Genomic DNA, 48047 nt, shown 5'->3' on the forward strand with positions numbered 1-48047 from the left:
GGACACGGGTGAATACCCGCGACCGCGAGCCACACACCCAACAAGCGGATTTGAGGGCTATCACACGCGTACTCCAGGAATCATGGTTTTCCCGGGTTCCGTAGCCCTCGCAATCCACGCATCGCCACCAAAGCCCGCGCCGCTGCACGCTGTCCCGCCGACCATTCCAAAAATCGTTCAGCCGACCACAAATATTCCATCGACGCCACAACCCCCGCTGGAGATACTGCTTCCGCAGCACGCACACGCTGCCAATCCATCTGTCCATCATGAATTACACCTTCGACTTCAGCTTTATCGGCCAGTACTGGCCCAGCTTGCTGGACGGCCTCTGGGTATCGGCCGAAATGTCGGCTATCGCCCTGATCGGCGGCTTCCTGCTGGGCGTGATGCTGGCCGTGGCGCGAAGCCAGGGATCACCGCTGGTTCGCCGGCTGGCGACCGGATTCGTGGATCTGACCCGGAACACGCCGCTGATCGTGCAGACCTTCTGGCTGTTCTTCGGCCTCTCGGCGCTGGGATTCCTGGTGCCGGCGATTGCCGCCGCCGTCGTCGCGCTGGCAATCAACACGTCGGGCTACACCTGTGAGATCGTTCGGGCGGGGATCGACTCCGTCCACTACGGACAGAAAGAAGCGGCAGCGTGCCTGGGCCTGAGCCAGTCCCAGGTGATGCGAAATGTCGTGCTGCCCCAGGCCATCGAAAAGATGTACCCGTCGCTCATCAGTCAGTTCGTCCTGGTGATGCTGGCGACATCGATCATGTCCCAAATATCCGTCGAAGAGCTCACCGCCGTGGGCCTGCAGATTCAGACCCGCACATTCCGCGGCTTCGAGGCCTATCTGGTGATCGCCGCAGTCTACCTGGTGATGTCCTGGCTACTGCGCGTCATCATGAACCTCTGCTACAACGTCGCCTTTCCCAGGCAGCGCTACATCACCCAGGCAGAATCCGCCTCTCGCACCACGCCGGCGGCAGCGCATGGCACATCGATCGCGACAGGAGCGAAATCATGATCCTGGGCGTGACCTACAGCCAGTGGTTCTTCATCCTTCAAGGCGCGGGTTGGACCCTGATTCTGTCGCTGCTGGGGTTCGTGGGCGGCACGGTCGTCGGGTTGCCTGTGGCCGTGTTCAGGACCTCACGCAATCTCCCGCTCCGAGTCCTGGCGGCCGGCTATGTGAAGCTGATCCAGGGCATCCCGCTTCCGGTGGTCATGTTCCTCTGCTACTTTGGTATCAGCATTGCGGGCTACGACCTCCCTGCGTTGGTCGCTGCAGGTATCGCGATGACGCTGTATTCCAGCGCATTCCTGGGCGAAATCTGGGGCGGCTGCATTGAAGCCATCCCAAAGACGCAATGGGAAGCGTCTGAGAGCCTTGCGCTGAGCAAGCTCCAGATCCTGACCAGCGTCATCCTGCCGCAGGCCCTCCGCGTGGCCATTCCGCCGACCGTCGGGTTCCTGGTACAGATCGTCAAGAACACGTCCTACGCCGTGGTGATCGGCTTCTTCGACCTGACCTACTCGTCGCGCGTCATCAACAACTCGACCTTCAAGCCATTCGTCATCTTCACGGCGGCTGCGCTGATCTACTTCGCCATGTGCTACCCGCTGTCCATCCTGTCGTACCGCCTGGAACGCAGGCTCAAGCGCCATTCCAGGTCGTGAGAACTCCATGAATCCGACTGTCCAGTTCCAGAACGTTCACAAGCGCTACGGCCACAACGAGGTCCTGAAAGGCATTTCCTTCGACGTGCCAAAGGGCAACGTGGTCGCACTCATCGGCCAGAGCGGCTCGGGCAAGAGCACGGCCCTGCGCTGCATCAACGGGCTGGAAGAAATCCACGGCGGCGAACTGTATGTGTGCGGTCGCGCCCTGCACGAGAAGCACTGCGACATCACCGCACTGAGACTTCAGGTGGGCATCGTGTTCCAGAGCTACAACCTGTTCCCGCACCTCACCGTGGAAAAGAATATCACGCTGGCGCCGCGCAAGGTCAAACGCACCGCCCCCAAAGAGGCGCGCGAACTGGCCGCGCATGTGCTGAGCCAGGTCGGCCTGTCGGACAAGGCGAACGAATACCCCGATCAGCTCTCGGGTGGCCAGCAGCAACGCGTCGCCATTGCGCGGTCGCTCGCCATGCAGCCCGAACTCATGCTGTTCGACGAGGTCACCTCGGCCCTGGACCCGCAGATCACCGGAGAAGTCCTGAAGGTGATCGAAGGTCTCGCAAAAGGCGGCATGACGATGGTGCTGGTCACGCACGAAATGGGCTTCGCCTCAGCCGTGGCCGACCAGATCATTTACATGCGCGACGGCGTGGTATGGGAAGCAGGAGACGGCGATCTGCTCAAACACCCCAGAACGCCCGAGCTGCGGCAGTTCATCAGCAACGGGTTGTGACCAACCGGCGCACCCCGACATTTCTTACGAGAGGATGGAGCAAGCAATGAATATCATGAAGACCTTGTCCGGAACGGTACTGTGCACCGCAGCACTGGCTTGCGCCCTGGGCGCGCAGGCGAACGAACTGCAGGACATTCAGAAGAAGGGCGAGATCCGGATCGGTGTCGACATCAGCGCACCGCCCTATGGCATGGTGGACAAGGACGCCAAACAGACGGGATTCGACATCGAATCGGCCCACCTGCTGGCCAAGGATCTGGGCGTCAAGCTGGTCGTCGTGCCGGTGACGGGCCCCACCCGGGTGCAGTTCCTGCTCACCAACAAGGTGGACGCCATCATGGCCTCGTTCTCGATCACCAACGAACGCAAGAAGGTCATCGACTTCTCGAACCCCTACGGTGTCGTGCCGGTCGTGGTGTTCGGCCCCAAGGCTGACAAAATCGCCGGACCCAAGGATCTGGCGGGCAAGTCGATCGCGGTCACTCGCGGCACCACGAGCGACATGACCATTACGGACAGCACAAAGGGGGTCTCGGGTGTGCGGATCGTCCGCTACGAAGACGACTCCACGTCGAATACTGCGGCCTCTACCGGCCAACAGAAGGTCCTGGTCGGCGCACCCAGCGTGCTGCCGGAAATCCAGAAGGCCAATCCAAAGGCTGACTTGGCATACAAATACACGGCCACCGAGTTCCCGATGGGGGTCGGTATCCGCCAGAACCAGCCGGAATTCAAGGCGCGCATCAACCAGTGGGTCGCCACCAACCTGAAGAACGGCGATCTGAACGCCATCTACAAGAAGTACTTCTTCGGACAGTCGCTGCCCGAAGCGATGTTGAAGTAGCATAACCCTGTTCATTACCCGGAGCCGCCGGACCCGACCCCCGGCGTCGGCGGCTCTCACGAGACCACTGCCATGTCAACGAATACCCGTTTCCTGATCCTCAATCCTGCCGACGACGTCATGATTGCGCTGCAGGATTTCCCCAAGGGAGAACAGGTCAACCACATCGAGCTGCTCGACCCCGTCCCGTTCGGCCACAAGATCGCGCTGCGCGCCGTGGCGAGCGGCCAGCCCGTCAAGCGCTACGGGCAGATCATCGGGTTCGCAACTCAGGACATCGCAGCCGGCCAGCACGTGCACATGCAGAACCTGGAATTTCGCGAGTTCGACAAGGACTACCGCTTTTCACAGGACTACACGCCCACCAAAATGGTCGACAAGCCCGACACCTTCATGGGGTTCGTCCGGCCTGACGGGCGCGTCGCCACCCGCAACTACATCGGCATCCTGACATCGGTGAACTGCTCGGCCACGGTCGCCCACGCCATCGCGGACCAGTTCCGGCGCGACATCCGGCCGGAAGCCCTGGCGGACTTCCCGAACGTGGATGGCGTCGTGGCGCTCACGCACGGCGTGGGCTGCGGGATCGATTCCAGCGGCGAGGGCCTGAGAGTCCTGCAACGCACAATCGCCGGTTACGTCCGCCATCCGAACTTTGCAGGCTTGCTGATCATCGGCCTGGGCTGCGAAACCAACCAGATCCCGGCGCTGATGAAGGCCGAGGCGCTGGAAGAAAACACCAACCTGCGCGCCTTCACGATCCAGGCTGTGGGCGGTACCCCCAAGAGCATCGCCAAAGGCGTGGATCTCGTCAAGAGCATGCTGCCCGAAGCCAACAAGGTCGCACGCACGCCTGTGCCCGTCAGCCACCTGAAGATCGGCCTGCAATGCGGCGGCTCGGACAGCTTCTCAGGCATCACGGCCAACCCCGTCCTCGGCGCCGCGGTCGACATCCTGGTGCGCAACGGCGGGACCGCCATCCTGTCGGAAACGCCCGAAATCTACGGTGCCGAACACCTGCTGACCTGTCGTGCGGTAACTCCGGAAGTCGGAAAGAAACTGGTGAACGTCTTCGAATGGTGGGAAGACGTCTGCCACCGGAACAACGCTTCGATGAACAACAACCCATCGGCCGGCAACAAGAAGGGCGGCCTGACGACAGTGCTGGAAAAATCCCTGGGCGGCGTGGCCAAGGGCGGCACGACCGGCTTGATGGAGGTCTACGACTACGCGGAACCCGTCGAAGCCAAGGGACTGGTTTTCATGAACACCCCGGGCTACGACCCCATGTCGGCGACCGGCCAGGTGGCCGGAGGCGCCAACATCATCTGCTTCACGACCGGGCGCGGTTCGGCCTTCGGCAGTGTGCCGTCACCCTCGCTGAAGCTTGCCACCAACACGACCCTGTGGAATCGCCAGCAGGACGACATGGACATCAACTGCGGCAGCGTCATCGACGAAGGCCGGGACATTCACGACCTAGGCCGCGAGTTCTACGAAATGATCATCCGTTGCGCATCTGGCGAACGCTCCAAGAGCGAACTCTACGGCTACGGCCAGAACGAATTCGTTCCCTGGCAGCCGAGCGTGATCTGCTGAAGCCCACCCAACTCTTATCGGTACAACCATGTCAGATCTCTATCAAAAAGCCCGCTACAAGGGCGTGTACCCCGTCGTCCCCACGATCTTCAAGGACGACGGCTCCCTGGACCTGGAAGGCCAGCTGCGCTGCGTCGACTTCATGATGGACGCAGGCTCGGACGGCCTGGGGCTGCTGGCCAACTTCTCCGAGCAATTCTCCCTGACGGACGAAGAACGCAGGCTGCTGACTGAAGAGATCCTGAAGCACGTCGCCGGACGGGTACCCGTCATCGTCACGACCTCGCACTACAGCACCGACATCTGCATCCAGCGCAACCGGCACGCACGCGAGTTCGGCGCCGCCATGGTCATGGTCCTGCCGCCCTACCACGGCGCGACCATCCGCTGTCCGGAAGCCGTCGTCCACGAGTACTACAACCGGCTGTCCGATGCCAGCGACATCCCCATCATGGTGCAGGACGCGCCCATCAGCGGCACGCCCCTGTCGGCCGAATCGCTGGCCCGCATGGCCACCGAGATCGAACAAATCTCCTACTTCAAGATCGAGACGCCGGGCGTCGCCTCAAAGATTCGTACCCTGATCCAGCTGGCCGGCAACGCCATCGAGGGTCCCTGGGACGGCGAGGAAGCCATCACGCTGCTCCCCGACCTGGACGCGGGCGCGACCGGTGCCATGACGGGCGGCGGCTATCCGGACGGCATCAAGGCCATTTTCGACAGCTACCAGACCGGGGATCGCGAAAAGGCGGTTGCGCTCTACCAGCAGTGGCTGCCACTCATCAACTATGAAAACCGGCAGACCGGCATTCAGACGAGCAAGATCCTGATGAAGGAAGGCGGCATCATCGGCTCGGACCGGACCCGCCATCCGCTGCCGCAGGCATCGGCCGAGACCCGGAAGGGCCTGATCGAAACTGCCCGCCGACTGGACCCCATGGTCCTGCGCTGGGCCGCCTGACCGGGGCTGCACACCCACCATGACACCGCGCCAATTCATCGGCATCGACTGGGGTACCAGCTCCATGCGGGCCTATCTGTTTGCCGATGATGGCCGGGTGCTGGACAGCCGCGAGGCCGGCTGGGGCGTGATGAACCTCCCAGTCGCCCCTGGATCCGACCCCGGGGACCGGGAAAGTCGATTCGCACGGGCATTTTGGGAGCTGCTGGGCGATTGGCTGGGGCAACCCGGCACCTGCCGGCGTGTCATGGCCTGCGGCATGGTCGGCAGCAATCAGGGCTGGCGGGAAGCCGGCTACATCGGCGTTCCTGTCGCCCTCATGGACATCGCAGGGTCGCTCACCGAAGTCGACGCTGGCCAAGGCGTCACCCTGGCGATCACCCCCGGCCTGCTCCAGCAAGGCGCGCTGCCCGACGCGATCCGCGGTGAAGAAACGCAGATCGCGGGGGTACCGGCGCTGCTCGCCCAAAAGGGCACCGACATGCAGGGATGCTGGCTGCTGGGCTTGCCGGGCACACACAGCAAATGGGCCGCCGTCCAGGCTGGGCGGATCCTGCGCTTCGATACCTTTCTGACCGGCGAGCTCTATAGTCTGCTGGTGCAGCACAGCATCCTGGGCCGGACCATGGGCGACACAGTGCTGGCGCCGGATAGCGACGAATCGCGACAGTCCTTCATGCTGGGCGTGCGCAACGCCACGACCGACATCGGCCGCAAAGGGCTGCTGGGGACGATCTTCAGCAGCCGCACCCTGTCACTCACCGGGCGCCTCACCGGCCCCGAGCAGCGCGAATATCTGTCAGGTCTGCTGGTGGGGTACGAGCTCCAGGGCCTGCTTGCCAGCCTGCAGGACGAATGGCGCACGGCGCGCATCGCGCTCGTCGGCCGGCCCGGCCTCTGCCTGCGCTACCATGAGGCTCTGCAGGAACTGGGGCACTCGGCCGACGTGCTGTCGGAGGACGCCGGCATCCACGGCCTCTGGTCCCTCATCCAGCACGCCGCCGCGCGCACGGCACCCACCGGGAGGCACTGAAATGAACGAGCAGACGCTGAAGCAGCACTTCCTGGCACAACTGGACGCAACCGGACTGGTCGCCATCCTGCGGGGCATCCGGCCCAATGAAGTACGGGCCATTGGCACGACACTCTACAAGACGGGTTTTCGCCTCATCGAAATCCCGCTGAATTCTCCGAATCCGCTGCGCAGCATCGAACACCTGGTGGCGGAGCTTCCGCCCGATACGCTGGTGGGTGCCGGAACGGTCATGACGCCCACCCAGGTCGCCAACGTACATGCCGCTGGCGGCCGGCTGATCGTGATGCCGCATTCGGACCCACAAGTCATCCGCGCCGCCGCCGATGCCAACCTGATCGTGCTGCCCGGCGTGGCAACGCCGACGGAAGCCTTCGCCGCACTGGCGGCTGGCGCCACGAGCCTGAAAGCCTTTCCGGCCGAACTGCTGACCCCCACCATCGTGAAGGCGTGGCGGGCCGTGCTGCCGCACGATATCCGGCTCCTGCCGGTGGGCGGCATCACCCCCGACAAACTCCAGGCCTATCTGGAAGCCGGCGCCTCCGGGTTCGGATTGGGCGGTGCGTTATACCGCCCGGGAGACACGGCCGAAAAGGTCCGGCAGAACGCTCAGGCGTTCATGTCAAAGTGGCAACAGGTGAGGAAGTAGCCGACTCTGCGTCCTGGTCCGCAGTCTGTTGCCTCAGGCAGGCGCCAACAGATGATTTCGCGCCGCATCGATCAGCAATTGCACGACGGCGGTCGTGGTCCCCGTCTTGCGCGTGACGATGCCATAGGTATCGGCGGGGATCTTCAGGTCAATGGGCAGAATGCGGATCAGCCCGACCGACGTAAACATGTCGGCCACCTCCGTTGGCAACAACGCAGCCGTATCGACGCTGTTTCCCAGGATGGCCACCGTCACGAAGGTCGAGTCGGTCTCGATGAAATTCGCCGACAGCGACAGTCCAGCAAGATTCATTTCCTTTTCGAGCAGGATGCGCAACGGCATTCTTCGGGGATACACCACCCAACGGAAGTCGCGCAGCTGCGCGAACGACATCTCACCGGCGACTTCGGGATGCCGACTGCCGACCACGACCGAAGTCGGCTCCCCGCTCACGGGGTAGTAGCTGTATTCGTAAGGTTCGGCACTCACGCCCGGCCGACCGATCATCAGGTCGATCCGCCCGTCGTCCAGCAGTTTCAGCAGATGACTGCTGGTGCCCTCGATGATCTCGACGGACAGATTGGGATATGCGGCGCGCAGGCTGGCCAGCGCCGACACCAGAACGCGCGGAACCGCCCCCATGATGGTCCCGATCACCAGACTGCCGCCGGCCCCCGAACGAATGTCTTGCACCTCGCGGCAGAAATAAGTGAGCTCCGACGAAATGAGGGTGGCATACCGGATGGCGCAATGCCCCATGGCATTGGGCACCAGACCGGCACGCGTCCGCTCGAACAGCGTCACACCCAGCATGCCCTCGATTTCCTGAAGGGCCTTGCTCGCGGCGGACTGGGTCATGAACATGGCGGCCGCCGCCTTGCGCAGCGACTTGTGTTCGTCCAGAGAGATCAGCAACTGCAGTTGCTTGATCCTCAGCTTGCTGACCACAGCCTTCAGCACCCGGTCCGCGTCATTCATGATTGTCATGGTCACATGAAGAGATTCGATCGGTACCGGTGAGTGTACGACAGGCGCCGCGCGCGGCGGCGACCCGCCGGAAAGGCGCTCTCAGGCTACCGTGCGATAGGCGGCGGGTACCCGGGCGATCCGCCGAGAGATGGCGTCGCAGGCGGCACGCAACGGCGCCACATAGGCCTGCTGCGGATCCGGGCGCTGGCGGAAGCGCAGGGTGCTGACGCTGACCGCCGCCACCGGCCGGCCGCTGGCGTCCACGATGGCGGCCCCGAAGCAGAAGATCCCCTCTTCGTTTTCCTCTTCGTCCTGGGCCCAGCCGCGCGCCCGGATGCCGCGCAGCTGCTCGCGCAGCGCCTCGGCTGAGTCCACGGTATTGGCGGTATATCGGGGAAACTCCAGGCGCTGCAGGATCTGTTCGCAGGTCGTCTCGTCCAGCGTCGCCAGATAGGCCTTGCCGACTGCGGACGAATGCATGGACACGCTCGAACCGACGCGCGAAGCCATGCGGACTGCACTGGGGCTTTCGAGCTTCTCGATATAGACCATCTTTCGATCGTCGGGCACGGCCAGATGGACCGTCTCGCCCGTCGCGTCCCGCAGCGCCGCCAGATCCACGACGGCCAGGCGCCGCAGTTCGGACTGTTCCCAGCTGCGGCTGGCGAATTCGATCAAGCGCGGCCCCAGCACATAGGTCTTGTCGGCAAGGCTTGCCGCCAGCAGGCGTTCGGCCACCAGGCCGGCCACCGTGCGATAGACCGTCGCGCGCGGGTAGCCGCTCAGGCGCACGAGTTCGGTAACCGAGCAGGGGCGGTCGCTTTCGGCGACCAGCTGCAGCAGATGAACGAACTTGGAGAACGCCGCCGTTCCGGCCGGCCGGGTGCGCAACGAAGGACCGCGATCAGGAAGTGTCATGGCAAGCAGCCCTCAAGCGACCAAGTATCCACCGTCCACCGGAAGAATGACCCCTGTCATGAAAGCCGCGGCTGGGGCGCACAGGAAGGCCACGCACCCGGCCACATCTTCAGGAGTCCCCCAGCGGCCCAGCGGCGTGCGGGAAAGAATCGGTTCCGATCGGACAGGGTCGTCCTGCAATGGCTGGGTCAGCGGCGTCGCGATCCAGCCCGGGGCCACCGCATTGACGCGGATGCCGTCCTCTGCATAAGCCAGCGCCAGGGACTTGGTGAGTTGCGCCACGCCACCTTTGCTCGCTGCGTAGCCGGGCACCCTCGCACCGCCAAAGAAGCTCAGCATCGAAGCCATGTTCACGATCACACCGTGCGAGGCCTTGAGCAAGGCGCGTGAAGCACTGCACAGGCGCATGGTGCCAGTCAGGTTGACCGCCAGCACCTTCTCGAACACATCCACCCGATGCTCGGCACCTCTGCGAATGATGCCGGCACAGTTGACCAGGATGTCCAGGGAATCGATCTGCTCGAACAGGTTTCGCGTGGACGCCTCGTCGCTGATATCCGCCACCACCACGCGAATTCCCGGTGCCAGGGAGCCGTCGCCGGCATCCAGCCCCACAGCCGTGACACGGGCGCCAAGCGAAGCGAGGCAATTCGCCACGCCCGCCCCGATCCCCTGGGTCGCGCCGGTCACCAGCGCATGCTTACCCGAAAACAGATTTTCTTGAAACGTCATCTTTTCCCATTGGGGCCAGGGAGCCCCAACACCTCAATCTCCGGGAAATTCGAGCCCGTACTCGTGTGCGCAGGCGTCCAGCATCGGTGCGATCGACGGATGCAGCAGAACTCCGTCACGCTCCTGTTCCCGTTTGCGCGCGACACCACGGTCCCCGGGCATGCGCACTGGCGCACCGCCCGGCCGGGGAGGATTCGCCCGACAGGCATCTCCCAGCCAGTCGGTCTGGCGCGTGAAGCCCGCCAGCCCGCCGAAGGCCTCGGGATCATACAACGACAGGAATACCGTGGCACCCCAGCCCTCGGCAGGATCCGCACGGCCGTGAGCGGCCAGTCCGCCCGTCAGTGCCTCGATCAGCACCGCCAGCGCGAAGCCCTTGTGTCCGGCATCGGTCCCGCCCAGCGGCAGAATGGTCCCGGGTGGATCGGCGGCCAGCACGGCGGGATCGGTCGTCGGCTGGCCCTGGGCGTCTTGCAAGCAGGCATAGTCGAACTGCCTGCCGGCCTTGTGCATCCGGCTGCTCATGCCGTTGGTCACGAGCGAAGCCGAAATATCGATCAGGAACGGGCTTCCAGAGGTCGGGATACCCGCCGCAATCGGGTTGGGCGTGAACACGCCTCGCGTGCCGCCAAACGGCGCCACGCTACCGTGATCAGGATCGGAGCTGGCCAGCACCATTACCAGCCCTTGCTCGGCCGCCCGCAGCAGATAGGCGGCCAGGCAAGCGATATGGTGGCTGCGGCGGATCACCAGCGTGGCGCTGCCGTACTGCCGGGCCCTGGGTTCCAGCACCCGCATGCCCTCGCGCACCAGCCAGGGCCCTGGCAGACGCCGGCCATCCCAGCACAGTGCTGCGCCACGATCCGAAATCACTGCGGGCGCGCCGGACGCCGTCATGCTGCCGCTGCGCAGCTCCCGGACGTAGGGAGCCAACAGCGCCAGCCCGTGCGTGTCGTGACCCAGCAGGTCGCCCTCGACCAGCACGTCGGCAACGTCGCGCGCCTTGTCTTCCTGCAGGCCGGCGGCCTGCAGCAGGCGCCCGGCGAAGCGTCTGAGGATTTCTGCCGGAATGCGTTCGGAAGCCATCAATACGTCGCCCTTCCACCCGAAATGTCGAAGGTGCCGCCTGTCGTGAACGAGCAGTCGGCGGACGCGAGCCAGGCCACCAGAGCGGCGACTTCCTCTGTCTGGCCAAACCGCCCCATGGGGATCTTGGACAACATGTAATCGATGTGCTGCTGCGTCATCTGCGAGAACATCGCGGTGTGCACGGCCGCCGGCGTGATGCAATTGACCGTGACGCCCGTCTTTGCAAGTTCCTTGCCCAGAGACTTGGTCAGCGCGATCACGGCGGCCTTCGAAGCACTGTACGCCGATGCGTTCGGGTTGCCTTCCTTGCCGGCGATGGACGCGATGTTGACGATGCGGCCGTATCGGCTGGACACCATGCCCGGCGCCAGCGCGCGGCAGGTCAGGAAGGTGCCGCGCAGATTGATCGCCATCACCAAATCCCAGTCCTTGACCGAATAATCGCAGACGGTCATGTTCGGCCCGGTGATCCCGGCACTGTTGACCAGGATCTGGACGGCGCCACCGGCCTTTTCGGACTGTGCGGTGGCCGCAGCCACCGAGGTCTCGTCGCTCACGTCGACCGAGACGACGTGGACCTGTCCCGTCTTGAACCCGGCGCGCGCCTGCTCCAGCACATCCGCATTGCGGTCCCACAGGCTGACGACAGCGCCACCATCGACCAGCTTGTGCGCAATGGCCAGCCCGATGCCGGACGCGCCCCCGGTCACGACAGCGTGCTTACCGGAAAAGTTGTACTGATTCCCTGCCATGATGACTCCTGTCACTACACTTTGAATGATCGGTACCTACCGCACCGCAGCGGCTTGGCGCCAACTGGTCAGCCGCGGCCCACGAACGGCATCTTGGTCGCCATGACGGTGTGGAACAATACGTTGGCTTCCAGTGGAAGATTGGCCATATACAGCACTGACTGTCCGACGATGTCCACGTCCATGCGCGGCTCAACCGCCAGCGTGCCATCGGCCTGGGGCACACCCTCGGCCATGCGCGCCGTCATGTTGGTGGATGCGTTCCCGATGTCGATCTGGCCCACGGCGATGTCGTATTTGCGCCCATCCAGCGACGCCGCCCGCGTCAGGCCCGATACCCCATGCTTGGTGGCCGTATAGGGCGCCGAAAACGGACGCGGCGCATGGGCCGATATGGAACCGTTGTTGATGATGCGCCCGCCCGGCGGGTTCTTTGACTTCATGACGCGGAAGGCCTCGCGGATGCACAGGAACATGCCGGTCAGGTTGACGTCGACCACCTGCTGCCACTGCGCCAGCGTCAGGTCTTCGAGCGGCACGGCGGGTGCGCCGCGCCCCGCATTGTTGAACAGCACGTCCAGCCCGCCGAAGTGCTGGACGCAGGTCTGGAACAGGCGCGCAACCGACTGCTCGTCGGTCACATCGGTGGGCACGGCCAGCGCCCGGTTGCCAGCGCCGGATTGCGCGGCCACCTCTTCCAGCGGTTCCGGCCGGCGACCCGCAAGCACGACGCGATAACCATCCGACAACAGGGCCCGCGCGGCCGCGCGGCCGACACCGGAACCCGCCCCGGTGACAATGGCGATTTTCGAGCTTACAGAACTCACGCTGATCTCCTGGCGCGAACAAAGCGCAGAATAGTCGGTACGATCCAGATGGCCAGCGTGATGACGCCCAGCGTCCCGGCGATGGGCCGCTCAAAGAACGCGAGCAGATGCCCGTCGGCCTTGATGAGCGAGCTGACCAGATTGCTTTCCAGCATACCGCCTAGAATGATGCCCAGGATGGTGGGTGCCAGCGGAAACCCATTTTCTTCCATCAGATACGCAATGACGCCGAAGGCCAGCGTCACACCCACATCAAACAGACTGTTGTTGATGGAATAGGATCCCACCAGGCAGAACAGCAGGATGAGCGGCATCAGGATGTTGCGGGGCACCTTCAGCACCGTGCGCGCCAGGCGGATGGCCCCATAGCCCAGCGGCACCATCAGCAGATTGGCAAAGATGAAGATCAGGAAAATGGCGTACAGGGGGACCGCATTCTCGATGAAGATGGTGGGCCCAGGGTTGAGGTTCTTCATGTACAGCACGCCAATGACGATAGCCGTGATGGAGTCCCCGGGGATCCCGAACACCAGCGCCGGAATCCACGCGCCGCCCAACGACGAATTGTTGGCCGAGCTGGCCTCCACGATGCCTTCGACGTAACCGGTGCCGAATTTTTCGGGTGTGCGCGAGAACTTCTTGCTGATGCCGTAAGAAATATAGGCCGCAATATCGGCGCCGGCTCCCGGCAGAGCGCCCACGACCACGCCCAGCACACTGCCGCGCACCACGGACATCGGGTACTTGATGATGACGCCGTACAGACCTTTGAAGATATGTCCGACGGTGGCGTCGATCTTCTGAAACCCATGGGCGCTGGTCACGGCATAGCGCAGGACCTCGGACACGGCGAACATCCCGACCATGATGGGAATCAGCGACAGCCCTCCCAGCAGATCCGGATTGTCAAACGTGAAGCGCGGATAACCCCCCGGGTTGTTCATGCCCACCGTGGTGGCGAACAGGCCGATCAGCAGCGACACGAAGCCTTTCAACGGGCTTTCCGAAGCGATGAAAATGGCGCAAGTCAGACCCAGCAGCACCAGCCAGAAGTACTCGTAGGTCGAGAAGTCCAGTGCGAACTCGGCCAGAACCGGCGCAAAGAAAATCAGCACCAGAGTGCCGAACAAGCCGCCGATGCAGGACACGACCAGGCCCGCACCCAGCGCCCGTCCGGCCTCTCCCTTCATGGCCATGGCATGCGCCTCGTCGGTGTACGCGGCCGATGCAGGCGTACCGGGGATACGCAACAGGCAGCCGGGAAGGTCGCCCGAGAAAATCGCCATCGCCGTCGCCGACACCATGGCGGCAATGGCCGGCACCGCTGGCATGAAGAATGTGACGGGGACCAGCAGGGCGACTGCCATGGTCGCGCTGAGCCCGGGTACCGCGCCGATGAACAGACCATAGATGGACGACAGCAGGACCACGACGATGACATAGGGGTCCGAAATCATGCCCAGAGCGGCAATAATGTGATCAAGCATGGATCAGTCTCCGGCGGTCAGAGAAGTGGCTCGAGCAGGCCCCAGGACAGCGGCACATGCAGCAGGGAATAAAAACCATAGAAAATGATGACGCCGCCCAGTGCAGCGATCACCACGGCCGGCACCGGCCGCACCCCGAACGCCAGGAACAGCACCAGCAAGAAGAAAACCGAGAAAACGACGAAGCCGATGCTGTCCGAGAACAGCATGTACATCACGATCATGATCGGCACCAGCAGGAACCGGAACACGCTGTGTGAACTGCGGAATTCGTTCGACAGCCGCAGCCATGCCGCGCGCGGCTGCGCCCTCAGGCCGTTGCGGATCAGAAAGAGGGAACAGATGATGAAGCCTGCGCCAATGACGCTGGGAAAGGCACGCGGTCCGAAATCCTGGCCCGGAATGACGGGAAAGGTCTGCGAATACAGTACGACGGCGATCCCGAAAATGGCCAGCAGGACCCCCGTTAAAACGTCACTGACTTTCATGCGAATAATCCTTGGTTCAGTCCGGGCGGGTACGCGACCCGCCCGGCGTCACCCGGCGGCACACCTCGAAGCGCACGGGCGCCGGGCAGCCGCCAGGTCCGGAAGATCAGTCCTTGGCCAGACCCAGGGTCTTCATGATCTTGCCCATGTCCGCATCGCTTTTGGCCATGAAGTCAGCGAAGTCCTTGCCGCTGGCGTAGGCAATGCCATACCCCTGCTTGGTCATGAAGTCCTTGTATTCCTGGCTGTGATTGATCTTGTCCAGAACCTTTTCGTATTTGGCCGCAATGTCGGCCGGCAGCCCCTTCGGAGCCACGATCCCGCGCCACGCGCCCATGGTCCAGTCGGAACCTGTCACCGATTTGAGCGTGGGCACATTCGGATACAGACCCGCCGGCTTGTCGGCCATGACCGCCAGAGGCTTGGCCTTGCCCGCATCGATCAACGAACGAGCCTCGGGCAGAGACACCGGAACCACGTCCACCCCACCCGCCACGAGCTCGAGCATGGCCGGCGCCGCCCCGTTCGAAGGCACCCAGCGGATGGCATCCGGCTTGATTTTCAGGCTGTTCAGCATGCCGGCCAGCGCGAGCTGCCAGATACCGCCTTCACCGGTCCCCGAAGCCTTCAGCTTGCCGGGGTTCGCCTTGGCGGCATCCAGCAGGTCCTGCAGCTTCTTGTACTTGGAGTTGGCGCCCACCGTCACGCCCGAGGGATCGAAATTCATGAGTGCCAGCGGCGTGTAATCGCTGGGGGTCAGCTTGGTCAGCGCCATGTGGTGCTGCATGGAGATCTCGACCGAGATCAGGCCGATGGTGTAGCCATCCGGCTTCGCGCCGGCCATGGCCTGATTGCCCACCACCCCATTGCCCCCCGGACGGTTGACCACGTTGACCGGCGTGCCCAGTTCCTTTTCCATTAGGCTGCCGATGATGCGCGCCGTGGCGTCCGTGCCGCCGCCCGGCGACCACGACAGCAACAACGTGATGGGCCGATTGGGCCAGGCCGCGCTGGCTGTCGCCGATACCATGGCCAGCACCGCGACCGCCGCCATTTTCGTCAAAGTGAATCGTTTCATTTGCTCCTCTCCCTTTTGTTGGTCATGAATAAAACACACTACTGACTACCAACTGCCGTCTGCCACACAACCACGCTCAATAGGTCGCGCGCCCGCCGGACAGATCAAAGACTGCACCCGTGCTGAATGTGCAGGAATCCGAACACAGCCAGGCGACCAGTTCGGCCACCTCCTGGGGTTCACCCAGCCGCTTCATGGGGCTTTTGTCTATCATGGTCTGTACGTGCTGGGGCGTCATCTGATCCAGCAGCGACGTCCGGACCGCGGCGGGAGCAATCGCATTGACCAGGATTCCGGTTTCGGCGAGCTCCTTCCCCAGTGATTTGGTGAGAGCAATGACGCCGGCCTTTGACGCGCTGTAGGCCGACGAATTGGGGGTCCCTTCCTTTCCCGCCAGCGAAGCAATGTTCACGATCCTGCCCGATTCTGCCCGGCGCATGAGAGGCACCACGGTATGGCAGACATGGAACACGCCCAGCAGGTTGACCGAAATGATTCGCGCCCACTCTGTCGGGTCGAACGCTTCCAGCGAAACCGTGGAGCCCGAAAACCCCGCATTGTTGACCACAAAGTCCAACCGGCCATGGCGGTCCTGGACGGCCTGGGCCGCCCGCTCCACGGCCGATCGATCAGACACATCGACCTGGGTAGCCTCGGGGTCGGACGGGTCAACCGCCAGATCCCAATTGCAAACAGTAGCGCCCGCCTGTTGCAGCCGCGTGCGGATCGCCGCACCGATACCCGCGTTCGCACCCGTGACGACGGCCACCCGATCGGAAAAGTCGTAGACGGCCGTTCGGGGCGAGCGGGTCATCGGATGAACTGATCCACGTAGGTTTCGCCCAGACCGACCTCGGTGTAATGCGCCCTGCACATGGCGATCTTGGTGAAAACGTCCTCATAGCCGATGTTCTTGCCATATGGATCGGTGTAGTACATGACGCCATTGACCTGGAAGAACGTAATCATTTCTTCGACGTCCGGCGGCACATACAGGGTGTGCGTCTCGCCAGGCGGTTCGAACACATAGCTGCCTTCGGCGGCCTCCCAGTCGTGTTCGAGATAGCGCCAGCGGCCCTTCAGCACGAAGCCATGGACGGGCTGCGGATGCCGGTGGCAGGCCAGCACCCCCGAACGCCGAACCCGCAGCAAGTTGGTCCAATAGCCCTGGCCCGCATTGAGACACAACGGGCGGAACCAGACATTTTCGGCTTGAGGAACCCAGATGCGCTCATCCGTCGGAATGGCATCGCCCACCACGATATCCGCCAACGCCTCACGTGGATTGACCCCCTGAAAAGGCAAGGGTTTCAACCCCGGGTCGACAGACGATTTCTGGCCCATTGGATGCTCCACAATGTGAACATATGATCTACCATGTAGAAAATGTTAAAAAGGAAGAGACCTTTCGGCTACTAGGGATTTCACGAACGGCGCATCGCTCCGGCAGCACGGCCACGGCCGCGACACGACCACAACGATGTGCCAAGCCACAGAGCCGGACGGATCCGCCACCAGAGGACGGGAGACATCGTGAACGCAGTCGATCTGTATCGCTGGATGCTGACCAGCCGCCAGCTTGAGTCAGCCCTGAGCAGCAAGAATCCACGCTGGTTTTCGACGGAAGGTGAAGAGGCCACGATCGTGGGCGCCTTCGCGGGCATCCGCGAAGGCGACATCGCCGCCCCGCACTACCGGGGTCCGTTCGTCACCTACCTGATGCGCGGCGCCGACATGAAGCGGCTCGCCTGCCAGGCCTTCGGCAAGGCTGGCGGCTACAGCAAGGGCCGCTCGGTCCCCTTCATCGGGCCAGCCGCGCTGGGATTCGTCCCGTGGGTCGCCGGGGACCTGGGAACGTCGCTGGGCATCGCGACCGGCGCCGCGCTCGCGTTGCAGCGCAGCGGGCGGGGCGGCGTCTGCATCTGTTCGTTCGGTGACGGGACCTCGAATCGCGGCGATTTTCACGAAAGCGTCAATCTCGCAGCGCTCTGGAAGCTTCCCATCGTCTACGTCTGCCAGAACAACAGCTGGGCCATCTCCCAGCCGGCGCGCAGCTACCTCCCTGCCCCCATTGTCGAACGCGCAAAAGGCTATGGAATCCCGGGCATTGCGCTGGACGGCAACGACGCAGAAGCCGTGCACGACGCGGTCACACGGGCCATGGCCCGAGCAGCTGAGGGCCAAGGCCCCACGCTGATCGAGGCCCGGACATGGCGTAAGGGCGGCCACTGGGCCAACGACAAGACACCTTACCGCACGGCCGCCGACGTCCCCGACCACCCGTGCGACCCGCTGGAACTCATGCGCCAGCGGTTGCTGGACCGACGCGAGGCAAGCCCGGTCGATCTGGAACGGATGCGGGCCACCATCGCAGCTCAGGTAGACGCCGCCATCGAATACGCGGCGAACCAACCGGACGCAGGCGAGCCCGAATTCGGCCTGGACGAGGTCCTCGCGCAGACATCCCCGGCCTGAAACGGTCATCCTTCATTCGAGGTCATCATGGATCAGGTCAGGACTCAGGCTGGCACCGACACCACGGCCACTCGTCATCCAAGGCTCACCTTCGCACAAGCGGTGATCGAAGCCATCCGGCACGAAATGCGCGCGGACGACACCGTCTTCTATCTCGGCCAGGACGTCGGGCCATTTGGCGGCGTGATGCAGGGCACACAAGGACTGTACGAGGAATTCGGTCCACAGCGGATTCTGGAGACTCCCATCAGCGAATCCGCCATGGCGGGCATCGGCCTGGGCGCCTCGTGCTTCGGCTGCAAACCGATCGTGGAGCTGAGCTTCGGGGAGTTCCTGCCGGCCGCCATGAACCAGCTCATCAATCAGGCCCCCAACCTGCACTACATGACGGCAGGCGCCGTGTCGCCCCAGGTGGTCATCCGCACCCGCGCCGGCGACGGTCCGTACGGCGGCCACCCGCAGGATTATTCGGTCTGGTTCTGCCACGTCCCGGGGCTGAAGGTCGTGATGCCGGCCACACCGCCGGACGCCTACCAGCTCATGCGGGCGGCGATCCGGGACCCGGCGCCGGTGCTGTTCGTCGAACCCATGTCACTGTCGCACGGACGCCGCGAGGTGGTGGACCTGGACGCCACCGACGCCACATTGGGAAGCGCCCGAATCGCCCGCGCCGGAAGGGACCTCACCATCGTCGCCTACGGGTCCGAGCTTCCGCACGTCCTGCGGGCCGCCCAGCAGGCAGCCGAGGAAGGCGTGGACGCGGAAGTCATCGACCTGCGCTCCCTCGCGCCCTGGGACGAAGACACGGTCATCGGCTCGGTGCGTCGGACCGGCCGGTTGCTGACGGTCCACGAAGCCTGGAAGGCCTTCGGACACGGAGCAGAAGTCATTGCACGGGTCATGGAAGTTCTGGGCGCGGAAGGCCGAACGGTCCGCGCCAGCCGGGTCGGGGCCAGACCCGTTCCCATCCCCAGCGGACCACTACGCAAACTCGCCCTGCCGACCTGGCAGGACATCCACACCGCCATCCTGCGGAGTGCGGGGATTGCGCCCCACTCCTGACCTGCCACGAATCACGCCATGGAAAGTACCTTCAATCATGTGCCCATCGCCCGCCAATACAAGCTGTCGGGCATGCAGAAGTTCGTGGCCGAGCGCCTTGCGGCCAGCCTGCACGAGACAGCCAGCGTCACCGCCATGGCCGAGATCCCCATCCGCGGGCTGCTCGAGGCGCAGGCCGCCTGGCGTACCCGCGGGGTCGAAACCAGCCTCACCCACCACATGCTTCATCTGACGGCCCGTTGCCTGGAACGCCACCGGCCGCTGAACGGCACGCTGCACGAGGGCGTGGTCTACGAATATGGCCCGGTCAACCTGGCACTGGCCCTCTCCATGCCCAACGGCGACCTGCAGGCCGTGGTCATCCGCGATGCCAGTCAAAAGACCGTGGCGGATATCGCCGCAGAGACCGACACGCTGATCGGCCTCGCACGCGAGGGCGGGCTCGGGCTCGAACACGTCCGTGGCGGTACCTTCACGCTCAGCAACTACGGCAGCCTCGAGCATACGGTCTGGGCCACGCCCATCATCCCGCCCGGGCAGTCCGGCGTGCTGGGCATGGGTCGCGCGCACCCCGGTCTGGTGGCGGACGACAGCCCTCAGGGTTGGCATGTGGAAACCGTTCTTCCACTATCCTTCACCTATGATCACCGCGTCATCAACGGCGTACCTGCCGGGCATTTTCTCGAGGATCTCGCAGACCTCATGATTCACGCTTCCACGGAGACCCCCCATGAACCATGAACATACCGTCACCCTGCCGGAACTGGCCAACGACTTCCAGTCCGGCACACTGGTTGCCTGGCGCAAGGCCGTGGGCGACTCGATCCAGCAGGGCGAGGTCATCGCCGAGATCATGACTGACAAGATCAACCTGGAAGTCGAATCGCCGCACGCCGGTATCGTCAAGACCCTTCTGGTCGAAGTGGACGATACTGTCAACGTCCACCAACCCATCGCCATCATCGAACAAGCCTACTGAACCACCATGCAAGCTCATCTCTCCCTACTCCCCGAAGACCATGAACAGGCCCTGCTCATCGGCCGCATTCACGACCCGCGCGACGAAGGTCCCAGCGTCGTGGCCATCCAGGGCCACGCGCTGCACGACCTGACACCGCACTTCCCCACCGTGTCGCAACTGCTCGAACAGCGCGACCCCGCCGCGATCGTGGCCCGCACCCCGGCCACCTCGCGATGGTCCCTGGACACCGTGATGCGCAGCACGCTGGACAACAACCGCACGGCGGCGCGCTTCGTCGCCCCCTGCGACCTGCAGGTCATCAAGGCCTGCGGGGTCACATTCGCCGGCAGCATGCTGGAACGCGTCATCGAAGAAAAGGCCGGCGGCGACCCGAAGCGCGCGACACAAATCCGCGACGAGATCGGCAAGGTCATCGGTTCAGCCGTCTCCAGCATCCGCCCCGGCTCTGACGACGCCTCACGAGTCCGCCAGTACCTCATCAAGGAAGGGCTCTGGTCCCAGTATCTGGAAGTCGGCATCGGGCCGGATGCCGAGGTTTTCACCAAGGCGCCCGTGCTGTCGGCCGTCGGTAGTGGCGAGGCGATCGGCATCCTGGCAGCCTCGAAATGGAACAACCCCGAGCCCGAGCTGGTGCTCGCCGTGAACTCACGCGGCGAAATTCGCGGGGCGACGCTGGGCAACGACGTGAACCTGCGCGACATCGAAGGCCGCAGCGCGCTGCTGCTGGGCAAGGCCAAGGACAACAACGCTTCCTGCGCGATCGGCCCCTTCATCCGCCTGTTCGACGAACGCTTCACGCTGGACGACGCGCGCCACATGGAACTGGAGCTGCATGTGACGGGCGACGACGGCTTCAGGCTGTCGGGTCACAGCTCCACCAGCCAGATCAGCCGTGACCTGACGGACCTCGCGGCCCAGACCTGCGGCCGGCATCACCAGTACCCGGACGGCTTCATGCTGTTCACTGGTACGCTGTTCGCCCCCACAGACGATCGCGACGCGCCGGGCCAGGGATTCACCCACAAGCTGGGCGATCTAGTGCAGATCCGCTCGTCCCGGCTAGGGGCGCTGGTCAACCGCGTCACCCACAGCGAAGACGCCCCGGCGTGGACCCAGGGCATCATCTGGCTCATGGCGAACCTGGCGCGACGCGGCCTGCTGGGGACTGCGGGCCCGCGCTAAGGGCCGCGGGCCGTTTCATTGGCCCGTCATTTTCAGTTCGGCGGTGCGCCCGCCGAACCGCACATCCACCATGTCATCTTCCGACAAAACGACGCGGGCAAATTCCGGAATCGGCACGGTCCGATCGTTGTACCTGACGACAACGGATCGACTCATGACGGCCAGACGCGCCACGACATCGCTGATGGTGCTACCTGCGGGATAACCAACCAGCACCCCATTCACTTTGATATTGGTCGCCATGGCCTCATTACTCCGCCCAGATTTCAACGAATATTGACACCGTAGTCCATTACCGCCATGGGGCGTTGCACTGAAAAGCGCTTCACCGGGCTCGCCTTGATAATCGTCACGTTGTCGGCGTCAATACCCCGGGTTTCCAGGCTTCCCGTGTTGTCCACCTCGTCCACGAGCCCTATAGTCAAAGCATGTGACTTGATGACGAAGGGGGGTACGATGGCTGCAATCCTGCTGACTTGGGTTGGCATCGGGTGCGTGTTGATGCTCCTTCACGTCATGTTCTTCGTGGATATCGATAGCTACTGGGCATCCATATTCTGGGGTGACCCGGTTCTCGACCTCCTGACGATATTTCTGTGGCCCGTCATGCTGGCGTTGTTTCTGCGCACCCGTTTCCTGAAGAAGAAACCGTATTGATTTTGCGGACTGACCACCAGGCGTCGGCGGCCGTCGAACCGAATCAATGCGGCCCGATGACGGCCATCAGGCGGGCATGCGCACGGGTCAGATGGCGCTGCATGGCCGCCTGGGCCTGCAGCGGATCGCGGTCAGCCACCGCGTCATAAACGGCCTGGTGCTCATCCACGGCGCTCTGCCAGACCAGCTGGTTGTCGAACAGTCGGTGCATCGAGCCGCCGATCGGCGTGTAGCGCTGGTCAAAGAGATCTTCAATGGTCTGGACCAGCAGCCGGTTGTCGGTCGTCGAGGCCAGCGTGGCATGGAACTGGCGGTCCGCATCGGCCAGCGGCTTGTCCCCCGAATGGCCGCGCAAGTCCAGGGCTTTGCGCATGGTGGCCATACTGGCCGACAGCGCCTTGAGCTGCTTGTGCGTGATGAAGCGGGCCGCATGCGCCGCCACGCCGCTTTCCAGAAAAAAACGGGTCTGATTCACTTCCCTGGGGCTATAGCCCATCAGGGACGCCTCGGACGCCACATCGTCGGCCTGGAGTTCCGGGACCGGCACGATCTGCAGAGCATCCCGCGTCAGGTAAATGCCCGATCCTACGCGAATTTCGATTTCGCCCTGCAGTTCCAGCACGATCAGCGCCTCGCGCAGGCTGGGCCGGGAAATCTGCAGCCGCTGGGCCAGTTCCCGTTCGGAGGGCAGGCGTGCGCCCACCGGCACGTCCATCCGGTGGATCTCCTGCCGCAGGACCTCCGCAATGTGCATGTAGCTGCGCGCACGGTCCAGGACCGGCGCGGTGGTGACTGCCTTTTGCATGAATGCCACCCCTACCTTTAGCACTGAATGTGCGGTCATTCTATCTGGTCAAACCAATTGTTCAAATACTAGGGAAATCCATAACTGGTTTTACCGGTCAACCAATTTAGACTATCGGGCACAGACGGTTCCATGGCCGCCTTCCGGTGGCAGACAGGTTCACAACCATGACGTACCAATTCGATTTCAGCTCGGTCCTGCAATACTGGCCCATGCTGCTACAGGGCGCAGAGACGACGCTGATCATGTCGTTCTGGTCCACGGTGGCGGGCTTCGTCATGGGCGTGGTCTGCGCAATCGCCCGCAGTTCCGGCACCCTCGTCATCCGGCGCGTCGTAGGTGCCTATGTGGAAATCATCCGCAATACCCCGCTCATCATCCAGAGCTACTTCCTGATTTTCGGCCTGGCCAGCGTGGGGCTGAAGATGTCCATCATGGCCGGCGCTATCCTCGCACTGGTCATCAACATCACCGCCTACACCTGCGAGATCGTACGGGCGGGGATCGAATCCGTTCCACGCAGCCAGCGTGAGGCCGGTGAATGCCTGGGACTCTCGCCGCTGCAGGTCTACTGGCACGTCATCCTGTCGCCCGCACTGGAGCGCGTCTACCCGGCCCTGACCAGCCAGTTCGTCCTGCTCATGCTGGTCACCAGCTTGCTGTCGGCCGTCGGCACCGAAGACTTGTTCGGCGTCTCCGGCAACATCCAGGCCATGACGTTCCGCAATTTCGAAGTCTTCATCGTGCTCTGGGTGATGTACCTCATCATGTCCGCCCTCGTGCGCGGAATGTTCGCACTGGCCAGCAAGATCATGTTCGTGCGCAAACGCAAGCTGGGCACACTGCTCTGAGGCCGCCCCATGAACCACGAACAGATTCTTTATCTTCTTCAGGGTGCCTGGGGCACCGCAGAGCTGTCCGCCCTGACATTCGTCTTCTCGGCCATGCTGGGGCTTGCCGTTGCACTCATGCGCGTCTCGGCCAGCCAGGTCCTGCGCGGCTGCGCCTTCGGCTACATCAACCTCATCCAGGGTACGCCGCTGCTGGTCATCATGGGCGTGTGCTTCTACGGCCCATCGATCCTGGGCTTCACGGACACGCCAGCCATGTTTGCGGCGGTCCTGGCGCTGACCATCCACGCGGCGGCCTTCCTGGGCGAGATCTGGCGCGGCTGCATCGAATCCGTCCCGAAAAACCAATGGGAAGCGGCCGAATGCCTCGGGCTGAACCGCATCCAGCGCATGTTCAAGGTCATTCTGCCCCAGGCATTGCGCATCGCCACCCCTCCCACGGTCGGATTCATGGTCCAGATCGTGAAGAACACGTCCTTTGCGTCCCTGGTGATCGGCTTTGCCGAACTCTCCTACAACGCCAAGATCCTGAACAACTCGACCTTCAAGCCTTTCCTGTATTTCGGTGTCGCCGCCGCCCTGTACTTCGTCATCTGCTATCCGCTGTCCTGGGTCAGCCTCAGGCTGGAGCGCAAGCTGACGGTCGCCCGCGACCAGGCCTGAATGACGACCCACGGAGCCTCACATGACAGAAATCGTCCGCCTCAAGAACGTCCATAAATGGTTCGGAGACAACCACGTCCTGAAGGGCGTCGATCTCAGCGTCCAGAAAGGCGAAATCATTGCCATCATCGGCCAGAGCGGCTCCGGCAAGAGCACGGCACTGCGCTGCATGGACCACCTCGAGATCATCAACGAAGGCGAGATCACCGTCTGCGGCCACAGCTTCGGCGCCGGCATCTCCAGCCGCGATCTGAAGAGCCTGCGTCTGGACGTGGGGATCGTATTCCAGAGCTACAACCTGTTCCCCCACCTGACGGTAGAACAGAACATCACGCTGGCACCTCGTTCGGTGCGCAAGATTTCCAAAGAGCAGGCCCGCAAGATCGCGGCAGACGTGCTCGCCAAGGTGGGCCTGTCGGACAAGCTGGCCTTCTACCCCGAGCAGCTCTCGGGCGGCCAGCAGCAACGCGTGGCCATCGCGCGGTCCCTGGCCATGGACCCCAAGCTGATGCTGTTCGACGAAGTCACTTCCGCCCTGGATCCGCAACTCACGGGCGAAGTGCTGCGCGTCATCGAGAAGCTCGCCGCAGGCGGCATGACCATGGTGCTGGTGACGCACGAAATGGCCTTCGCCATGAAGCTGGCCCACCGGATCATCTTCATGTTCGAGGGCAAGATCCACGAACAAGGCACAGCGGACATCCTGCGCAACCCCAAAACCCCGGAACTGCAGCAGTTTGTCAGTAACGGACTTTAACCGACGAGCCCTGCCGGGCTCGCTTCCTCCCAGGAGACAACCATGAGTTTCTTCACGTTGAACCGCAGCGCAGTCGCGCTGACCATCGCAACCACCGCCTTGTTCACGGCAACAGTCCCCACGCAGGCGAACACGCTGGCACAAGTCCAGCAGCAGAAGACCCTGCGCGTGGCCATCGACCTGAACGCGCCGCCCTACGGCATGAAGGACGCCAACCTGAAAGAAGTCGGCTCGGATGTCGAAACCGCGCGCCTGTTCGCAAAAGAGCTGGGCGTGAAGCTCGACATCGTGCCCACGACACAGGCCAACCGGATTCCGTTCCTGCTCACCAACAAGGCCGATGTGGTGATCTCCAGCCTGACGATCACACCGGAACGCCAGAAGGTCGTGGACTTCACCATCCCGTATGCCGCCATCCAGTCCGTGATCGCTGCGCCGGCCAGCGCTAACATCAAGTCGATGTCCGATCTGGCGGGCAAGACCGTGGTCACCGCGCGCGGAACCACCAACGACATGAACGTCACCAAGCTGGCCCCGATGGGCACCAATATCGTACGCTTCGAAAACGACGCGACAGCGATGACCGCAGTCACCAGCGGCCGCGCGGAGATCTACTCCGGTGCACCCGCCATCATCGCCTCGCTGAACAAGGAACTGCAAAAGAACGGCAAGCCGCCCCTGGTGACGAAGGTCGTGATGGCCACCTCGATGCTGGGCCTGGGCGTCGCCAAGAACAACCCCGCGCTGCTCGACAAGCTGAACGAGATGATCCGCAAGGACCTGAAGAACGGTGAGCTGAACACTGTCTACAAGAAATACCACGGCGCCGATCTGCCGCAAGACGTGCTGAAGGAAGGTAAATAAGCATGACCATCATCCAATCCGTCGAAGTACTGGACGTACGCTTCCCGACTTCCAAGAATCTGGACGGCTCGGACGCGATGAATCCGGACCCCGACTATTCCGCCGCTTATGCCATCCTGCATACGGACGTCCCCGGACTGGAGGGCCACGGACTGACCTTCACCATCGGACGCGGGACGGAAATCTGCTGCACGGCGATCCACGCGCTCAAGCACCTGCTGGTCGGGCTGGACCTCAACTGGATCACCGAGGACATGGGCCGCTTCTGGCGGCACATGACCTCAGACAGCCAGTTGCGCTGGATCGGCCCGGACAAGGGCGCGATCCATCTGGGCACGGCGGCCCTGGTCAACGCGGTCTGGGACCTCTGGGCCAAATCGGCGGGCAAGCCGGTCTGGCAACTGGTGGCTGACATGACGCCCGAACAGATCGTGCAACTGATCGACTTCCGCTACATCACGGATTGCATCACGCCCGAAGAAGCCCTGAAGCTGCTGACGGAGCGCGCACAAGGCAAGGCCGCGCGCCTTCAGGAGCTGCAGCAGAACGGCTACCCGTGCTACACCACCTCGGCCGGCTGGCTGGGCTACAGCGACGAGAAGCTGCGCCGGCTCGCGACCGAAGCCATCGATGCCGGGTTTTCGCACATCAAGCTGAAGGTCGGGCGCGACCTGCAGGATGACATCCGCCGCCTGCGCATCGCTCGCGAAGTCATAGGCCCGGATCGCCACCTGATGATAGACGCCAACCAGGTCTGGGAAGTCGATCAGGCCATCCCCTGGCTGGAACAGCTCGCCTTCGCGAAGCCCTGGTTCATCGAAGAGCCGACCAGTCCGGACGACATCGCCGGCCACCGCCGTATCCGCCAGGCCATGCAGGGCCAAATGCAGGTCGCCACTGGCGAAATGTGCCAGAACCGCATCCTGTTCAAGCAACTGATCATGGAATCGGCCATCGACGTGGTGCAGATCGACGCCTGCCGGCTGGGGGGCGTCAACGAGGTGCTGGCCGTCATGCTGATGGCCGCGAAACACGGCCTGAAGGTCTGCCCGCATGCGGGCGGCGTGGGTCTGTGCGAATACGTGCAGCACCTGTCGATGATCGACTACCTGTGCTTCTCAGGCACCAAGGAAGGCCGCGTGATCGAGTACGTGGACCACCTGCACGAGCACTTCGTCCACCCCTGCACGATCCGTCACGCAGCCTACATGCCGCCGGCCCATCCCGGCTATTCCATCGAGATGAAACGCGACTCGCTCACGCAGTACACCTTCCGGGGGTGAGCGCATCGGCATCCCGTGGCACACTGGTGACGGCGCCAGCGTGCCACGGGCCGGAAACCCCATCGGAGAAAGGCCGAGGACTAAGATAACAGTTGACACTGCGGACGGCATGATGAACGCTGCGAGCAGGCGGTCTGAGATTCAATCAACAGTGAGGTAGGGATACGTTTATGTCTACATCAGAAAAATCATCGAAACTCCGCAGTCGCAGGTGGTTTGACAGCGCCGCAAATCCGGGGATGACGGCGCTGTACGTCGAACGCTATCTGAATTACGGTCTCACCCGAGAAGAACTCCAGTCCGGCAAACCCATCATCGGCATTGCCCAGACCGGCTCCGATCTGTGCCCCTGCAACCGCCACCACATCGAGCTGGCCAAGCGGACGCGCGACGGGATCCGGGACGCCGGCGGCATTCCAATGGAATTCCCGGTCTATCCGCTGCAGGAAACCGGCATACGCCCCACAGCCGCCATGGAGCGCAACCTCGCTTATCTGGGGCTGGTGGAAGTGCTGCACAGCTACCCGCTGGACGGGGTGGTGCTCACCACCGGCTGCGACAAGACGACGCCCGCCTGTCTGATGGCCGCCGCCACCGTCAACATTCCGGCTATCGTCCTGTCGGGCGGTCCCATGCTGGACGGCTGGTGGCACGGCGAACTGGCCGGCTCAGGCACCGTGATCTGGGAGGCCCGCCGTAAGCTGTCGGTGGGCGAGATCAACTACAACGACTTCATGGACATCGCGGCGTCAGCCGCTCCTTCCGTCGGCCACTGCAACACCATGGGCACCGCACTGTCCATGAACTCGCTGGCAGAAACGCTGGGCATGTCGCTGCCAGGCTGCGCCGCCATCCCGGCCCCCTACCGCGAACGCGGCCAGATGGCCTACGCGACGGGCCGGCGCATCGTCGGCATGGCGCATGAGAACCTGCGTCCGTCCGACATCATGACCAAGCAGGCCTTCGAAAACGCCGTCGTCGCCGCAGCTGCCCTGGGCGCCTCGTCGAACTGCCCTATCCACATGATCGCCATCGCGCGCCACATGGGCGTGGACCACGATCTGCAGGACTGGCAGCGCCTGGGGCCACACATCCCGCTGCTGGTCGATTGCCAGCCGGCCGGGCGCTTCCTGGGTGAAAAATTCCACCGCGCGGGCGGCGTGCCAGGCGTGTTGCGCGAACTGATGCAGGCGGGCAAACTGCACACGGACGTCATGACGGTGACCGGCAAGACGCTGGCTGAAAACCTGAAGGACATCCCTGAAGCCGACCGCGAGGTCATCCGTGCGTACGACAAGCCACTCAAGCCCAACGCGGGCTATGTGGTGCTCACGGGCAATCTGTTCGACAACGCCGTCATCAAGACCAGCGTGATCGACGAGAAATTCCGCCAGCGCTTCCTGGCCGACCCGGCACACCCCAATCGCGTGGACCTGAAGACTGTGGTCTTCGAAGGTCCGGAAGACTACCACGCGCGCATCGAGGACCCTGCACTGGGCATCGACGACAAGACCATCCTGGTCATCCGCAACGTGGGGCCCGTGGGCTACCCGGGCGGTCCCGAAGTGGTCAACATGCAGCCGCCGGCCGCACTGCTCGCCAGGGGCATCGACACGCTGCCAACCATGGGCGACGGCCGCCAGAGCGGAACATCGGCCAGCCCGTCCATCCTGAACGTGACGCCTGAATCCGCCATCGGCGGCGGGCTCGCACTGCTCAAGGACGGCGACGTCATTCGGCTGGACTTGAATACCTGCCGTGTGGACGTCCTGATTCCCGACGAGGAACTGGCCAAGCGGCGCGCCGCCTGGCAGCCGCCGAAGCTGGTGAACCAGACGCCCTGGGAGGAAATCTACCGCAACACCGTCGGCCAGCATGGTACCGGCGCCTGCATGGAGCCCGCCACGCTGTACTTGAACATCATCGAAACCCGCGGCGAAGCCCGCGACAGCCACTGAACGGCACGCACCGCCATGGCCGACGGCACCTTGCCGGCCATGGCGACCCGCGTCCTGAGCCGACCATGGATACCCTGACCCTTAAGATACTGCACCGCGCCATTCCACCCGACTGCGCGAGCGAATTCCGGGCGCTGTTCGGCGACCGCTTCATCACATCAGAGGCCGTCCGGACTCACCACGGGACAGACGAATCCCCCTACCCGGTATGCCCGCCCGACGCCGTAATCTTCCCGCACAACGAGGACGAGGTCGTGCAAATCGTCCGGCTGTGCAACCGGTACAAGGTACCGGTGATCCCCTTCGGGATCGGTTCGTCGCTTGAAGGCCACGTACTCCCCATCCAGGGCGGCATCACACTGGACTTCACCGAGATGAACCGGGTGCTGGCCATCAACGCCGAAGACTTCACCGTCACGGTGCAACCCGGAGTCATCCGCACCCAGTTGAACGACGAAATCCGCGACACCGGGCTGTTCTTCCCCATCGACCCCGGCGCCCACGCTTCCATCGGCGGCATGACCGCCACGCGTGCGTCGGGCACCAACGCCGTGCGCTACGGCACCATGCGCGAAAACGTGGTCTCGCTGAAAGTCGTGACCGCCCAGGGCGACATCGTGCGCACCGCCAGCCGGGCCCGCAAATCGTCTTCTGGTTACGATCTGACCCATCTGTACGTGGGCAGCGAAGGCACGCTGGGCATCATCGTGGAAATCACCGTCCGCGTCTACCCGCGTCCGGAAACGATCTCGGCCGCTATCTGCAACTTCCCGACGCTGTCCGACGCCGTCCAGTCTGTGGTCGAGATCATGCAATACGGCGTGCCCATCGCACGCGTCGAATTCATGGACCAGCACGCGGTCAACGCCGTGAACCGCCACAGCAAGCTCGGGCTGAAGGAAACACCGCTGCTGCTGTTCGAATTCCACGGCAGCAAGACGGGCGTCCAGGAACAGATCGAGGCCGTGCAGGAAATCACGCAGGGTAACGGCGGGATGGACTTCCAGTGGGCGGAGCGTCCCGAGGACCGCACCCGCCTGTGGCACGCGCGGCACAATTCCCATTACGCCGGCCTGCAGCTGCGCCCGGGCAGCCGCAGCGTGGCCACCGATGTCTGCGTGCCGATTTCACGCCTGGCCGACTGCGTGACGCAGACGGCCGCCGATCTGGAAGGCATGCCGTTCCCGTACACCATCGTGGGCCACGTCGGCGACGGCAACTTTCACGTGCAGATGCTGATCGACCCCGACAAGCCCGAAGAATGGCAAAAGTCCGAAGCGATCAACCACCGCCTGGTCCACCGCGCCATCGCCATGGACGGAACCTGCTCAGGCGAGCATGGCGTAGGCATCCACAAGATGGAGTTTCTGAAGGCGGAACACGGGGAAGCCGCACTGGAACTCATGCGCCTGATCAAGCACGCCTACGACCCGAACAACATCTTCAATCCTGGCAAGGTCATCGCGTGGGAGGCCTGATCCGCCCCAACCAGGTTTCAGGGCGCCGTGCGGGGCCCCCCGGACGATACGACCGGCTACGGCTTGGGGACGCTGACGTCGCGCCGGGGCGATTGCAGAAACCCGAAGTCGCAGCCCTGATCGGCCTGCAGCACGGACTCTACATACAGCTTGCGGTAGCCCCGCTGGTCCGGGTCGGGTGACGGTTCGGAACGGGACGCCGCACGCGAGGCCAGCTCCGCATCGCTGACCAACAGGCTCAGGCTGCGGTCATGCACGCTGAGCCGGATGCGGTCCCCGGTGCGCACCAGCGCGAGCGGCCCGCCACAGGCCGACTCAGGCGTCACGTGCAGCACGATGGTGCCAGCCGCGGTACCGCTCATGCGGCCATCCGAAACACGCACCATGTCGTGCACTCCCTGGCGCGCAAGCTTGCGCGGGATAGGGATGTAGCCTGCCTCCGGCATGCCGGGCGCCCCCACGGGGCCAATCTGCCGCAGCACCAGGATGTCGTCCGCCCGGACATCGAGCCCAGGGTCATCCAGGCGCTCGGCCATGTCCTGTGCATTGTCGAAGACGATTGCCCGCCCCTCGTGCTCCATGAGGTCGGCTGAAGCCGCAGACTGCTTGATGATCGCCCCGCCCGGCGCCAGATTGCCGCGCAACACGGCAAAGCTGCCAAGCGGATACACGGGATGATCAAAGGGCCGCACGACGTCCTGGCTGAAGGCCGGCGGCGCGGCATCCAGTTCCTCGCCCAGAGTGCGGCCCGTGACGGTCAGCGCATCCAGATGCAGCAACGGGCGCAATTCGCGCAGCACCGGAGCCAGGCCCCCCGCGTGATGCAGATCGCTCATGTAATGACTGCCCGACGGCTTCAGATCCACCAGAACCGGCGTCTCCTGGCTCATCCGGTCGACCTGGTCCAGATCGATGCGGATGCCCATGCGCCCCGCGATGGCCGTCAGGTGGATGATGCCGTTGGTCGACCCGCCGATCGCCAGCAGCACCCGCAGGGCATTCTCGAACGCATCGGGGGTCAGGATACGCTCCGGCACCAGGTGCTGCGCGATCATGGTGACTGCCTGCTTGCCGGTCTGCTCGGCCATCCGGATGCGGTCGGCCGACACGGCAGGCGCCGTGGCGCCCCCCGGCAACATGATGCCCAATGCCTCGCCCAGGCACGCCATGGTGCTGGCCGTGCCCATGACGCAGCAGGTTCCGACGCTGGCCACCAGATTGTCATTGACGGCTGCGATCTCGTCGCTGTCGATCTCGCCGGCACGATAGCTGCCCCAGTAGCGTCGGCAGTCTGTACACGCCCCGACCCGCGTCCCATGATGCGAGCCATTCAACATGGAGCCAGTCACCAACTGAATGGCGGGCAACCCCGCCGACGCGGCCCCCATGAGCTGCGCCGGTACCGTCTTGTCGCAGCCGCCGATGAGCACGACGGCGTCGATGGGCAGAGCGCGGATCTGCTCCTCGGTGTCCATGGACATCAGGTTGCGCTGGTACATGCTGGTGGGGAAGGCGAAGCTCTCGTGAATCGAGATCGTCGGGAAATCAAACGGCAGGCCGCCCGCCAGCATCACGCCGCGCTTGACGGCCTCGATGAGCTGCGGCATGTTGCCGTGACAGGGATTGAAGCCGCTGCCGGTATTGGTGATGCCCACGATGGGGCGATCCAGTGCGTCGTCGGTGTACCCGGCACCCTTGATGAAGGCCTTGCGCAGGAACAGCGAGAACTCGACGTCCCCGTAACTCGTCAGGCCGCGCTTGAAGCCACCGCTTCCAGACATCGAACACCCCACTTGTCGCTATTCCTTGATGGCACCCGTCATGCCGGATACATAGTACTCCGCAAAAAACGAGTAGATGACCGCCACCGGCAACGACCCCAGCAGCGCGCCCGCCATCAGCTGACCCCAGTGGTAGACGTCGCCCTCGATGAGCTCCGTGGTCATCCCCACGGGTACCGTCTTCATGTCCGACGAGGAGATCAGCGTCAGCGCATAGATGTACTCGTTCCAGGACAGGGTGAAGGCAAAGATGCCGGCCGAAATCAGCCCCGGAACCGATAACGGCAGGACGATCTTCACGAGAATCTGCCAGCGCGTCGCCCCGTCGATGAGCGCGCACTCTTCAAGCTCGTACGGGATGGAACGGAAATAGCCCATCAGCAGCCAGGTAGAGAACGGGATCAGGAAGGTGGGATACGTCAGGATCAGCGCCCAGCGCGAGTCGAACAGCCCCATCTTGAAGACGATGGAAGCCAGCGGAATGAACAGGATGGAAGGCGGAACCAGATACGCAAAGAAGATCGCCATCCCCACCTGCTTGGACCCCTGAAAGCGCAGGCGCTCGATCGCATAGGCGGCGAACGTTCCGCAGGCCAGCGACAGGACGGTCGCCACCACGGACACGATGAGCGTGTTCAGCATCCATTTCGGAAACGGCGTGTTGAACAGCAGATCCTTGAAGTGCTCCAACGTGGGGGCGCTGACCCAGAACGGGTTGCTGGTGTGCAGGGCAAGTTCCGAGGCGGGCTTGAACGCCGTGATCACCATCCAGTAGAACGGAAACAGCAGCACGAACACCAGGATGCCCAATGGGATGTAGACCGTGACCCAGCGGCGAGGCAGGGACTGCAGATACTCCATGCCTTCCGGTTCTGCGTTGTTCTTGTCACTCATTTGTCACCCCCGCGTTGCCAGGCCCGGCGCTGCAGGCCAAAGTACGAGAACAGAACGGATGCCAGAAGGAACGGCACCATCATGATGGCCAGCGCCGAGCCCTCGCCCAGCGCGCCGCCCGAGATCGCCTGCTGATACGACAGCGTCGTCATGAGCTGCGTGGCATTCACCGGACCGCCACGGGTCAGCACGTACACCAACTGGAAGTCGGTGAAGGTGAAGAGCACCGAGAAGGTGGCCACCACAGCGATGATGGGGGTGAGCAGCGGCAGCGTCACATAGCGGAACTGCTGCCAGGGCGTGACCCCATCGATGGCGGCGGCCTCGTAGAGCGTGGGGGAGATGGTCTGCAGGCCAGCCAGCAGCGTGATGGCAAAGAATGGAATCCCGCGCCAGATGTTGGCAATCACCACCGACAGGCGGGCCATCCACGGATCACCCAGGAAATCGATGTAATGGTCGATGAGTCCGAACTTGACCAGCACCCAGCTGATGATGGAGAACTGCGGGTCGTACATCCACCAGAAGGCCAGAGCGGACAGCGCTGTGGGAACGATCCACGGCAGCATGATCACGGACCGGAAGAACGACTGCATGCGCAGCTTGTGATTCAGCAGGACAGCCAGCCACAGGCCGAGCACGAACTTGAAGGCACACGCCACCACCGTATAGAGGATCGTGTTGAACAGCGCCAATCGCGAAATCGGATCACCCACCAGGTAGGCATAATTGCTCAGCCCGATCCAGCGCCCGTCACTGCCGATCGTTGTATCGGTGAACCCCAGCCAGACGCCGAGGCCCAGCGGGTAAGTCAGAAAGAACAGCAGCAAGACGGCGGCTGGAGCCATGAAGATCCAGCCCAGCAGATTGCTGTTGTCAAATCGATGGGACAGCATGGGTACCCCTTTGCGTGATCACGGCCGGGCGGCAGGCGCCCGGCCCGATCAGCCGCGCAACCGATCGCCGGGGCATGGACCGGCGACCAGCCGCACGGGTTGGTCAGGACTTGTAGTAGCGCTTGGCCCGTTCAGCCGCTTCGGCGGCCGCCTGCTTGGGCGTCTTGGAGCCGCTGACGGCGGCTGCAAACATGTCGACCACCACGTAGTTCGCCATCACCGCGGCGGACGCGGCTCCCAGCGGGCCATCGTAGCCATTGTCCAGCATGATGCCCGTCGAATCCCGGTACACGGTGATCTTGGGATCGTTCCAGACAGGATTGGCCTCGTAGGCCTTCAGCGGCTGGCTGACGTAGCCGATGGAAGATTCCATCCAGGGGTTGTACTGGTCGGCTTCCATCATGAACTGCGTGTAGGCCTTTGCCGCATTGGGGTATTTGGAATACTTGAAGTGCATGAACTGGCTGATCTGCATCAGCTCGGTATGCTTGCCGCTGGCCCCCACCGGGAAATGCGAGTGCGCCATGTCCTGAGCCATCGCATTCATCTTCGGATCCTTGGACGTCTTGGCACTGTAGTAGAGCGAAATGCCATTGGCCGTCAGAAAGATCTGGTTGTCCAGGAAGGCCCGGTTGTTGGACGTATCGTTCCAGCCCAGGGTCCCGGGGATGAAGGTCTTGTAGAGCTGGGTCGCATATTCGAGCGCTGCAACGGTCTCGGGGGTATCCAGCACGACCTGGCCCTTCGGACTTGCGACCTTGCCGCCGTGCGACCACAACAGCCAATGGCAGAAATTGTTGCCGTCGCCCACCGCATGGCCGAAAGCAAAGCCGGCCGGTGTGCCCTTGGCCTTCAGCGCCTGGCACAGTTTGAGGAATCCTGCGAGGTCCTTGGGAACCCCATCGAAGCCTGCAGCCTTGACCGCGCTTTCGCGATAGGCAATGGCGTTGCCGTTGGAGCCCAGCGGGATGGCAATCCATTTGCCCCCGTGCCGTCCATAACGCTTGCAGACGTCATACCAGCCGCCGTATTTCTTGCCCAGGTAATCGCCCAGCTCGGACACATCGAGGAGCTTGTCGGGAAACTGCTCGGGATCGTCGAACCAGCTGATGATGATGTCTGGGCCGCTGCCGACACGTGCAGCCAGGGCGGCCTTGGCACGGACGTCTTCCCAGCCTACGTCGTCCACCTTCACGGGGATGCCGGTCTGCTTGGTGAATTTCTCGGTGTTGACCTTCCATTGGTCGGCATCGCCCTGGACGAAGGCGTGCCACCGCAGCACGTTCAGTTTTGCGCCCTTTTCGGGTGCATGCAGCAGCTTGGTTCCGGTACCGGCGGCGGCGGCCAACCCCGGAAAAGCAGTGGAGGCGGCCGCCGCAGCGGTGGTCGTCAGAAAATCACGTCTTGTGAACTTAGCCATGTCTCTGCTCCTTCAAGGAAATTTTCCGTGCACACGGGCACGAACTGCCAGGCCAACCGGCTGGGAAACATCACTGCCTCATTGCTTTTCCGGAACCTTCGTCGAACAGGTGCGTAAACGCCGGGTCCGGCGCCAGGAACACTGTATCGCCCGGATGCAGATTCTGGCGCTCGCGGAATACCGCCACCACGTCGACGGAATCGACACGCGCATGGACTTCGGTGTCAGCCCCGGTGGGTTCGACTACGGTGACCACCGCCTCGAGGCCATGGCCGCTCGTGGCCATGGACATATGCTCCGGGCGCACGCCATAAATGACTTTCTGGCCGTCTTGGCCCAGGCCGCTGGCGGCCCGCGGCACCGGCAGAAGGGTGCCGTTTTCGAAGTGGACCTGGTCGCCTTCGGTCGTGCGATGCAGCACGCCTGGCAGCAGATTCATGGTGGGCGAGCCGATGAAGCTGGCCACGAACAGATTGTCGGGCCGGTCGTAGAGATCCAACGGCTGACCCTGCTGCTCGACCCGGCCATCGTTCATGACCACGATGAGATCGCCCATGGTCATGGCCTCGATCTGGTCATGGGTCACATAGACGGACGTGGCCTGCAGCCGCTGGTGCAGCGCGCGGATTTCCGCACGCATCTGCACCCGCAGCTTGGCATCCAGATTGGACAGCGGTTCGTCGAACAGAAAGACCTGGGGGTTGCGGACAATGGCACGCCCCATGGCCACCCGCTGGCGCTGTCCGCCGGACAGTTGACGCGGATAACGCTTCAAGAGCTGGGACAAACCGAGGATTTCCGAGGCCTGGTCCACACGCTTGCGGATTTCGTCGCGATCGGTCTGGGCCAGCATGAGCGAGAACGCCATGTTGTCGAAAACCGTCATGTGGGGATAAAGCGCGTAGTTCTGGAACACCATCGCGACGTCGCGCGCTTTGGGCGACAGGGTGTTGACGACACGACCGTCGATCAGGATCTCGCCACCGGAGATCTGCTCCAGCCCGGCCAGCATGCGCAGCAAGGTGGACTTCCCGCACCCGGAAGGTCCCACCAGTACGACGAACTGACCGTCTTTGACTTCTACGTCCACCCCCCGAATGACCTGGGTGCCACCAAAGGACTTCTGAACTGCCCGGAGCTGCACTGATGCCATTGCACGTCCTTGTGTTCGAATTCTGGTCTGCTTGATTGCCTACCGGAATTCTGCACTACGTCCGGACGCCACGTAAGCAGGGAAATCCCCATCATGCGCACCGACTGTTCACATTATGGAATTTTTTAGGGATAACAACCCTTCACGATCGCCACGCCTCACCGTAAGATGAGGTGGCCGCAGTCGGCAAAATCACGCAGGCCGGAGTCCGTCGGCCCGCACCCAACCAGAGGTTCGACATGCATATCCTGATCATTGGCGCCGCGGGCATGATTGGCCGCAAGCTCACCCAACGCCTGGCGGCGGACGGGCGACTGGGCCACGCAACCGTGGACCAACTGACGCTAGCCGATGTCATCGCACCGGACACGCCGACCCGCTTCGGCGGCACCGTGAACACCATCGCCATCGACCTGGCGCAGCCAGGAGCCGCAACCAGCCTGGTGGCCGCGCGCCCCGACGTGATCTTCCACCTGGCCGCCATCGTCTCGGGCGAAGCCGAGGCGAATTTCGACAAGGGCTACCGCATCAACCTGGACGGCACGCGCTTCCTGCTGGAAGCCATCCGCCAGCAAGGCCTGCAGACGCCATACCGGCCACGGCTGGTGTTCACGTCCTCCATCGCGGTGTTCGGTGCGCCGTTCCCCGACCGCATCGACGACGAATTCTTCTCCACACCGCTGACCAGCTATGGCACCCAGAAGGCGATCGACGAGCTGTTGCTGTCGGATTACACGCGCAAGGGATTCCTGGACGGCATCGCCATCCGCCTGCCCACCATCTGTGTGCGCCCCGGCAAACCGAACAAGGCGGCCTCGGGGTTCTTCTCCAACATCCTGCGCGAACCGCTGTCCGGCCAGGAAGCCGTGCTGCCGGTGTCCACCGACGTGCGCCACTGGTTTGCCAGCCCACGAGCCGCGATCGGCTTTCTGACTCACGCGGGAACGCTGGACCTGGCCCGGCTGGGCAACCGGCGCTGCCTCAGCATGCCAGGGCTGTCGGCCACGGTGGGCGAAGAAATCGAGGCCCTGCGTCGCATCGCCGGCGAATCGGCGGTGCGCCTCATCCGCCACGAGCCCGATCAGACCATCATCGACATCGTGGCGGGCTGGCCGCGCAATTTCGACACCCGGCGGGCCGTTGCGCTGGGCTTCAAGGCGGATGCGGACTTCGACCAGATCATCCGCATCCACATCGACGACGAGCTTGGCGGCAAGGCCGGCGCCGGGGCCTGACCGTCAGACACCGACGGCCGAGACCGCCTTGGTGTTGAGGTAGGTTTCCAGCGCTTCGGGGCCGCCTTCCGAGCCGTAGCCGGAATCCTTGATACCGCCAAAGGGCAGCTCGGCCGACGGAGTGGCCGGCTGATTGATCCAGAGCATGCCGGCCTGGATCTGGTCGGCCAGCAAGCGCACGTTCTTGAAAGAGCGCGTGAAGGCGTAGGCCGACAGACCGAACGACAGGCGATTCGCCTCGGTGATGGCTTCGTCCAGGTGATCGAAGGTGCGGATACCGGCAATCGGGCCGAAGGGTTCCTTGTTGAACAGATCGGCTTCGAGCGACAGGTTGGTCACCACGGTCGGCGCAAAGAAGTTCCCCGCCTGGCCGACGCGCGCTCCGCCCGTGACGATCTCGGCACCACGTTTGCGCGCATCGGCGACCACTTCTTCCATGGCCGTGATGCGGCGCGGGTTGGCCAACGGCCCGAGCGTTGTACCTTCCGACAGGCCGTCGCCCAGATTCAGGGACTCCGCGTACTTCACGAAGGCCTGCGTGAAAGGCTTCTCGAGGCTCTTGTGCACCAGGAAGCGGGTCGGCGAAATGCAGACCTGCCCGGCATTACGGAACTTCGACATGGCCGAGACCTTCACCGCTACATCCAGGTCGGCGTCGTCTGCAATGATCACCGGCGCGTGGCCGCCCAGTTCCATCGTGACGCGCTTCATATGCGCACCTGCCAGCGACGCCAGTTGTTTGCCAACGGGGATCGACCCCGTGAACGTCACCATCTGGATTGTGGGATGCGCGATCAGATAGCTGGAAATTTCAGCCGGATTGCCATAGACGAGGCCTACCACCCCCGCCGGCACGCCGGCGTCCACGAAAGTCTGCAGCAGCGCCGCCGGAGAGGCCGGCGTTTCCTCGGGGGCCTTGCACAGGATGGAGCAGCCCGCCGCCAGCGCCGGGCCCAACTTGCGTACGACCTGATTGATCGGGAAGTTCCACGGCGTGAACGCGGCCACTGGTCCGACCGGCTCCTTGATCACCAATTGCAGCGCGCTGACATTGCGCGACGGCACGATGCGGCCATAGACGCGCAGGCCCTCGTCGGCGAACCATTCGATCAGGCCTGCACCCGCCAGCGTCTCAGCCGTGGCTTCAGCCAGCGGCTTGCCCTGTTCCCGGGTGAGCAGGCGCGCAATGTCGCCCGCGCGCTCACGCAGCAACGCCGCTGCGCGGCGCATTGTGGCGGCACGCTCGTGGGCGGAAGTGTTCCGCCACACAGTGAAGCCATCCTGAGCGGCTTTCAGCGCCCGGTCGAGATCCACCTTGGACGCATGGGCGACCTTTCCGATGACCTCGCCGGTTGCGGGATTCAGGACATCCAGTGTCTTGCCATCGGCGGCATCCACCCACTGGTTGGCGATCAAAAGCTTGGTATTCGGGTATTGAGTAGCAGTCATGGGGAAACCTGAAAACATTGAAAAAACACTGCGGCGAGCGCCCGCTCAAGGGCGGACCACGCCGCGCTCGATGGAAGTTCTGCCAGTCGAGTGTAGTACGAATCACCAGGCCGTCAGAGGACGCTGGTGGTGCCGCCATCTACGGCCAGGATCTGGCCAGTCACGAATCCGGACTCCCGTGCCGCCAGGAACACGACGGCAGAGGCAATATCCTCCGGGCTCCCCCAGCGCTTCTGCGGAACCCGCTCCACCAGCCACGCGTTGAAGGCCTCGTCGTGCCAGAGCGCCTCGGTCAGTTCCGTGCGGATGTAGCCGGGCGCCACCGCATTCACCGTGACGCCCGAGTCTGCGAATTCCGCCGCCCATTGCCGGGTCACGCCATGCAGCGCCGACTTGGCCGCCACGTAGGCCGTGATGTCTCGGCGACCCAGTATCGCCGTGATCGAGCCCGTGAAGATGATGCGTCCGTGCCCGCGACTGGCCATGCCGGCGGCCAGATGGCGTCCCAGGGCCCACTGCGCGGTGAGGTTCGTGAACACGATCCGTTCGAACTCCGACTGCGGCACACTGAACAGCGGCGCGCGGTACTGCACGCCGGCATTGGCGAACAGGATGTCAATGGCGCCAAGCTCGGCCACTTTTGCATCCACCACGCGCTTCGCGCCCTCGACATCGGCCACATCGAAGATGGCGACATGCGCCGCTATGCCTTCCTCGCGCAGCAGGCCCACCGCCTCTTCCACCGCTACGGCGTTGCGGCCATTGAGGATGACGGTGGCGCCCTGCTTCCCGAGCGCGCGGGCGGAGGCAAGCCCAATGCCTCGCGACGACCCGGTGACAAGCGCAACCTGCCCGGCAAGATCAAACATGATGAACTCTCAGTGAGTGTTGGGTTCCCCGAGGATAACCCACATGCGGCCTGCCGCCACAGTGACTCCCCGAGGTGGGAGGAGTCACTTGCGCAGACGCGCCTTTGTGGAACCGACGAGCCGTTCCTCGAACACTCCCCGTACGCCGTGCGGCTGGCTGCGCCAGTACTGGGCGGGCGCCGTCACACTGGCACCCAGCTCGGCTGCGGCCCGCCAGGGCCAGTGCGGGTTCCACAGCAACGCACGGGCCAGCGTCACCAGATCGGCGGACCCGCCAGATACGATGTCTTCGGCCTGCCGGGGCTCCGTGATCAAGCCCACCGCACTCGTCAGCATCCCGGCTGCGCGGCGGATCTCACGGGCAAACGGCACCTGATAGCCCGGCCCGGCCTGGATCTGCTGCTGCGCGCTCAGACCGCCCGAGGATACGTCTATCCAGTCGCAGCCAAGTTCGCGGACACGCTGCGCCAAAGCGACGGTCTGGGGCAGATCCCAGCCGCCTGCTACCCAATCGGTGGCGGACACACGAATGCCCAGCGGCCGATGGGACCAGACCTGGCGCACGGCATCGAACAGCTCCAAGGGATAGCGCAGACGGTTCTCCAGCGAGCCGCCATACTCATCCGTACGTTGATTGGAGATCGGCGACAGGAACTGATGCACCAGGTAGCCGTGGGCAAAGTGCAACTGAATCGCCGCGAGTCCAAGGCGGTCCGTCCGCCGGGCAGCAGTGACGAAAGCGTCCCGAATGCGGACCAGATCCTTCCGGTCCAGCGCGGCCGGCGGGTGATCCCCTTCGTGAATCGGTACGGCGGAAGGCGCGACGGTCTGCCACCCCCCGGTGTCCGCAGGTGCGATCTGATGACCGCCCCCCCAGGGCACCTCGCAGGACGCCTTGCGCCCGGCATGGCCCAGCTGAATCCCGATCGGCATGTCGCTACTGGCGCGCACGCCGTCCAGGACTTCAGCAAGCGCGTGCTCATTGGCATCCGAGTAAATCCCCAGATCGCCGTAGGTGATCCGCCCCTCGGGCTCGACCGCCGTCGCTTCGATCAACAGCAAGGCGGCACCGCTGCCGGCCAGTGTCCCCCAATGCGTACGATGCCACTGGCTGGCACTGCCCTCTACCGCGCTGTATTGACACATCGGGCTGACCACGATGCGGTTGGGCAGCGTCAGGCCCTTCAGGGCCAAGGGCGAAAAAAGCGAAGATCCCATTTCGTTTCCACCTGCAAAGAAAAACCCCCGATTTCCGGCTCACACGGAATATCGGGGGGGTAGGCTCAGAACCCGGCGATCACTCGTCGGACGGAACGTCCTGTGCTGCGGATTCCCCGTTGCCCGACTCGTCGTCGGACCCCACGTGCACCACTTCTTCGGAGTCACCAAACGGGTTGGCCTGCTCGCGCGCAGCCGCCCGCTCCGCCGCCTCGAAGACCTCGCGAGCGTGACGCGCCTCGTGATAGGCCATACCGGTGCCGGCCGGAATCAGACGCCCGACGATCACATTTTCCTTCAGGCCCCGCAGATCATCGCGCTTGCCCATGATGGCCGCCTCGGTGAGTACGCGGGTAGTTTCCTGGAAGGAAGCCGCCGAGATGAACGAATCCGTGGACAGCGAGGCCTTCGTGATGCCCAGCAGCACGTTATCGTACGTCGCAGGCAGCTTGCCATCGGCATCCATGCGGTCGTTTTCGTTCAACAGCTCGGCGCGTTCGACCTGCTCGCCCGTGATGAACGACGTATCGCCAGAACTGGTGATGTTCACGCGACGCAGCATCTGACGCACGATGACCTCGATGTGCTTGTCGTTGATCTTCACGCCTTGCAGACGATAGACGTCCTGCACTTCGTTGACGACATAGGACGCCAGCGCCTCGATACCCTGCAGGCGCAGGATGTCGTGCGGGTCGGCCGGGCCGTCTACGATCAGTTCGCCCTTGTTGACGACTTGGCCATCGTGCACCAGAACCTGCTTTTCCTTGGAAATCAGGAATTCGTGGCTGGTGCCGTCCATGTCGGTGATGACCAGGCGCTGCTTGCCCTTGGTATCCTTGCCGAAGGAGACCGTACCGGTGACCTCGGCCAGCATGCCGGCGTCCTTGGGCGAACGGGCCTCGAAGAGCTCGGCCACACGCGGCAGACCACCCGTAATGTCGCGAGTCTTCTGGGATTCCTGCGGAATGCGGGCCAGGAAGTCGCCTTCGCCGACCTTTTGGCCGTCGCGCACCGTGACGAGCGCGCCCACCGGCAGCGAGATGGCCACCGCGTGATCCGTACCTGCGACCTTGATCTCCTGACCCTGCTCATCCAGCAGCAGGATCTGGGGCCGTTGCGCAGCCTTGCCACCGCGCGTCGTCTTCGGGGTGATGACGACCAGCGTGGACAGACCGGTGATCTCATCCACCTGGCGCGCCACCGTGACGCCTTCCTCGATGTTGGCGAAGCGCACCGTGCCGTGGTATTCGGACACGATGGGGCGGGTGAGCGGATCCCAGGTGGCCAGTTTGGTGCCGGCCTTCACGCTGTTGCCGTCGCCCACCAGGATGGTGGCCCCGTAGGGAATCTTGTGACGTTCGCGCTCGCGGTGATTGTCGTCCACCAGCACGACCTCGCCAGAACGCGATACGGCGATGCGATCGCCCTTGCCGTTGGTCAGATACCGCAGACCGATGGCAAAGCCGATGGTCCCGGCGGACTTGGTTTCCACAGAGCTCGCCATCGCGGAACGCGACGCCGCGCCACCGATGTGGAAGGTCCGCATCGTCAGCTGTGTGCCCGGCTCACCGATGGACTGGGCGGCGATCACACCCACCGCTTCGCCCTTGTTGACCAGCGAGCCGCGGCCCAGGTCGCGACCGTAGCACTTGGCGCACAGACCGTGGCGGGTCTCGCAGGTCAGCGGTGTGCGGATCTTGACCTCATCGACGCCTGCTTCATCCAGCAGTTCCACCTGATGCTCGTCCAGCAGCGTGCCAGCGGAAATCAAGGTCCCCTGAGTTTCAGGGTTGACGATGTCGGCAACCGCCACACGGCCAAGGACGCGGTCCTTCAAGGCCTCGACGACTTCACCGCCTTCGACCAGCGCCTTCATGATGTAGCCGTTCGTGGTGCCGCAATCGTCTTCGGTGATGACCAGATCCTGGGTCACGTCCACCAGGCGGCGCGTCAGGTAACCGGAGTTGGCGGTCTTCAGCGCCGTGTCGGCCAGGCCTTTACGCGCGCCGTGCGTGGAGATGAAGTACTGCAGGACGTTCAGGCCTTCGCGGAAGTTGGCCGTGATCGGCGTCTCGATGATGGAGCCGTCCGGCTTGGCCATCAGGCCGCGCATGCCGGCGAGCTGCCGGATCTGGGCCGCCGAACCGCGCGCCCCCGAGTCGGCCATCATGTAGATGGAATTGAAGGATTCCTGACGAGCAGGCTTGCCATGGCGGTCGACGACCGGTTCCGTGGATAGCTGTTCCATCATGGCCTTGCCCACCCGGTCACCGGCCTTGCCCCAGATATCGACCACGTTGTTGTAGCGTTCCTGGGCCGTCACCAGGCCGGAGGAATACTGCCGATCGATTTCCTTGACCTCGGCGGACGCCTGCGCCAGGATTTCGGCCTTGGCATCAGGTACGATCATGTCGCCCATGGCGATCGAGACACCCGCGCGCGTTGCCAGGCGGAAGCCCGTCTTCATCAGCTTGTCGGCAAAGATCACCGTATCGCGCAGCCCGCAGCGGCGGTACGACAGATTGATGAGTTTGGCGATTTCCTTTTTCTTCAGGGCCTTGTTCAGGACACTGAAGGACAGGCCATGCGGCAGGATCTCGGACAGCAGCGCGCGGCCCACCGTGGTCTGGAAGCGGTGCGGCTCAGCGTGCCACTCGCCCTCCTCGTCCTTGGTGTATTCCGGCAGCCGCGTCGTGATGCGGGTCTGCAGCTCGACTTCATGGTTGTCGTAGGCGCGCTGGACCTCGGCCAAGTCAGCCAGGAACATGCCCTCGCCCTTGCCGTTGATGCGCTCGCGCGATGCGTAGTACAGACCCAGCACCATGTCCTGGGACGGCACGATGGACGGCTCGCCGTTGGCCGGGAACAGGATGTTGTTCGAGGCCAGCATCAGCGTGCGGCACTCGAGCTGGGCTTCCAGCGACAGCGGGACGTGCACGGCCATCTGGTCGCCGTCGAAGTCGGCATTGAAAGCGGCGCAGACCAGCGGGTGCAGCTGGATGGCCTTGCCTTCGATCAGTTGCGGCTCGAACGCCTGGATCCCCAGCCGGTGCAACGTCGGCGCGCGGTTGAGCATCACCGGGTGCTCGCGAATCACGTCTTCCAGGATGTCCCAGACCACCGGTTCCTGGCTCTCGACCAGCTTTTTGGCGGCCTTGATCGTGGTCGCCAGGCCCATGAGCTCCAGCTTGTTGAAGATGAACGGCTTGAAAAGTTCCAGCGCCATGAGCTTGGGCAGGCCGCACTGATGCAGATTCAGCGACGGACCCACCGTGATCACGGAGCGCCCTGAGTAATCCACACGCTTGCCCAGCAGGTTCTGGCGGAAGCGCCCGCTCTTGCCCTTGATCATGTCGGCCAGGGACTTGAGCTGGCGCTTGTTGGCGCCCGTCATGGCCTTGCCTCGGCGGCCGTTGTCCAGCAGTGAATCCACCGCCTCCTGCAGCATGCGCTTTTCGTTGCGCAGGATGATGTCCGGCGCCTTCAGCTCCAGCAGGCGCTTGAGGCGATTGTTGCGGTTGATGACGCGGCGATACAGATCGTTCAGATCGGACGTAGCAAAGCGGCCGCCATCCAGCGGCACCAGCGGGCGCAGGTCCGGCGGCAGCACCGGCAGCACGTCCATGATCATCCAGTCCGGCTTGATGCTGGACTTCTGGAAGCCTTCCAGGACCTTCAGGCGCTTGGAGATCTTCTTGATCTTGGCGTCCGAGCCGGTCGCTTTCAGTTCGGCGCGCAGCTTCTCGACTTCCTGGTCGATGTCGATAGTGCGCAGCAGCTCGCGCACGGCCTCGGCACCCATCAGGGCGTGGAAGTCATCGCCGTATTCTTCGGTCTTGGCCAGGTAGTCGTCATCGGACATGATCTGACCGCGCTTGAGCGGTGTCATGCCGGGTTCGATCACGCACCAGGCCTCGAAATACAGGACGCGCTCGATGTCGCGCAGCGTCATGTCGAGCACCATCCCCAGGCGCGACGGCAGCGACTTCAGGAACCAGATGTGGGCCACCGGGCTCGCCAGCTCGATGTGCCCCATGCGCTCGCGGCGCACCTTGGCCACCGTGACCTCGACGCCGCATTTTTCGCAGATGACGCCACGGTGCTTCAGGCGCTTGTACTTGCCGCACAGGCACTCGTAGTCCTTGATCGGGCCAAAGATCTTGGCGCAGAACAGGCCGTCGCGCTCCGGCTTGAAGGTCCGGTAGTTGATGGTTTCGGGCTTGCGGACCTCGCCATAAGACCAGGAACGGATCTTCTCGGGCGAGGCAATGCCGATGCGAATGGCATCGAATTGCTCGTCCTGGGAGACTTGCTTGAAGAGATCGAGTAGCGCTTTCATTATTTACGCTCCAGATCCATGTCCAGAGACAGGGACCGAATTTCCTTGACCAGCACGTTGAACGATTCGGGCATGCCCGCGTCGATCACGTGATCGCCCTTCACGATGTTTTCATAGACCTTGGTGCGGCCGGTGATATCGTCGGACTTCACAGTCAACATTTCCTGGAGGGTGTAGGCTGCGCCATAGGCTTCCAGGGCCCAGACTTCCATTTCCCCGAAGCGCTGACCACCGAATTGCGCCTTGCCGCCCAGCGGCTGCTGGGTGACCAGGGAGTACGGTCCGGTGGAACGCGCATGCATCTTGTCGTCCACCAAGTGGTGCAGCTTCAGGAAGTGCATGTAGCCCACCGTGACTGGACGCTCGAACTCTTCGCCCGTGCGGCCATCGGTCAGCCAGGCCTGCGTGCGGCCATTGGTGAGCTTCAGGCGCTCGGCGACGTCGTCCGGGTAGGCGACCTCCAGCATGTGCCGGATGTCCTCTTCCGGCGCACCGTCGAACACGGGCGTCGCCAGCGGCACGCCGTCGCGCAGGTTGTTGGCCAACACCCGGATTTCGTCGTCCGTGAGTTCGTCCAGCCGAACCGGCGTGCCGCGCGAGTTATAGATCGTGTCGAGCAGCTTGCGCAGGGACTTGATCTGCACAGTACGTTCGGCATCGAGCATCTCGGCGATACGCCGGCCCAGGCCGCGTGCCGCCCAGCCCAGGTGCACTTCCAGCACCTGGCCGATGTTCATCCGGGAAGGCACCCCCAGCGGGTTGAGCACGATGTCCATCGGTGTGCCGTCGGCCATATGCGGCATGTCTTCCACCGGCACGATGCGCGAGACCACGCCCTTGTTGCCGTGGCGGCCGGCCATCTTGTCGCCCGGCTGCAGGCGGCGCTTGACGGCCAGGTAGACCTTGATCATCTTCAGCACACCGGGCGGCAGTTCGTCGCCCTGGGTAAGCTTCTTGCGCTTTTCCTCGAAGGCCAGATCGAACTGGTGGCGTTTCTGCTCCAGGGCGTCCTTGACCTGCTCCAGCGCCACCGCGGCGTCCTCATCGGACAGGCGCACATCGAACCACTGCCAGCGATCCAGATCATCCAGGTATTCGCCCGTGAGCGCAGTCCCCTTGGCGAGCTTGCGCGGACCGCCGTTGGCGACCTTGCCGATCAGCGTCTTGCGCAGACGATCGAAGGCGTCGTTTTCCACGATACGCAGCTGGTCGTTCAGATCCTGGCGATAGCGGCGCAGTTCCTCGTCGATGATGGACTGGGCACGCTTGTCGCGCGTGATGCCTTCACGCGTGAAGGCCTGCACGTCGATCACCGTCCCCACCATGCCCGACGGCACGCGAAGGGACGTGTCCTTCACGTCGGAAGCCTTCTCGCCGAAAATGGCGCGCAGCAGCTTCTCTTCCGGAGTGAGCTGGGTTTCACCCTTCGGGGTGACCTTGCCCACCAGCACGTCGTCCGCCTTGACCTCGGCACCGATGTGCACGATGCCGGACTCGTCCAGCCGATTGAGCTGCGTTTCCGCCAGATTGGAGATGTCGCGCGTGATTTCTTCATCACCCAGCTTGGTGTTGCGCGCCACGACCGTCAGTTCCTCGATGTGGATCGAGGTATAGCGGTCATCGGCCACCACGCGCTCGGAAATCATCACCGAGTCTTCGTAGTTGTAGCCGTTCCAGGGCATGAACGCGATCAGCATGTTCTGCCCCAGGGCGAGCTCGCCCAGGTCGCTGGAAGCGCCATCGGCCAGCACGTCGCCGCGCGCCACGTGATCACCACGTGAGACGATGGGGCGCTGGTTGATGTTGGTGTTCTGGTTGGAGCGCGTGTACTTCTTCAGGTTGTAGATGTCCACGCCCACTTCGCCGGCGATGTTCTCGTGGTCGTCCACGCGGATCACCACCCGCTCGGCATCGACGAAATCGACGATACCGCCACGCTTGG

Annotated in this window: 46 protein-coding genes; 22 read left to right on the top strand and 24 right to left on the bottom strand. The window is 63.5% G+C overall.

The window, feature by feature from the left end; all coding sequences use genetic code 11:
* Positions 1 to 269: 269 nt before the first annotated feature.
* The 8 genes from EPN31_RS01605 to EPN31_RS01640 all read left to right on the top strand — a co-directional run bounded on the left by EPN31_RS01605 (position 270) and on the right by EPN31_RS01640 (position 7494).
* Positions 270 to 1016: an amino acid ABC transporter permease gene (locus EPN31_RS01605; RefSeq protein WP_291768506.1), complete on the top strand. Its 747-nt coding sequence runs from the start codon at positions 270 to 272 to the stop codon at positions 1014 to 1016.
* Positions 1013 to 1669, top strand: a complete 657-nt coding sequence (locus tag EPN31_RS01610) for an amino acid ABC transporter permease (RefSeq protein ID WP_291768509.1) — start codon at positions 1013 to 1015, stop codon at positions 1667 to 1669. Before EPN31_RS01605 ends, EPN31_RS01610 begins: the two co-directional genes overlap by 4 nt.
* 7 nt (positions 1670 to 1676) lie before the next feature.
* Positions 1677 to 2405: an amino acid ABC transporter ATP-binding protein gene (locus EPN31_RS01615; RefSeq protein WP_291768512.1), complete on the top strand. Its 729-nt coding sequence runs from the start codon at positions 1677 to 1679 to the stop codon at positions 2403 to 2405.
* Between the two features lie 46 nt (positions 2406 to 2451).
* A complete protein-coding gene (locus EPN31_RS01620; RefSeq protein ID WP_291768515.1) occupies positions 2452 to 3252 on the top strand; it encodes a transporter substrate-binding domain-containing protein in 801 nt (266 codons plus the stop codon).
* Positions 3253 to 3324: 72 nt separating this feature from the next.
* Positions 3325 to 4851: a UxaA family hydrolase gene (locus EPN31_RS01625; RefSeq protein ID WP_291768518.1), complete on the top strand. Its 1527-nt coding sequence runs from the start codon at positions 3325 to 3327 to the stop codon at positions 4849 to 4851.
* Between the two features lie 28 nt (positions 4852 to 4879).
* On the top strand, positions 4880 to 5812 hold the full coding sequence (locus EPN31_RS01630; protein ID WP_291768523.1) for a dihydrodipicolinate synthase family protein: 933 nt from the start codon (positions 4880 to 4882) through the stop codon (positions 5810 to 5812).
* A gap of 19 nt (positions 5813 to 5831) precedes the next feature.
* Complete coding sequence (locus EPN31_RS01635) at positions 5832 to 6845, top strand: 2-dehydro-3-deoxygalactonokinase (protein ID WP_291768526.1); 1014 nt, start codon at positions 5832 to 5834, stop codon at positions 6843 to 6845.
* A gap of 1 nt (position 6846) precedes the next feature.
* The gene (locus tag EPN31_RS01640) at positions 6847 to 7494 is read left to right on the top strand and encodes a 2-dehydro-3-deoxy-6-phosphogalactonate aldolase (RefSeq protein ID WP_291768529.1); all 648 of its coding nucleotides are present in this window, start codon (positions 6847 to 6849) and stop codon (positions 7492 to 7494) included.
* Positions 7495 to 7527: 33 nt separating this feature from the next.
* Here the strand turns inward: EPN31_RS01640 and EPN31_RS01645 are convergent, their stop codons facing one another.
* The 11 genes from EPN31_RS01645 to EPN31_RS01695 form a co-directional block, all read right to left on the bottom strand.
* Complete coding sequence (locus tag EPN31_RS01645; protein WP_291768532.1) at positions 7528 to 8472, bottom strand: LysR family transcriptional regulator; 945 nt, start codon at positions 8470 to 8472, stop codon at positions 7528 to 7530.
* A 90-nt stretch (positions 8473 to 8562) separates the two neighbouring features.
* Complete coding sequence (locus tag EPN31_RS01650) at positions 8563 to 9381, bottom strand: IclR family transcriptional regulator (protein ID WP_291768534.1); 819 nt, start codon at positions 9379 to 9381, stop codon at positions 8563 to 8565.
* A gap of 12 nt (positions 9382 to 9393) precedes the next feature.
* Complete coding sequence (locus EPN31_RS01655; protein ID WP_291768537.1) at positions 9394 to 10113, bottom strand: SDR family oxidoreductase; 720 nt, start codon at positions 10111 to 10113, stop codon at positions 9394 to 9396.
* Between the two features lie 33 nt (positions 10114 to 10146).
* Positions 10147 to 11199 (bottom strand): Ldh family oxidoreductase, encoded by a 1053-nt coding sequence (locus EPN31_RS01660; protein WP_291768540.1) that lies wholly within the window; start codon positions 11197 to 11199, stop codon positions 10147 to 10149.
* Positions 11199 to 11954: an SDR family NAD(P)-dependent oxidoreductase gene (locus EPN31_RS01665; RefSeq protein WP_291768542.1), complete on the bottom strand. Its 756-nt coding sequence runs from the start codon at positions 11952 to 11954 to the stop codon at positions 11199 to 11201. Before EPN31_RS01665 ends, EPN31_RS01660 begins: the two co-directional genes overlap by 1 nt.
* 68 nt (positions 11955 to 12022) lie before the next feature.
* Positions 12023 to 12787, bottom strand: coding sequence for an SDR family oxidoreductase (locus tag EPN31_RS01670; RefSeq protein WP_291768649.1), 765 nt, complete (start codon positions 12785 to 12787; stop codon positions 12023 to 12025).
* Positions 12778 to 14268 carry a tripartite tricarboxylate transporter permease gene (locus EPN31_RS01675; protein WP_291768545.1) on the bottom strand — a complete coding sequence of 497 codons (1491 nt, stop codon included), beginning with the start codon at positions 14266 to 14268 and terminating at the stop codon, positions 12778 to 12780. Before EPN31_RS01675 ends, EPN31_RS01670 begins: the two co-directional genes overlap by 10 nt.
* A gap of 17 nt (positions 14269 to 14285) precedes the next feature.
* Entirely contained in the window at positions 14286 to 14756 is a 471-nt protein-coding gene (locus EPN31_RS01680) for a tripartite tricarboxylate transporter TctB family protein (RefSeq protein ID WP_291768547.1), read from the bottom strand.
* Positions 14757 to 14862: 106 nt separating this feature from the next.
* Positions 14863 to 15834: a tripartite tricarboxylate transporter substrate binding protein gene (locus EPN31_RS01685; protein ID WP_291768550.1), complete on the bottom strand. Its 972-nt coding sequence runs from the start codon at positions 15832 to 15834 to the stop codon at positions 14863 to 14865.
* A 76-nt stretch (positions 15835 to 15910) separates the two neighbouring features.
* Entirely contained in the window at positions 15911 to 16648 is a 738-nt protein-coding gene (locus EPN31_RS01690) for an SDR family NAD(P)-dependent oxidoreductase (RefSeq protein ID WP_291768553.1), read from the bottom strand.
* Complete coding sequence (locus EPN31_RS01695; protein WP_291768556.1) at positions 16645 to 17178, bottom strand: 2,4'-dihydroxyacetophenone dioxygenase family protein; 534 nt, start codon at positions 17176 to 17178, stop codon at positions 16645 to 16647. Before EPN31_RS01695 ends, EPN31_RS01690 begins: the two co-directional genes overlap by 4 nt.
* A gap of 189 nt (positions 17179 to 17367) precedes the next feature.
* Between EPN31_RS01695 and EPN31_RS01700 the strand changes: the two genes are divergently transcribed.
* Genes EPN31_RS01700 through EPN31_RS01720 form a run of 5 tightly spaced genes read left to right on the top strand, consistent with a single transcriptional unit; the run spans position 17368 to position 21535 of the window.
* On the top strand, positions 17368 to 18309 hold the full coding sequence (locus EPN31_RS01700; protein ID WP_291768559.1) for a thiamine pyrophosphate-dependent dehydrogenase E1 component subunit alpha: 942 nt from the start codon (positions 17368 to 17370) through the stop codon (positions 18307 to 18309).
* A 27-nt stretch (positions 18310 to 18336) separates the two neighbouring features.
* On the top strand, positions 18337 to 19371 hold the full coding sequence (locus tag EPN31_RS01705; RefSeq protein WP_291768563.1) for a transketolase C-terminal domain-containing protein: 1035 nt from the start codon (positions 18337 to 18339) through the stop codon (positions 19369 to 19371).
* A gap of 18 nt (positions 19372 to 19389) precedes the next feature.
* The gene (locus EPN31_RS01710; protein WP_291768565.1) at positions 19390 to 20112 is read left to right on the top strand and encodes a 2-oxo acid dehydrogenase subunit E2; all 723 of its coding nucleotides are present in this window, start codon (positions 19390 to 19392) and stop codon (positions 20110 to 20112) included.
* Complete coding sequence (locus tag EPN31_RS01715; RefSeq protein ID WP_291768568.1) at positions 20102 to 20350, top strand: lipoyl domain-containing protein; 249 nt, start codon at positions 20102 to 20104, stop codon at positions 20348 to 20350. The genes EPN31_RS01710 and EPN31_RS01715 overlap by 11 nt, the downstream gene beginning before the upstream one ends.
* Positions 20351 to 20356: 6 nt before the next feature.
* Positions 20357 to 21535 (top strand): fumarylacetoacetate hydrolase family protein, encoded by a 1179-nt coding sequence (locus EPN31_RS01720; RefSeq protein WP_291768570.1) that lies wholly within the window; start codon positions 20357 to 20359, stop codon positions 21533 to 21535.
* A 15-nt stretch (positions 21536 to 21550) separates the two neighbouring features.
* Here EPN31_RS01720 and EPN31_RS01725 read toward each other — a convergent pair whose 3' ends face one another.
* Both EPN31_RS01725 and EPN31_RS01730 read right to left on the bottom strand, forming a co-directional pair.
* Entirely contained in the window at positions 21551 to 21778 is a 228-nt protein-coding gene (locus tag EPN31_RS01725; protein ID WP_291768573.1) for a hypothetical protein, read from the bottom strand.
* 23 nt (positions 21779 to 21801) lie between these two features.
* Positions 21802 to 21945, bottom strand: coding sequence for a hypothetical protein (locus EPN31_RS01730; protein WP_291768576.1), 144 nt, complete (start codon positions 21943 to 21945; stop codon positions 21802 to 21804).
* 46 nt (positions 21946 to 21991) lie between these two features.
* On the opposite strand from EPN31_RS01730, the gene EPN31_RS01735 reads away from it, so the two are divergent.
* Positions 21992 to 22192 carry a hypothetical protein gene (locus EPN31_RS01735; protein WP_291768578.1) on the top strand — a complete coding sequence of 67 codons (201 nt, stop codon included), beginning with the start codon at positions 21992 to 21994 and terminating at the stop codon, positions 22190 to 22192.
* 43 nt (positions 22193 to 22235) lie between these two features.
* On the opposite strand, the gene EPN31_RS01740 is transcribed toward EPN31_RS01735, so the two are convergent.
* Complete coding sequence (locus tag EPN31_RS01740) at positions 22236 to 22997, bottom strand: FadR/GntR family transcriptional regulator (protein ID WP_291768582.1); 762 nt, start codon at positions 22995 to 22997, stop codon at positions 22236 to 22238.
* A gap of 167 nt (positions 22998 to 23164) precedes the next feature.
* On the opposite strand from EPN31_RS01740, the gene EPN31_RS01745 reads away from it, so the two are divergent.
* From EPN31_RS01745 to EPN31_RS01775, 7 genes are all read left to right on the top strand, one after another.
* Positions 23165 to 23848, top strand: a complete 684-nt coding sequence (locus EPN31_RS01745) for an amino acid ABC transporter permease (RefSeq protein WP_291768585.1) — start codon at positions 23165 to 23167, stop codon at positions 23846 to 23848.
* 9 nt (positions 23849 to 23857) lie between these two features.
* Positions 23858 to 24511 (top strand): amino acid ABC transporter permease, encoded by a 654-nt coding sequence (locus tag EPN31_RS01750; protein WP_291768588.1) that lies wholly within the window; start codon positions 23858 to 23860, stop codon positions 24509 to 24511.
* A gap of 22 nt (positions 24512 to 24533) precedes the next feature.
* The gene (locus tag EPN31_RS01755; RefSeq protein WP_291768591.1) at positions 24534 to 25268 is read left to right on the top strand and encodes an amino acid ABC transporter ATP-binding protein; all 735 of its coding nucleotides are present in this window, start codon (positions 24534 to 24536) and stop codon (positions 25266 to 25268) included.
* 42 nt (positions 25269 to 25310) lie between these two features.
* Positions 25311 to 26132 (top strand): transporter substrate-binding domain-containing protein, encoded by an 822-nt coding sequence (locus EPN31_RS01760; RefSeq protein WP_291768594.1) that lies wholly within the window; start codon positions 25311 to 25313, stop codon positions 26130 to 26132.
* 2 nt (positions 26133 to 26134) lie between these two features.
* The gene (locus EPN31_RS01765) at positions 26135 to 27415 is read left to right on the top strand and encodes an L-fuconate dehydratase (RefSeq protein WP_291768598.1); all 1281 of its coding nucleotides are present in this window, start codon (positions 26135 to 26137) and stop codon (positions 27413 to 27415) included.
* Between the two features lie 170 nt (positions 27416 to 27585).
* The gene (locus EPN31_RS01770; protein WP_291768601.1) at positions 27586 to 29373 is read left to right on the top strand and encodes an IlvD/Edd family dehydratase; all 1788 of its coding nucleotides are present in this window, start codon (positions 27586 to 27588) and stop codon (positions 29371 to 29373) included.
* Between the two features lie 65 nt (positions 29374 to 29438).
* Positions 29439 to 30851, top strand: a complete 1413-nt coding sequence (locus EPN31_RS01775; RefSeq protein WP_291768604.1) for an FAD-linked oxidase C-terminal domain-containing protein — start codon at positions 29439 to 29441, stop codon at positions 30849 to 30851.
* Positions 30852 to 30907: 56 nt separating this feature from the next.
* Here EPN31_RS01775 and EPN31_RS01780 read toward each other — a convergent pair whose 3' ends face one another.
* The 5 genes from EPN31_RS01780 to EPN31_RS01800 all read right to left on the bottom strand — a co-directional run bounded on the left by EPN31_RS01780 (position 30908) and on the right by EPN31_RS01800 (position 36995).
* Entirely contained in the window at positions 30908 to 32632 is a 1725-nt protein-coding gene (locus EPN31_RS01780; RefSeq protein WP_291768608.1) for an IlvD/Edd family dehydratase, read from the bottom strand.
* Positions 32633 to 32650: 18 nt separating this feature from the next.
* Entirely contained in the window at positions 32651 to 33526 is an 876-nt protein-coding gene (locus EPN31_RS01785) for a carbohydrate ABC transporter permease (protein WP_291768610.1), read from the bottom strand.
* Positions 33523 to 34422 carry a carbohydrate ABC transporter permease gene (locus tag EPN31_RS01790; protein ID WP_291768612.1) on the bottom strand — a complete coding sequence of 300 codons (900 nt, stop codon included), beginning with the start codon at positions 34420 to 34422 and terminating at the stop codon, positions 33523 to 33525. Before EPN31_RS01790 ends, EPN31_RS01785 begins: the two co-directional genes overlap by 4 nt.
* Positions 34423 to 34525: 103 nt before the next feature.
* Complete coding sequence (locus EPN31_RS01795; RefSeq protein WP_291768615.1) at positions 34526 to 35842, bottom strand: ABC transporter substrate-binding protein; 1317 nt, start codon at positions 35840 to 35842, stop codon at positions 34526 to 34528.
* A gap of 70 nt (positions 35843 to 35912) precedes the next feature.
* The gene (locus EPN31_RS01800) at positions 35913 to 36995 is read right to left on the bottom strand and encodes an ABC transporter ATP-binding protein (RefSeq protein ID WP_291768618.1); all 1083 of its coding nucleotides are present in this window, start codon (positions 36993 to 36995) and stop codon (positions 35913 to 35915) included.
* Between the two features lie 239 nt (positions 36996 to 37234).
* Here EPN31_RS01800 and denD point away from each other — a divergent pair, with 239 nt between their 5' ends.
* A complete protein-coding gene (gene denD / locus EPN31_RS01805) occupies positions 37235 to 38230 on the top strand; it encodes a D-erythronate dehydrogenase (protein WP_291768620.1) in 996 nt (331 codons plus the stop codon).
* A gap of 3 nt (positions 38231 to 38233) precedes the next feature.
* Here the strand turns inward: denD and EPN31_RS01810 are convergent, their stop codons facing one another.
* From EPN31_RS01810 to rpoB, 5 genes are all read right to left on the bottom strand, one after another.
* Complete coding sequence (locus EPN31_RS01810) at positions 38234 to 39679, bottom strand: NAD-dependent succinate-semialdehyde dehydrogenase (protein WP_291768622.1); 1446 nt, start codon at positions 39677 to 39679, stop codon at positions 38234 to 38236.
* 113 nt (positions 39680 to 39792) lie between these two features.
* Positions 39793 to 40548, bottom strand: coding sequence for an SDR family oxidoreductase (locus EPN31_RS01815; protein WP_291768624.1), 756 nt, complete (start codon positions 40546 to 40548; stop codon positions 39793 to 39795).
* Between the two features lie 84 nt (positions 40549 to 40632).
* The gene (locus EPN31_RS01820) at positions 40633 to 41766 is read right to left on the bottom strand and encodes an NADH:flavin oxidoreductase/NADH oxidase (RefSeq protein ID WP_291768626.1); all 1134 of its coding nucleotides are present in this window, start codon (positions 41764 to 41766) and stop codon (positions 40633 to 40635) included.
* A 79-nt stretch (positions 41767 to 41845) separates the two neighbouring features.
* Positions 41846 to 46105 carry a DNA-directed RNA polymerase subunit beta' gene (gene rpoC, locus EPN31_RS01825; protein WP_291768628.1) on the bottom strand — a complete coding sequence of 1420 codons (4260 nt, stop codon included), beginning with the start codon at positions 46103 to 46105 and terminating at the stop codon, positions 41846 to 41848.
* Positions 46105 to 48047 (bottom strand): DNA-directed RNA polymerase subunit beta (gene rpoB / locus EPN31_RS01830; RefSeq protein ID WP_291768630.1); only part of this gene is annotated, 1943 nt, incomplete at its 5' end. The genes rpoB and rpoC, both read right to left, overlap by 1 nt.

This window comes from Castellaniella sp. (assembly GCF_004321985.1).
Taxonomy (GTDB): Bacteria; Pseudomonadota; Gammaproteobacteria; order Burkholderiales; family Burkholderiaceae_B; genus Castellaniella.

Coding starts and splice junctions, on each gene's coding strand:
- EPN31_RS01640 (WP_291768529.1), top strand. CDS start 6,847: ATGAACGAGCAGACGCTGAAGCAGCACTTCCTGGCACAACTGGACGCA.
- EPN31_RS01820 (WP_291768626.1), bottom strand. CDS start 41,766: ATGGGATCTTCGCTTTTTTCGCCCTTGGCCCTGAAGGGCCTGACGCTG.
- EPN31_RS01735 (WP_291768578.1), top strand. CDS start 21,992: ATGGCTGCAATCCTGCTGACTTGGGTTGGCATCGGGTGCGTGTTGATG.
- EPN31_RS01695 (WP_291768556.1), bottom strand. CDS start 17,178: ATGGGCCAGAAATCGTCTGTCGACCCGGGGTTGAAACCCTTGCCTTTT.
- EPN31_RS01815 (WP_291768624.1), bottom strand. CDS start 40,548: ATGTTTGATCTTGCCGGGCAGGTTGCGCTTGTCACCGGGTCGTCGCGA.
- EPN31_RS01705 (WP_291768563.1), top strand. CDS start 18,337: ATGGATCAGGTCAGGACTCAGGCTGGCACCGACACCACGGCCACTCGT.
- EPN31_RS01765 (WP_291768598.1), top strand. CDS start 26,135: ATGACCATCATCCAATCCGTCGAAGTACTGGACGTACGCTTCCCGACT.
- EPN31_RS01690 (WP_291768553.1), bottom strand. CDS start 16,648: ATGACCCGCTCGCCCCGAACGGCCGTCTACGACTTTTCCGATCGGGTG.
- EPN31_RS01800 (WP_291768618.1), bottom strand. CDS start 36,995: ATGGCATCAGTGCAGCTCCGGGCAGTTCAGAAGTCCTTTGGTGGCACC.
- EPN31_RS01655 (WP_291768537.1), bottom strand. CDS start 10,113: ATGACGTTTCAAGAAAATCTGTTTTCGGGTAAGCATGCGCTGGTGACC.
- EPN31_RS01710 (WP_291768565.1), top strand. CDS start 19,390: ATGGAAAGTACCTTCAATCATGTGCCCATCGCCCGCCAATACAAGCTG.
- EPN31_RS01780 (WP_291768608.1), bottom strand. CDS start 32,632: ATGTCTGGAAGCGGTGGCTTCAAGCGCGGCCTGACGAGTTACGGGGAC.
- EPN31_RS01675 (WP_291768545.1), bottom strand. CDS start 14,268: ATGCTTGATCACATTATTGCCGCTCTGGGCATGATTTCGGACCCCTAT.
- EPN31_RS01795 (WP_291768615.1), bottom strand. CDS start 35,842: ATGGCTAAGTTCACAAGACGTGATTTTCTGACGACCACCGCTGCGGCG.
- EPN31_RS01810 (WP_291768622.1), bottom strand. CDS start 39,679: ATGACTGCTACTCAATACCCGAATACCAAGCTTTTGATCGCCAACCAG.
- EPN31_RS01740 (WP_291768582.1), bottom strand. CDS start 22,997: ATGCAAAAGGCAGTCACCACCGCGCCGGTCCTGGACCGTGCGCGCAGC.
- EPN31_RS01745 (WP_291768585.1), top strand. CDS start 23,165: ATGACGTACCAATTCGATTTCAGCTCGGTCCTGCAATACTGGCCCATG.
- rpoC (WP_291768628.1), bottom strand. CDS start 46,105: ATGAAAGCGCTACTCGATCTCTTCAAGCAAGTCTCCCAGGACGAGCAA.
- EPN31_RS01660 (WP_291768540.1), bottom strand. CDS start 11,199: ATGGCTTCCGAACGCATTCCGGCAGAAATCCTCAGACGCTTCGCCGGG.
- EPN31_RS01665 (WP_291768542.1), bottom strand. CDS start 11,954: ATGGCAGGGAATCAGTACAACTTTTCCGGTAAGCACGCTGTCGTGACC.
- EPN31_RS01645 (WP_291768532.1), bottom strand. CDS start 8,472: ATGAATGACGCGGACCGGGTGCTGAAGGCTGTGGTCAGCAAGCTGAGG.
- EPN31_RS01790 (WP_291768612.1), bottom strand. CDS start 34,422: ATGCTGTCCCATCGATTTGACAACAGCAATCTGCTGGGCTGGATCTTC.
- EPN31_RS01720 (WP_291768570.1), top strand. CDS start 20,357: ATGCAAGCTCATCTCTCCCTACTCCCCGAAGACCATGAACAGGCCCTG.
- EPN31_RS01615 (WP_291768512.1), top strand. CDS start 1,677: ATGAATCCGACTGTCCAGTTCCAGAACGTTCACAAGCGCTACGGCCAC.
- EPN31_RS01650 (WP_291768534.1), bottom strand. CDS start 9,381: ATGACACTTCCTGATCGCGGTCCTTCGTTGCGCACCCGGCCGGCCGGA.
- EPN31_RS01750 (WP_291768588.1), top strand. CDS start 23,858: ATGAACCACGAACAGATTCTTTATCTTCTTCAGGGTGCCTGGGGCACC.
- EPN31_RS01605 (WP_291768506.1), top strand. CDS start 270: ATGAATTACACCTTCGACTTCAGCTTTATCGGCCAGTACTGGCCCAGC.
- EPN31_RS01625 (WP_291768518.1), top strand. CDS start 3,325: ATGTCAACGAATACCCGTTTCCTGATCCTCAATCCTGCCGACGACGTC.
- EPN31_RS01715 (WP_291768568.1), top strand. CDS start 20,102: ATGAACCATGAACATACCGTCACCCTGCCGGAACTGGCCAACGACTTC.
- EPN31_RS01770 (WP_291768601.1), top strand. CDS start 27,586: ATGTCTACATCAGAAAAATCATCGAAACTCCGCAGTCGCAGGTGGTTT.
- EPN31_RS01760 (WP_291768594.1), top strand. CDS start 25,311: ATGAGTTTCTTCACGTTGAACCGCAGCGCAGTCGCGCTGACCATCGCA.
- EPN31_RS01775 (WP_291768604.1), top strand. CDS start 29,439: ATGGATACCCTGACCCTTAAGATACTGCACCGCGCCATTCCACCCGAC.
- EPN31_RS01680 (WP_291768547.1), bottom strand. CDS start 14,756: ATGAAAGTCAGTGACGTTTTAACGGGGGTCCTGCTGGCCATTTTCGGG.
- EPN31_RS01785 (WP_291768610.1), bottom strand. CDS start 33,526: ATGAGTGACAAGAACAACGCAGAACCGGAAGGCATGGAGTATCTGCAG.
- EPN31_RS01620 (WP_291768515.1), top strand. CDS start 2,452: ATGAATATCATGAAGACCTTGTCCGGAACGGTACTGTGCACCGCAGCA.
- denD (WP_291768620.1), top strand. CDS start 37,235: ATGCATATCCTGATCATTGGCGCCGCGGGCATGATTGGCCGCAAGCTC.
- EPN31_RS01610 (WP_291768509.1), top strand. CDS start 1,013: ATGATCCTGGGCGTGACCTACAGCCAGTGGTTCTTCATCCTTCAAGGC.
- EPN31_RS01725 (WP_291768573.1), bottom strand. CDS start 21,778: ATGGCGACCAATATCAAAGTGAATGGGGTGCTGGTTGGTTATCCCGCA.
- EPN31_RS01635 (WP_291768526.1), top strand. CDS start 5,832: ATGACACCGCGCCAATTCATCGGCATCGACTGGGGTACCAGCTCCATG.
- EPN31_RS01630 (WP_291768523.1), top strand. CDS start 4,880: ATGTCAGATCTCTATCAAAAAGCCCGCTACAAGGGCGTGTACCCCGTC.
- EPN31_RS01755 (WP_291768591.1), top strand. CDS start 24,534: ATGACAGAAATCGTCCGCCTCAAGAACGTCCATAAATGGTTCGGAGAC.
- EPN31_RS01685 (WP_291768550.1), bottom strand. CDS start 15,834: ATGAAACGATTCACTTTGACGAAAATGGCGGCGGTCGCGGTGCTGGCC.